This is a genomic window from Pseudoclavibacter sp. Z016 (genome assembly GCF_002931215.1).
GTDB lineage: Bacteria > Actinomycetota > Actinomycetes > Actinomycetales > Microbacteriaceae > Pseudoclavibacter.
On sequence record NZ_PSTU01000009.1, the window covers coordinates 112,791 to 153,998 of the forward strand.

28 protein-coding genes, 2 tRNA genes and 1 pseudogene (1 of these 31 cut by a window edge) are annotated in these 41,208 nt (G+C 69.9%); 19 read left to right on the forward strand and 12 right to left on the reverse strand.

Annotated features, from left to right (window positions below):
• Nucleotides 1-3,785, reverse strand: the 5' portion of a protein-coding gene (locus C5B99_RS05355) for an SCO7613 C-terminal domain-containing membrane protein (RefSeq protein ID WP_146081947.1). It extends 1,711 nt beyond the left edge of the window; the window shows 3,785 of its 5,496 coding nt (coding positions 1-3,785); its start codon is at nucleotides 3,783-3,785; its stop codon lies off the left edge, out of view.
• 149 nt (nucleotides 3,786-3,934) lie between these two features.
• Nucleotides 3,935-4,597: a DUF6891 domain-containing protein gene (locus C5B99_RS05360; RefSeq protein ID WP_104240755.1), complete on the reverse strand. Its 663-nt coding sequence runs from the start codon at nucleotides 4,595-4,597 to the stop codon at nucleotides 3,935-3,937.
• A gap of 111 nt (nucleotides 4,598-4,708) precedes the next feature.
• Here C5B99_RS05360 and C5B99_RS05365 point away from each other — a divergent pair, with 111 nt between their 5' ends.
• Both C5B99_RS05365 and C5B99_RS05370 read left to right on the forward strand, forming a co-directional pair.
• Nucleotides 4,709-5,158: a GNAT family N-acetyltransferase gene (locus C5B99_RS05365; RefSeq protein ID WP_104240756.1), complete on the forward strand. Its 450-nt coding sequence runs from the start codon at nucleotides 4,709-4,711 to the stop codon at nucleotides 5,156-5,158.
• A gap of 104 nt (nucleotides 5,159-5,262) precedes the next feature.
• Nucleotides 5,263-6,687, forward strand: coding sequence for a DUF2252 domain-containing protein (locus tag C5B99_RS05370; protein WP_104240757.1), 1,425 nt, complete (start codon nucleotides 5,263-5,265; stop codon nucleotides 6,685-6,687).
• A 45-nt stretch (nucleotides 6,688-6,732) separates the two neighbouring features.
• Here C5B99_RS05370 and C5B99_RS05375 read toward each other — a convergent pair whose 3' ends face one another.
• Nucleotides 6,733-8,361 carry a Mur ligase family protein gene (locus tag C5B99_RS05375; protein WP_104240758.1) on the reverse strand — a complete coding sequence of 543 codons (1,629 nt, stop codon included), beginning with the start codon at nucleotides 8,359-8,361 and terminating at the stop codon, nucleotides 6,733-6,735.
• Nucleotides 8,362-8,596: 235 nt separating this feature from the next.
• Nucleotides 8,597-8,673, reverse strand: a tRNA-Pro gene (locus tag C5B99_RS05380).
• Nucleotides 8,674-8,815: 142 nt separating this feature from the next.
• On the opposite strand from C5B99_RS05380, the gene C5B99_RS05385 reads away from it, so the two are divergent.
• Nucleotides 8,816-8,889, forward strand: a tRNA-Gly gene (locus C5B99_RS05385).
• Between the two features lie 61 nt (nucleotides 8,890-8,950).
• On the opposite strand, the gene C5B99_RS05390 is transcribed toward C5B99_RS05385, so the two are convergent.
• Nucleotides 8,951-12,016 (reverse strand): DEAD/DEAH box helicase, encoded by a 3,066-nt coding sequence (locus tag C5B99_RS05390; RefSeq protein WP_104240759.1) that lies wholly within the window; start codon nucleotides 12,014-12,016, stop codon nucleotides 8,951-8,953.
• 71 nt (nucleotides 12,017-12,087) lie between these two features.
• Here C5B99_RS05390 and C5B99_RS05395 point away from each other — a divergent pair, with 71 nt between their 5' ends.
• Nucleotides 12,088-12,465 (forward strand): helix-turn-helix transcriptional regulator, encoded by a 378-nt coding sequence (locus C5B99_RS05395; RefSeq protein WP_104240760.1) that lies wholly within the window; start codon nucleotides 12,088-12,090, stop codon nucleotides 12,463-12,465.
• A gap of 17 nt (nucleotides 12,466-12,482) precedes the next feature.
• Nucleotides 12,483-12,968 carry an SRPBCC domain-containing protein gene (locus C5B99_RS05400; protein WP_104240790.1) on the forward strand — a complete coding sequence of 162 codons (486 nt, stop codon included), beginning with the start codon at nucleotides 12,483-12,485 and terminating at the stop codon, nucleotides 12,966-12,968.
• Between the two features lie 82 nt (nucleotides 12,969-13,050).
• Here C5B99_RS05400 and C5B99_RS05405 read toward each other — a convergent pair whose 3' ends face one another.
• The 3 genes from C5B99_RS05405 to C5B99_RS05415 form a co-directional block, all read right to left on the reverse strand.
• Nucleotides 13,051-14,490: an MFS transporter gene (locus C5B99_RS05405; protein ID WP_104240761.1), complete on the reverse strand. Its 1,440-nt coding sequence runs from the start codon at nucleotides 14,488-14,490 to the stop codon at nucleotides 13,051-13,053.
• Nucleotides 14,491-14,554: 64 nt separating this feature from the next.
• A complete protein-coding gene (locus C5B99_RS05410; protein WP_104240762.1) occupies nucleotides 14,555-15,799 on the reverse strand; it encodes a M20 family metallopeptidase in 1,245 nt (414 codons plus the stop codon).
• Complete coding sequence (locus C5B99_RS05415; protein WP_104240763.1) at nucleotides 15,796-16,986, reverse strand: M24 family metallopeptidase; 1,191 nt, start codon at nucleotides 16,984-16,986, stop codon at nucleotides 15,796-15,798. Before C5B99_RS05415 ends, C5B99_RS05410 begins: the two co-directional genes overlap by 4 nt.
• A gap of 115 nt (nucleotides 16,987-17,101) precedes the next feature.
• Here C5B99_RS05415 and C5B99_RS05420 point away from each other — a divergent pair, with 115 nt between their 5' ends.
• Nucleotides 17,102-18,541: a hypothetical protein gene (locus C5B99_RS05420; protein ID WP_104240764.1), complete on the forward strand. Its 1,440-nt coding sequence runs from the start codon at nucleotides 17,102-17,104 to the stop codon at nucleotides 18,539-18,541.
• A gap of 10 nt (nucleotides 18,542-18,551) precedes the next feature.
• Here C5B99_RS05420 and C5B99_RS05425 read toward each other — a convergent pair whose 3' ends face one another.
• Together C5B99_RS05425 and C5B99_RS05430 are read right to left on the reverse strand one after the other, a co-directional pair.
• The gene (locus C5B99_RS05425; RefSeq protein ID WP_104240765.1) at nucleotides 18,552-19,295 is read right to left on the reverse strand and encodes a response regulator; all 744 of its coding nucleotides are present in this window, start codon (nucleotides 19,293-19,295) and stop codon (nucleotides 18,552-18,554) included.
• The gene (locus tag C5B99_RS05430) at nucleotides 19,292-20,641 is read right to left on the reverse strand and encodes an ATP-binding protein (protein WP_104240766.1); all 1,350 of its coding nucleotides are present in this window, start codon (nucleotides 20,639-20,641) and stop codon (nucleotides 19,292-19,294) included. Before C5B99_RS05430 ends, C5B99_RS05425 begins: the two co-directional genes overlap by 4 nt.
• A 158-nt stretch (nucleotides 20,642-20,799) precedes the next feature.
• Here C5B99_RS05430 and C5B99_RS05435 point away from each other — a divergent pair, with 158 nt between their 5' ends.
• From C5B99_RS05435 to C5B99_RS19205, 8 genes and pseudogenes are all read left to right on the forward strand, one after another.
• Nucleotides 20,800-21,795, forward strand: coding sequence for a tripartite tricarboxylate transporter substrate binding protein (locus C5B99_RS05435; RefSeq protein ID WP_181064947.1), 996 nt, complete (start codon nucleotides 20,800-20,802; stop codon nucleotides 21,793-21,795).
• Entirely contained in the window at nucleotides 21,792-22,472 is a 681-nt protein-coding gene (locus C5B99_RS05440; protein WP_104240767.1) for a tripartite tricarboxylate transporter TctB family protein, read from the forward strand. Before C5B99_RS05435 ends, C5B99_RS05440 begins: the two co-directional genes overlap by 4 nt.
• Nucleotides 22,460-24,028 (forward strand): tripartite tricarboxylate transporter permease, encoded by a 1,569-nt coding sequence (locus C5B99_RS05445; protein ID WP_104240768.1) that lies wholly within the window; start codon nucleotides 22,460-22,462, stop codon nucleotides 24,026-24,028. The genes C5B99_RS05440 and C5B99_RS05445 overlap by 13 nt, the downstream gene beginning before the upstream one ends.
• Nucleotides 24,029-24,350: 322 nt before the next feature.
• Nucleotides 24,351-25,759 (forward strand): annotated as a pseudogene (tig, locus tag C5B99_RS05450) (trigger factor); the annotation flags it as partial.
• 133 nt (nucleotides 25,760-25,892) lie between these two features.
• Complete coding sequence (locus C5B99_RS05455) at nucleotides 25,893-26,507, forward strand: ATP-dependent Clp protease proteolytic subunit (RefSeq protein ID WP_104240770.1); 615 nt, start codon at nucleotides 25,893-25,895, stop codon at nucleotides 26,505-26,507.
• Nucleotides 26,508-26,521: 14 nt separating this feature from the next.
• Complete coding sequence (locus C5B99_RS05460; protein ID WP_104240771.1) at nucleotides 26,522-27,193, forward strand: ATP-dependent Clp protease proteolytic subunit; 672 nt, start codon at nucleotides 26,522-26,524, stop codon at nucleotides 27,191-27,193.
• A 125-nt stretch (nucleotides 27,194-27,318) separates the two neighbouring features.
• Entirely contained in the window at nucleotides 27,319-28,596 is a 1,278-nt protein-coding gene (gene clpX / locus C5B99_RS05465) for an ATP-dependent Clp protease ATP-binding subunit ClpX (RefSeq protein ID WP_104240772.1), read from the forward strand.
• A 131-nt stretch (nucleotides 28,597-28,727) separates the two neighbouring features.
• Nucleotides 28,728-29,357, forward strand: a complete 630-nt coding sequence (locus C5B99_RS19205) for a 4'-phosphopantetheinyl transferase superfamily protein (RefSeq protein WP_181064948.1) — start codon at nucleotides 28,728-28,730, stop codon at nucleotides 29,355-29,357.
• On the opposite strand, the gene C5B99_RS05480 is transcribed toward C5B99_RS19205, so the two are convergent.
• Both C5B99_RS05480 and C5B99_RS05485 read right to left on the reverse strand, forming a co-directional pair.
• Nucleotides 29,338-30,696: a M1 family metallopeptidase gene (locus C5B99_RS05480; protein ID WP_104240774.1), complete on the reverse strand. Its 1,359-nt coding sequence runs from the start codon at nucleotides 30,694-30,696 to the stop codon at nucleotides 29,338-29,340. The genes C5B99_RS19205 and C5B99_RS05480 overlap by 20 nt on opposite strands.
• Entirely contained in the window at nucleotides 30,693-34,631 is a 3,939-nt protein-coding gene (locus C5B99_RS05485; protein WP_104240775.1) for a Pls/PosA family non-ribosomal peptide synthetase, read from the reverse strand. Before C5B99_RS05485 ends, C5B99_RS05480 begins: the two co-directional genes overlap by 4 nt.
• A gap of 253 nt (nucleotides 34,632-34,884) precedes the next feature.
• On the opposite strand from C5B99_RS05485, the gene C5B99_RS05490 reads away from it, so the two are divergent.
• The 5 genes from C5B99_RS05490 to C5B99_RS05510 form a co-directional block, all read left to right on the forward strand.
• Entirely contained in the window at nucleotides 34,885-36,288 is a 1,404-nt protein-coding gene (locus C5B99_RS05490) for an HtaA domain-containing protein (RefSeq protein WP_146081948.1), read from the forward strand.
• Between the two features lie 147 nt (nucleotides 36,289-36,435).
• Nucleotides 36,436-37,893 carry a hypothetical protein gene (locus tag C5B99_RS05495; RefSeq protein WP_104240777.1) on the forward strand — a complete coding sequence of 486 codons (1,458 nt, stop codon included), beginning with the start codon at nucleotides 36,436-36,438 and terminating at the stop codon, nucleotides 37,891-37,893.
• A 60-nt stretch (nucleotides 37,894-37,953) separates the two neighbouring features.
• A complete protein-coding gene (locus C5B99_RS05500; RefSeq protein WP_104240778.1) occupies nucleotides 37,954-39,183 on the forward strand; it encodes a hemin ABC transporter substrate-binding protein in 1,230 nt (409 codons plus the stop codon).
• 14 nt (nucleotides 39,184-39,197) lie between these two features.
• On the forward strand, nucleotides 39,198-40,376 hold the full coding sequence (locus C5B99_RS05505; RefSeq protein ID WP_374953223.1) for a FecCD family ABC transporter permease: 1,179 nt from the start codon (nucleotides 39,198-39,200) through the stop codon (nucleotides 40,374-40,376).
• On the forward strand, nucleotides 40,373-41,208 hold an 836-nt coding region (locus C5B99_RS05510; protein WP_104240793.1), incomplete at its 3' end, for a heme ABC transporter ATP-binding protein. The genes C5B99_RS05505 and C5B99_RS05510, both read left to right, overlap by 4 nt.

Genomic DNA, 41,208 nt, shown 5'->3' on the forward strand with positions numbered 1-41,208 from the left:
ACGAGGCCGACGAGGAGCACGGTGATGCCGGTCTGCTGCTGAATCCATGGGCTGCTCGGCCCGCTGGGTGTGCCGACCGCCACGGCGACACCGTGGGATGCGAGCGCTAGGAAGCCGACGAGGGCGAGTCCGGCGCGGCCGGCGGCGGTGACGAGGCGATCGGGCAGGACGGCTGCGAGGAGGCCCGCGAGCAGCGCCAGGCCGAGCAGCAGGATGGCGCTCTCGAACCGGGTGGTGAGCAGGAGCGCGATGACGACGGCGCCGCCGGTCGCTGCGAGGAGAGCGATGAGCAGCTTGCGGCGGGCGCTGGCTTCATCCGCAGCCCAGACGCGGCGCAGCAGGAGCCACGACACGGTGCCGACGAGCAGGACGCAGGCCGTGAGCCACACGAGTGCCTCGACGCTCGTGATCAGGCCGGTGAGCACGCCGCGCGGGTTGAGGTCGCCGGTCAGGTTCGCTTGGACGTGGGCGAGCGCCGTGAGCACGGCCACGCCGGCGGCCGAGGCGCTCAGCGAGACGAGCAGCGGACGCGCGTGGGCTGGGACGCTGAGGATGCTCGCTGCAAGGGCGACCCCCAGGGCGACCACGATGCCGACGAGGAAGTACAGCAGCGTGCCCGTGGTCGTCTCGGCTGAGTTGATCGCGGGGACGACCGTCGAGAGCACGAGCCCGCCGGCGAGGACGAAGGCGGCCGCTCGTGCCGGCTCGCCAGCGCTCCGCGCCCGGCCGAACCACCAGAGCAGGAGCGCGGAGACGACAAGCGGGACTCCGGCGGGGAGATGGACGCCCTCGGAGCTCGTGATGCCGGGGGTGCCGGTGGCGAAGACGTACCAGGCGGCGGTGAGGAGGCCCACGCCGATCCAGGCGATCGAGGCTCGTCCTCGCGCGCGGAACAGCCCTGCGGGGGAGATCGCGAGCAGCACCGGCACGGCGGCCGAGGTCGCGATCGTCGCCGCGAGGTACTGCGCCCCGGCGGACGACCCGAAGGCGCCGGTGAAGAACGGCGTGCTCACGAGGGAGACGAGCGCGACGGCGGTGGCTGCGAGCTCGGCGGAGAGGACCCTGCTTCCCTGAGCGCCGCGAAGTCGGGCCGCGAGGGTGCCACCGGCAGCCAGCGCGGCGGCGGCGACGCCGAGGGAGGCCACGACCGGCGGAAGGAACTGCGCCGTCACGAACGCCGTGACGAGCGCCCCGAGCGTTGCCCAGAGGGCTGGGGGCAGGACGGCGAGGAGCGGCACCACGGCGGGTGCATCCTCGTCCTGCCGGCGGCGCAGGGCGACGAGCACGACCGCGGCGCACAGCAGCGCGCCGAGCGCGGCGCAGCTCACCCAGAGGGCTCCGAGCGGCCAACCGGCGTCCGTCAGGAGGGCGCCGTCGTCGCTTCGCGCCGCGCTCGACCCGAGGAGCGCGAGCAGCACGAAGGAGGCGACGAAGGCAGGGAGGGCTGCCGCGGAGGCGAGCAGGATGCGCTCGGCGGCGGAGAGCCACGGTCGTGGGAGCAGCAGCGAGGCGGCGAGCAGGAGTGAGATGCCGAGGTAGGAGCACGTGATGGCGAGGTTCGTCCCCGATGGCTCCGGGGTCCTCCAGGCGCCCCGCACGAACGCGACGAGCAGGGGGACGGCGAGCAGCTGCGCGGCCGTGAGTGCGGTGAGGACGGGCCGGAGCGGTGAGGTGCGCCCGGCCGAGAACCGGAGCCCGAAGGTGAGCGCAGCGCCGACGACAAGCGCGCCGATCTCGACGGGTCGCACCGCGAGCCCCGCCGCCAGCAGCGCGAGGATCGCGACGCCGGCGACGCACTGGAGCACGATTCTGAGGGCAGTCGTGGGGACTGCGGCGGCAGGTGCGGCCAGCCGCTCGCGGGAGAGGACGATCGCTCCCGCGACGGAGGCCGCGGCGATCAGCAGGTTCGCGATGGTGACGGCGGGCGCCCCAGGAGCGCTCGCGGCGGCGCACAGCGCGAGGAACGATCCCGCCGCCGTGAAGGCGGGGGTCAGCTGCCGGATCCGGCCGGGCACGAGCTGCAGCAGCCCTGCTGCCACGGCGAGCCCGAGCGCACCACCCGCGATGGCCCACCAGGTGCGGAGCTCGGCGCCCGAGAGCGCCCTTGCCATTCCGGCCTGGTCAGCGGCGGCGAAGGACAGCACGGAGTCGGCTGATACGACCGAGAGGCCGAGCGAGATCACCGGGACCGCAGCCGCTGCGAGCGTCGTGAAGCTCAGCGAGGTCACCGCGAGCTGCAACGCGGCGGACTGCGGGCGTGCTGTCGCGGCGAGTCGGGATCTGAGCACCTGGGCTGCGGCCAGCAGAATCGGGATGACCGCAAGCGAGAGCGCGAGGCGCACGGCCCCGGTGAAGCTCAGGGGGACTGCCCCGAGCGAGAGCGCCGTCAGGATGCCGAAGGCGATGAGGAGGCTGCGTGCGGCGAGTGCTCCGCGTTCCTGGCTGACGAGCCACGCCAGCAGGGCCGCCGAGGCCGCCGCGATGAGGAAGAGGAAGGCGTACCCGAGCCAGGGGTCGTTGCCAGTTGCCGCCGCCGCGCCGCAGAGCACGCCGCCGGCCAGGGCGACGACGCCTGTGACGGAGAGGATCCAGCGCTCGAGCGAGCGCGGAGTTGCACCGCTGAACGAGTCGGCGGCGGGTGGGCCCTGCGTCGCGGCCGAGACGGACGGCCTGACGCGCAGTAGAACGTGCAGCGCGGAGGCGGCACCGGCCAAGACGAGGGCGAGGACCAGGCGCTGCACGGGGGACAGGAACGTGGCGGTGGCTCCGGCCGCGGTGAGGGCGAGGGCGGGCAGCACGGTGAGACTCGCGGCTATGCCAGGGGCGCGCAGGTGCGAGAGGCGATGCCAGGCCTCGAAGGCCGCCGTCGCGACGAGGAGGCCAATGCCCCAGTAGAGCGTTCCCGGCACGTCGCCGGCACCGAGGAGACCCGTGGCCTGGACGGCCCACACGTCGAGGACGACCAGCACGACACCGAGCGCGCCGATTCCTTCCGCCGTGGCCGAGAGCCTCCGGCGCTTCAGGATGCTGGCGGTCGTGATGACCGCGAGCGTCACGCCGGCGGTGATGGCCGCCTTGACCTCGACGCCGAAGACGACCCAGGCGAAGGTGAGGAAGACGACCGCTGCGATGCTGAGGAGCCCGATGCCGAGCACGAGGAGCAGCAGCTGGACGCTCGAGCGACGGGGCCGGGGCGGCTGAGCTGGCGGGGTGGGCGGCAGGTGCTGGGCCGGTGGTGCCTGATACCCGGAGGGCGTGCGCTGCGTGGCCCAGGTCTCCGCCGGGTGCTGCGTCGTCTGTTGCGCCGGCGCGGACACGTGCTGGCCGCGCTGCTGCGTGTTCTGTCCCTGTCCCTGCCGCGGAGCCGGAGCCGGAGCGGCATCCGCCCCGAGGTGCCCTGCGGCTCCTCCGAGGAGCCTTGCGTGGTCGGCCGCGAGCAGCGCGTCGCTTGCCCGGCTCCTGCCCCGCTCCTCCTCCCGGAGTCGTGTCTGCTCGGCTCGAGCCAGCTGGTCCTGTCGCGCCGCGCGGGCCTTCGCCTTGGCCTGCTCGTTCGCCGCGACGATGAACTCACCGCGGGCCAGGAGGGGGCCGCGCGCCTGCGCGCCGAGGTCGAGAAGATGGCTGATGACCGCCGAGTCGCGGGTGAAGCCGCAGGCGGGGCAGGACGGCCCTGGAGCGCCATAGGTCTCGAAGCACGAAGGGCATTTGCTCGGGTCGGTGAGATCGCCGAGCGTCTTCGGGAACCGTGGCCTCTGGGCTTGTCTGCCCATTCCTGCGTCAGTCACTCTGCGTCTACCCCCCGGGGTTGTCTGGGCGTCAGCCTAGCGAGCGAGCCGCGAGGATGCCGTTCTCCGGACAAGAATGGGGAGGCGAAAGCGGGAGCGGGGGAGGACTGCCCGGCCAGATCAGCCGGGCAGTTGGGCCCGAGACGCGCTCAGGCGCCGACGAACGGGAGGCGCTTGCGCCAGTGGCTGATGGAGACGGCGATGCGAGACGACGTCTGCCCGTCCCACTCGACCGCGAGGCCGTTGCTGCGCATGGTCGTGGCCACGAGACGTCCGAGCTGCTGCTCCGCCTCCGCGCGCTCTTCCGCCGTCTGCGAGGGGCTGGCCGCGAACGTGCCGAACGCGAGGAGCAGCTCCGCGTCGTCACCGGCGAGGCGCTCCGCGTCCTGCTGGTGGAAGAAGACGTAGCCGACGTGCTTGCCGATGGTCCTCTCGGCCTCGATCTCGGCGTGCCCGCAATTCTGGCAGCAGGCGAAGTTCATGCGCGCGACGACGCCGGCCTGCTCGAGGTCGGCGAACGCGGCTCGGAGCTTCTCGTAGTCGCCTTCGCTGGCCCAGTCTCGCTGGCAGTCGGCGAGGTCGTCCCAGGTGGCGGTGACGATCCGCTCGATCTCATCGGGACGGACGGGCAGCGCCTCGTCCTCGGCGAACGAGCCAGCGGTCTCGAGGGCCTCGTCGAGGGAGACGAAGCCGGGTCGGATGAGTTCGACGGTCCGAGCGCGGAGGGTTTCCCGCGCGTTGTGAACGCCGTGCGGCTGGTGCTCGGCCTGGGGGGTGCTCGAGGCTGGGCGGAGGTACTTGAACAGATCCACGGCGGAGACTCTACGTCTCCACGGGTGGAACGTCCAACCGTGAGCTGTTCAGGGTCGCCTTCCCGCCGAGTCTGCTGGAGCTTTCCGGCGGGCTGGGGCGAGACTTGGCGCATGACTGAATGGAATGTGCGCCCTGTCACTGCGTCGGACGAGCGGGAATGGCGGGAGCTCTATCGCGGCTACCGGGCGTTCTACGGGGTTCCCGCCGACGAGGCCAAGATCGACACCGTCTGGTCGTGGCTGAGCGACGAGGCCCACGAGTCGCACGGCTTCGTCGCGGTCGACGCGGAGGGGCAGCTGGGTGGCATCGCGCATGTGCGTCGCTTCGCTCGACCGCTCTCCGCCACCACGGGGCTGTATCTCGACGACCTCTTCACCTCCCCGGCGGCCCGCGGCGGCGGCGCGGGCCGGGCCCTCCTGCTGCACCTCGGCGAGTACGCCGAGGATGCTGGCCTCAGCGTCGTGCGCTGGATCACGGCTGAGGACAACGCGACGGCTCGGCGCCTCTACGACTCGGTCGCGAAGCAGACGGCGTGGGTGACCTACGACATCGTGTCGTGACCCCGCGACGCTCGGTCGCGACGGCGTCTCTCGGCGTTCACCGAATCGCGAGAGACTGAGCCTCATCGAGCCGGAGCTCGACACTTCGACGAGGAAGGCCCCTCATGCCGACACACCTCAGCCGTCTGCAGCGCGATCGCGCGCCCCGGCCGACTCGCGACGAGCTCTACGCGGCGGGCAAGGCGCTCCGCAAGACGCAGCCGCACGTCGAGCACGCCATCTTCGTCCCTGGCGAGCGCGACCCCCGGGCGATCCTCGCCGAGCAGAACGAGGCGAGACTGCCAGAGCTCGTGGCGCTGCGCATGGGGCGCATGCTCGACAGTCCGTTCACGTTCTATCGCGGCACCGCCGCGATCATGGCGCACGACCTGTCCCAGGGGGCGAGCACCGGCATCCAGGTGGTGGCGTGCGGCGATGCGCACCTCAGCAACTTCGGGCTGTTCGCCTCGCCGCAGCGCACGCTCGTGTTCGACCTCAACGACTTCGATGAAGCCGCGTCTGCGCCGTGGGAGTGGGATCTGAAGCGGCTCGTGGCGAGCGTGGTCGTCGGCGCCCGAGACCTCGGACTCACCGAGGAGCAGACGAGGAAGGCGGCGAGGAAGGCCGCGGCCGCCTACCGGGAGGGGATGCGCGAGATGGTGGGCCACTCGGCCCTCGACCGCTACTACCTGCGGCTCGACACCGACGTGGCGCATCCCTCGTTCAGGACGGAGGCACAGGACGTGCTCGCGAAGGCGACGAAGAGCGCCAGGAAGCGCACGTCGCAGAAGTTCGTCGACAAGCTCACGGAGCGGGCGGCCGACGGCACCAGGCTCATCGTCGAGAACCCGCCCGTTATGACGCACATCTCACCCGAGGCAGAGGCGCGCGTCGAGGAGCTCTTCGAGCGGTACCGTGCGACGGTCGGCACCGACGTGGCGTTCCTGCTCGGCAACTTCACGCTCACGGACGTCGCGCGGCGTGCTGTCGGGGTCGGGAGCGTGGGCACCCGGTGCTTCATCCTGATCCTGACGGGGCCAGGCGGGGAGGCGCTCGTGCTGCAGGTGAAGGAGGCGCCGCCGTCGGTGCTCGAGGCCTACGGCCACGTCGACCCGAGGAGGCTCCTCCAGGCGCGATCTCGCCGCGAGTATGACGAACTCGGAGAGGGGTACCGGGTGGTGAGCTGCCAGCGCATCCTGCAGGCCGTCTCCGATCCGTTCCTCGGCTACCTGCGCTTCGAGGATGAGGACGGCGTCCCAAGGGACTTCTATGTGCGGCAGTTCAGGGATATGAAGGGCTCGGTCGACCTCGACCAGCTCACGCCGTCGGAGTTCTCGAAGTACGGGGAGGCGTGCGGCACGCTCCTCGCACGCGCCCACGCGCAGAGCCCCATCGCGCCGATGATCGCCGGGTACCTCGGCAAGAGCGGCTCGTTCGACGGCGCGATGGCCGAGTGGGCGATCGGCTACGCCGAGCAGTCCGCGCTCGACTACGCCGAGCTGCTCGCGGCGAGAGACCGCGGGGAGTTCGAGGCGGTCTCCGACCGCTGAGGTCTTGTGTGCGGCATCGCCTCGCTTCCCCGGCCGCCCGGGAGCCTAGGAGGCGCGGCGCTGCTGTGCGTCGGTGACCGCATCCGCCGACCCGAAGGCGCTCGGCGGCTCCGGCGCGAGCCAGCCGTGCTCGCGCAGCGCGGCCACGGCGGCCTCGCGCGCCGAGTACGGCACGATGCGGCCGTCGACCTCGACGTCGGCCCGGTGCCCGTGCCCGCCGACGAAGATCAGGTCTCCGGGCTCGGCCAGTGCGACGGCGTGATCGATGCCGGTCGCCGAGTCGGCGATCTCGTAGAGCTCCCGCTCGGGGAACTCGGCGCGGATCGTCTTGACGAGGGTGCGGCGGATGCCGTCTGGGTCTTCCGTTCGCGGGTTGTAGTCGGTGACGATGACGACGTCCGACTCCTCGCTCGCGGCGCGCGCCATCTCCGGGCGCTTTCCCTTGTCTCGGTCGCCGTCGGCACCGAAGATCATGAAGAGCCGGCCGGGGGTGAAGGGGCGGAGGGCGTGCAGCACCGCGCGGAAGGACGCTGCCGTGTGTCCGTAGTCGACGTAGACGCGCAGCTCCGACTCGCCGGAGACGAGGTCGAGGCGACCCGGGACAACGGGGTGGAGCCCGTCCGTGGCGCTCAGCGCCTCCCGAATCTGCTCGAGCGACGCGAGTCCGGTGCCGATGACGGAGACGATCGCGAGCGCGAGGTCGAGCGCCGTGAAGGTGCCGGGGAGGCCGATGCTGGAGGTGAGCTCCTCGCCGTTCGGGCCCCGCAGGGTGAAGTCGGTGCGTTCGAGGCCCTCGGCGTCGATGTGCAGCACCCAGTCGGCGTCGGCTGCGCCCTCCGCGGTGTCGCGTGCGACCGTCACGACGGGGATCAGCGACTCGGCCGCCGCGCGGCGCCCCCACTCGTCTTCGATCGCGATGACGCCGCGCTTCGCGTGCCTCGGCGTGAAGAGCACCAGCTTCGACGCGAAGTAGTTCTCCAGCGTGCCGTAGACATCGAGGTGGTCCTGCGAGAGGTTCGTGAAGATGGCGCTCTCGAAGGGCAGGCCGTCGACCCGCCCACCGTCGAGGCCGTGGGAGGAGACCTCGATCGCGGCCGCCTGCACGTCGTCCTCGGTCATGCGAGCGACGAGGCCGTGCAGGTAGTCGGACTCGGGCGTCGTGAGCCGACCGGAGAGACGGGTCTCGAGCCGCGCCTCGCCCACGATGCGCTCGACGGTCCCCGAGAGCCCGGCCTTGATGCCGAGCGAGAGGAAGAGCGCGTGCAGGAGGTAGCTCGTGGTCGTCTTGCCGTTGGTGCCGGTCACCGCGAAGAGCTGGGGCGTGGCGATCCCGGTGCCGAAGACGGTCGAGGCAGCGACGCTCATGACCTCGCGCGGATTCTCGACGACGATGGCGGGCAGGTCGAACCCGGCGGCCTTGGCTGCGCCGGCCTCGTCGGTGAGCACGGCGACCGCGCCGGCCCGGACGACCGCTGGCAGGAAGTCTGCGCCGTGCATCCGTGCACCGGGGATCGCGACGTAGAGGTCACCCGGGCGGATGCGCCGGGAATCACTCGAGACCCCGGTCACCGTGATGGCGTCGCTCGTGGGCGAGACGATCCCGCCGGTCGCAGCCGCGATCGTGGCGAGGGGAACAGCGTGTGGGCTGTTGGGGCGTGCGAGATCTGACTGCAATGGTGTTCCTCTCGGAGGGCGCTGGGGCGCCGCGGGTGGCCTTCACTGCAACGCCTCGGCCGACGCCGGTGCGAGGGACCTCAGTCACGCCAGCGTGCAGATAACAAGAAGATAACGACGACGCATATGCGGGCCACATGACGAACGTGTGAGTCGTCTATGCGCGGCGCATGAGCCGACGAAAAAGACCCCCTCGAGAGGGGGTCTTGCCTGGCTCGAAGCTGCAGGAGGATGCTGGTCGGGGTGACAGGATTCGAACCTGCGACTTCCCGCTCCCAAAGCGGGCGCTCTACCAAGCTGAGCTACACCCCGGTGCCGATCGCGCGGCGAACCGGAGGTAATGTTACCGGACTCCCGGGGCTACGCGGACCACATCCACGGACGCGACTCGCTGATGGAGGGTGGAGTTCACGGACCTCGCCGAGATGGGGTAGCATTCTCTTCGTCCCGATTCGGGGCTGTAGCTTAGTGGTAAAGCCTCTGTCTTCCAAACAGATGATGCGAGTTCGATTCTCGTCAGCCCCTCCAGAGAAAAGCCCGGTCAAGCCAGAGATGGCTCGGCCGGGCTTCGTGCTTCCACGCCCCTCGGCTACCGCAGCAGCTCCCTGATGTCCTCAGCCGAGAGTTCGGTGCTGAACAGCTCGTCGTCGTCGATGACGGCGTTGAAGAGCTTCGACTTGCGATCTTTGAGCGCCATGACCTTCTCCTCGATCGTGCCCTCCGCGATCATCCGGTAGACCATGACGCGACGCTCCTGCCCGATGCGGTGCGTGCGGTCGATGGCCTGCTCCTCGCTCGCCGGGTTCCACCACGGGTCGAGCAGGAACACGTAATCGGCCTCCGTCAGGTTGAGGCCGAACCCGCCCGCCTTGAGGCTGATGAGGAACACGGGGGCCGTGCCCTCCTTGAAGGAGGCGATGACCTCTGCCCGCTTCGTCGTCGCGCCGTCCAGGTACACGTAGGGGATTCCCTCCGCGTCGAGGCGCTTGGCGACGAGCTTGAGGTACGAGGTGAACTGGCTGAAGACCAGCGCCCGGTGCCCCTCGGCGGCGACGTCCGTGAGGTGCTCCAGCAGTGCGTCCAGCTTGCTCGAGGGCACTGTACCCGGCGGCATGCCGTCGAGGCTCGCCTGAATGAGCGCGGGGTCGAGCGCAAGGAGGCGTAGCAGCGTGAGCGAGCGGAACACGATGAATCGGTTCTTGTCGAGGTCCTCGAGCAGCCCGAAGAGCTTCTGGCGTTCGCGTTGGAGGTAGAGGTCGTAGAGCTCGCGGTGCTCCTCGCTGAGCTCGATGAAGAGCGTCTGCTCCTGCTTCTCCGGCAGCTCGGGGGCGACACGCTCCTTCGTGCGTCGGAGCAGGAAGGGGCGGATGCGCGCTCGCAGTCTCGCGAGGCGCTTGGCTCGCACCTCGGCGCTCGCGGGCTCGCTCAGTCCGGCACCGACGCCATCGCTCACGCCGTGCCGCTTGCCTTCGATCGTGCGCACGTACTCTTCCCCGAACCGCCTCGCCGAGGGGAACAGGCCAGGGGCGGTGATCGCGAGGAGCGCGTGCAGCTCGGTCAGCGAGTTCTCGAGGGGCGTGCCCGTGATGGCGAGCTTGAACGGCACCTCGAGGTCCCTCGCGCATTCGCTCACGAGCGAGCTCGCGTTCTTCACGAACTGGGCCTCGTCGAGGACGAGCCCCGACCATCCGGTGTCTTCGGCGACGCCGCGGTAGGCTTCGAAGTCGAGTCGGAAGAGGGCGTAGCTCGTGACGACGATGCTCGCCCCCTCGGCGACGTCCGCGACGCGGCGCCCTGAGCTGGCCTGGGTCGCGTCGATGATCCGGGTCGTGAGCTCGGGGGTGAACCTGGCGGCCTCCGACACCCAGTTCGACACGACCGATGTCGGTGCGACGACCAGCAGCGGCGCCGGTTCGCGCCCATCGGCAGCCTGCTCGCGTGCGTGCTGCACCAGGGCGAGGGTCTGCACGGTCTTCCCGAGGCCCATGTCGTCGGCGAGGATGCCGCCGAGCTTGTTCCGCCAGAGGAACGCGAGCCAGTTGAGGCCCTCCTGCTGGTACGGGCGCAGTGACGCGTGCAGCCCCCGGGGAGGTTCGATGGGCGAGGGGGTGTCCTCCCGCAGCTCGTGAAGCAGCTCGCGCCATTCGACGGCTGGCTCGGCCTCATCGGCGAGGTCCTCGAAGTCGGACCAGAGGCTGGCGTGCCTTCGGCTGATCTGCAGTCGGTTCGGCTCCCACTCGTTCAGGCCCTGCGCTTCGCTGATGAGCTCGCGCAGCGGCTCGAACGCCGGGTGCTTGAGGGAGAGGTAGCTGCCGTCGATGAGCAGCAGTCTCGGCTTCCCGAGCGCGAGGGCCTTGAAGAGCTTCGTGAAGGGGATCACCTTGCCGTCGACGGTGACGGTGACCCCGAGGTCGAACCAGTCGTGCCGCTCGGTGGGCACGGTCGTGACGGTCAGGTTCGGGGCCCCGCGGAGCTCCCGGTAGGCGGGTGGCGTGCCGACGGTCTCGACTCGGATGCCCGAGAGCCGTTCCAGCAGCGGCAGGGTCTCGGCCGCGAAGCGCGCCGCCTCGATCTGCGAGAGGGTGACCCGAGCGGGCAGGGCTCCGGGGGAGTCGATGTCCTCCGGCATCCAGTCGCGCGGGAGCATGCCCTCCTCGAGCACGCTCGAGAGTGCGGGCGGTGCGGCGAGGGACCGAGGATTGGCCCATCGCCAGCGCAGCTCGATACTGTGCCGGGGGCCGAACGTCGTGGTGAGGATGAGCTCGGGAGGTGTCGGCTCAGGGATGCGGACCGACGAGTCTGCGCTGCCCAGCCGCAGGTGCGCCGCGAGCTCTGGCAGGTGCGAGCGCTCGAATTCGTCGGCGTCGTCGCTCGGTACCGTGAACTCGGTCCTGCGGGCGCGTCCGGGATCGAGGAGGGCCAGCTGCTGGCGGGAGAGCCTCGTGTCGCTCTTGGCGAGGCGGATGCGGTCGGGCTCGTCGGCGTCGAAGGCGTAGAAGCCGTGGTCGCCGACCGGTCGGGCCGTCTCGAAGTCGGCGGGCGCATCCCCGATGGTGAGGAGTGGCGCCACGGTCAATCCGCCCGGGGTCCGTTTGGCGTCGAGCGTGAGGCTCGAGCCGGCTTCGAGCGTGATGCTGGCGCGCTTGCCCGTGCCGACGAAGGCGATGTCCAGGCTGATGGCCTCCTGGAGCATCGTCCACATCACGGGGCTCTGCGCCTCGTCGAGGAAGAGCCATTCGCTGTCCTGGCCCGGTTCTGGCGGGCGCGCGGCTCGGTGCACCGCGAAGAACTGCGCGAACCACGCCTGGTGCCGCGGGTCGAGGTCTCGACGCCCGCGCAGGTGCTGCAGCTTCGCCCAGGTGAGATCTCCTTTCACCCACTTGCCGCGAACCCCCTGCATGACGGGTCGCGCCCCGAGTCGGAGCTCGTCGAGCGCCGTGGCCGCGCCGTCGTCGCCCGTGAACGCGCGGCGTGACGTGGGTCCGTTCCAGCGGTACATGGTGCGCGGGATGAGCTCACGCACTTCGAACTGCAGGGCAAGCGGCACGACTCGCTCGGAGGCGTTGCCCTCCACCGGGGCGGCAGGCTGCTCGAGGAGTCGCCCGAGTGCGCTGCGCCAGGACGCCTGCGTGGGACTCTCGCTCGGATTGCTCACCGGTGCAGTCTACGAACCACCACCCCCACCGGTCTTGCCTCGGCGCTTCGTGCGGCGTAACGTACAACCAAATGGTTACACAACAGCTCGGCCAGGACGACGTCAGCCGCATCTTCCAGGCCCTGGCGGATACGACGAGGCGCGACATCCTCACGCGCGTGCTCCGCGAGGAGCAGTCCGTGACCACCCTCGCCGAGGCCTACGCCATGAGCTTCGCGGCCGTGCAGAAGCACGTCGCCGTGCTCACGAGGGCAGGCCTCACGGCGAAACGGCGGCGGGGAAGGGAGCAGCTGGTCCATGCCGACCGGGCGACGATCGCCCAGACGACGCGGCTCCTCGAGTCCTACGAGCGGCTCTGGCGCGACCGAGCATCCCGCATCGACGCGCTCCTCGCCGACGACGACGAGAGCGCACCACCATCTCCGCGCGCCGACGCTGGCGAGCGGTGAACGAAGGAGAGAGCATCATGCCTGTCATCTCAACGCAGAAGGATCCGGATCAGCGCACGCTGACCGTCGTCACCGAGCACGCCGCGACGCCGGAGCGCGTCTGGCGGCTGTGGGAGGACCCCCGCCAGCTCGAGCGCTGGTGGGGCCCGCCGACCTGGCCGTCCACGGTCGACTCGTTCGAGTTCTCGCCTGGTGGCAGGGTCCTGTCGCACATGACGGGACCGGACGGCACGACGGCGGGGGAGTGGTGGGAGTTCGTCAGCATCGAACCGCACCACGCGCTGTCGTTCGACAACGGGTTCGCGCACGACGACGGCTCACGCAACCTCGAGCTGCCCGTCATGCGCTGCACCGTCACGATCGAGGCTGCCGGCGACCTCACTCGCATGACCACCGTCTCCGTCTTCGCGTCTCCGGCCGACTTCGACAGCGTCATCGAGATGGGCATGGCGGAGGGCATGACGGAGGCCATGGGCCAGATCGACGCCGTCCTCGCCGGCTGAGAGTCGGCGTGCTCAGCACAGCGGCGCTCGTCGCGGCGGGAGGCCGCGACGAGCGCCGCGTGGGTGTCGGATCGGTCTCTGCCTACTTGTTGACCTTGCCGACGAGGTGCTCGCCGGCGGCGACGCGTTCCGCGTCGTCACTGCCGGGGATGACGTTGCCGCGCAGCGAGCGCCCGGCGGTCTCCTTGAAGGTCAGCACCGAGATGAGACCGATGAGTCCGGCACCCGCGAGGTAGAACCCCGGGATGAGGACGTTGCCGGTCTGATCGATGAGCCACGTGTTGGCCGAGGCCGCGGTTCCGCCGAAGATCGCCGTCGAGATGTTGTAGCCGATCGCGAAGCCCGAGTAGCGCACCGCGGTCGGGAACAGTGCGGGCAGCGTCGACGAGATGGTCGAGATGATCATGACGAGGAACAGGCCGAGGATGCCGAGGCCCGCGATCTGCGCGATGAGCGATCCGGTCTGGATGAGCATGACCGCCGGCACGGAGAAGACGGTGAAGCCGATGCTCGCGGCGATGAGCTGCGGCTTTCGGCCGATGCGGTCGGACAGCGCGCCGAACGGCACGATCACGGCCATCATGAGCAGCTGGATGACCACGAGCGAGAACGTCGATTCGGCGGTGCTCTGGTCGAGGGTCGTCGACAGGTACGTCGGCATGTAGGTCAGCACGAGGTAGAACGCGACGTTGATGAGGATCACGAAGCCGAAGAGCTTCAGCACCTGCAGCGGGTAGTTCTTCAGCAGCGACACGAGGGCGCCGATGGCGGTCTGCTTCTCGCCCGGCTCCTGGGTGTCGTCGACGAACGTCTCCGACTCGCTCAGGTGGCGGCGCATCCACAGGGCCACGAGGCCGAGGGGGAGCGTGAGCAGGAACGGCAGTCGCCACCAGCCCTCGAGCATCCCGTCGTCGCCGACGATGAAGGCGAGCGTGGTGCACAGGATGGCGGCGGCGCTTGCACCGGCGAGGGTGCCGAACTCGAGGAACGAGCCGAAGAAGCCGCGCTTGTCGTCAGGCGCGTGCTCCGACATGAAGATCGCCGCACCGGCGTACTCGCCGCCCGCGGAGAAGCCCTGCAGCATGCGGAGCAGGATGAGCAGGATGGGCGCTGCGAAGCCGATCGAGTCGAACGACGGGAGGAGGCCGATCGCCGCCGTCGAGAGGCTGATCATGATGATCGTGAAGACGAGCACCTTCTGGCGGCCGATGCGGTCGCCGAGCGGGCCGAGCACGATGCCGCCGAGGGGGCGCACGAGGAACGAGACGGCGAAGGTCGCGAAGGTCAGGATGAGGGCGAGCGCGCCACCCTGGTCGTCGCTGAACGTGAAGAACAGCTGCGACACGTAGATTGCGAGGTAGCCGTAGATGCCGTAGTCGAACCACTCGATGGCGTTGCCGATCGCGGAACCGGCGACCGATCTCCGTGCCGTCTTGCGTTGGATTGGTGTGAGGTCGATCTCGCGGGTCAGGGGTGCAAGGGTGGCACCGGGGCCACCTCTGCTGGACTGATCAGAGGACATGGGGGTGCTCCTTGCTGAATTTTCCACACGGGTGATGTCCAAGCACAGCGCGCGGACCTGGGTGTTACCGGGACGCCTCCGCGAGACGAAGCGCTATCAACGCGTATGCGCGCGCGGCGACGAGCAGCTCGTCGGTCCGGACGCGCTCCTCAGGCTGGTGCGCCTGCGACTTCACGTCACCCGGCCCGAGGATGACGACGGGGATCTCGTGGTGACGGGCGATGAAGCCGCCCTCGCAGGCCGCGCTCCACCCGCCGATGCTCGAGGAGCCGCCGGCGTCGGCGACAGCCTGCACCGCCGCGGCCGGCACCACGGAGTCGGGTTGCGTCAGGAACCCCGGCATGGCCATGTCGAGGTGGCCCGCGACGGTGATGCGCTCGGAGTTGAGCATCCCGCTCCCTGCGATGGCTGCGCGGATGCGCGTGAGCACGTCCTCGAGGATGCGTTCCGGTTCCTCGTCGGGGAGCACGCGTCGGTCGACGTAGAGCGTGCACTCCTCGGCGACGATCGACGTGCCGTGCCCGCCGGCGATCATGCCGACGTTCCAGCTGCCGGTGCCGATGAGGCCGGGGACGGCGGCGCTCTGCTGCGCGATGCGCCTGGCGTCGTCCTCGATGGCCTGCACCGCGATGGCGGCCGCGGCGATGGCACTGGCCCCGTCGGCCGGGTTGCCGGCGTGCGCCGCCGCGCCGCGCAGCGTGATGATGAAGTTCGTGGCGCCTCGGCAGGCGACGACGGTGTCGAGGCCCGTGGGCTCGGCGACGATGCACGCCGAATATGGCGCGATCTCCTCGTCGTCGTTCACGGCGAGGGTGGTCGGAGCGTCGGCGATGTAGCGGAGGGCGCCGGTCGCCGTGTCCTCCTCATCGACCGTGCAGAGGAGCGCGAGGCGGACCTCGGGTCGCTCGGCGTGCACCGCCGACATCGCCGCGACGACGGCCGCCAGGCCGCCCTTCATGTCGACGGCGCCGCGGCCGATGAGCATGCCATCGATGAGACGCGGCTCGAAGGGGTCGCCGAGCCAGCCCACGCCCGCTGGGACGACATCGCTGTGCCCGAGGAAGAGGAGCGCTGGTCCGTCGCCACTTCCCAGCTCGGCGAGCAGATTGTGCCGCCCCGGGGCGACCTCGGTGAGCGTGACCTGAGCGCCCGCCCGCTCGCACAGCGACGTGAGGACCTCGACGGTCGCCGCTTCCGTCTCGCCAGGGTTCTCGCCGCGTGCCCTGATCAGCTCCGCCGTGTCGGCGACGATGCTCTCCAGGTCGAGCCGGGAGAGCGCCGACGCCTCCGTCTGGCTCACGCCGCTCATGCATCGCCCTTGACGATGAGCTCGCGGGGAGCGCGGGTGAGCACCTCGACGCCCGTCTCGGTGATGCGGATCGACTCGGAGACCTCAAAGCCGAAGCCTGTCATCCACATGCCTGCGATGAGGTGGAACGTCATGTTGGGCTTGAGCACGGTCTCCTCGCCGGAGCGGATGCTCACCGTGTGCTCGCCCCAGTCTGGCGGGTAGCCGATGCCGATCGAGTAGCCGAGTCGGGAGGCCTTGCTGAGCCCCTGCTTCGCGAGCTGGGCGTCCCAGGCCGCGACGGCGGCATCAGGGGTCTGGCCGGGGCGGAGCAGCTCGAGGGCCGCTTCGAACCCGTCGAGGGTCGTCGCCGCGACCCGCTGCAGCTCTGCGCTCGGGGTGCCGAGGCTCACGGTTCGCGCGAGCGGAGCGTGATAGCGGCGGTGCGCGCCAGCCAGCTCGAGCGAGACCGCCTCCCCGGCGACGATCTCGGCGCTCGACCACGTGAGGTGCGGCGTATCCGCCCCTTCCCCGGCCAGCATCATCGGCACGATCGACGGGTAGTCGCCCTCAGACGCCCCGACGCCCGCGGCCTGCGCCGCCTGGATCTCCGCGGCGACGTCGCTCTGTCGTCTGCCGCCGCGCAGCGCGTTGATGCCGACCGCCATCGCGTTGGAGCTCACGGCGGCCGCGGTCCGCATGAGCGAGATCTCCGCCTCCGACTTCACGAGACGCACCCAGTTGACCAGCTCCCCGCTGTCGACGAGGTCCCACTCGGGGAGGCGGCGCTGCAACGTCAGGAACGAGCGGACCGAGAAGAAGTGCGCCTCCGACTCGTAGCCGACCCGCATCCGCCGATCTGCCTGGCCCCGCTCCCGCAGCTCGGTCGCCGCCCAGTCCATGGGGTGCACCTCCGCCCGGTGCACGAGGCTCTCGGGGTAGCCGGCGACCTGCTCGCTCGGCAGCCAGGTTGTGTGGTGCGCGCCATGCGCATCCATCGCCCGCATGACGAGGAGGAGCTCACCCTCGGCCGGCACGTAGAGGAACTGCGGCATGTAGAACGACCAGGCGTTGTAGCCGGTCAGGTAGTAGAGGTTCGCCGGGTCGGTGACGAGCAGCGCGTCGAGGCCGGCGTCGCTCATGCGGACCCGAGTGTTCGCGAGCCTGACGTCGAACTCCTCGCGGCTGAAGTCTGCTGGCTGCGACATCTCGCTCCCTCTCTTGCGGCGGTCCCGAGAATCTACTCGCTCGCGGAGCCGGTCGAGTGCATGTAGTTCAATGGATGCGCGATCACTGCCCCGTCCGTCGCCCCGAGGAGCTCACGTGCCAGACAACTCGACACCAGAAGATCCTGAGAAGGACGGCGAGGTCGACTACTCGCAGCGCGACTACCAGGCCCCATCCGGCTACCGCGCCCCCGACTTCGTCTCGAAGTGGGCGGCGCAGGACAGCAGGGGCGACGAGCAACGGCTGGAGGACGAGCGACGCGAGGCGGAGCGCGACGCCGAGGAGGCGGCCGAGGATCCCTACGCCGCTCCGCAGGAGCACACGCAGACCTTCGACACCCCGCCTGGGCTGCCCGACCCGCCGCGCACGCTCGAAGAGCTCGATGAGGCCATCAAACGCGATGCCGCCTCCCAGACGCCGGGATTCGTCGTGCAGGGCGGCGCGTCTGGCGAGGAGCTCACGCAGTCGGCCGACGGGCAGCTGGACCGGCAGGAGCTGCTGCAGCGTGTCGCCACCGACAGCAGCGCGCTCCTCGGGAACCGAGCTCGCGACGTGCAGCGGGCGGCGTCGGCTGGCGGGTCGGGGAGTATCGCCAAGCGTCTCGGGGACCTCGCATCCGCACCACCGAGCCAGATACCAGGAGCCCCGGCCGCGGCATCCGCCTCGACGGCCGGAGGCGGGGCGACGGGCACTGCGAAGAAGAAGGGCGGGGGCGCCTGGTTCGGGCTCATCGCCGCGATCCTGGCCCTCACGTTCGCGATCTCGGGGATCACGTTCATCGCCTGGGCGCTCATCGTGTTCGCGCTCATCTCGAGCGTCGGCCTCCTCCGCGCGGGTGGCGGGCGGCGGGCCGTCGGGGTCATCACCCTCCTCCTGACCGTCATCGCGCTCGTGATCCAGCTGATCGGGTCGGCCGGCGGCTCGATCCGTGGCGCCGTGACCGAGCTGTCCGGCGGCACCGGCACCCTCGACCTCAACGGGACGGTAAGCGTCTCCGGCACCGGCAACGCGAGGTTCGACGTCGTCCTGCCGGACGGCGCCGACGACATCGGCCTGCTGCAGGTCGAGTTCGAGGGCGAGCAGCTGCGCATCTACGACGTCGACGCGGAGGGCGAGCAGATGGGCAGCTCCTCGATCAGCGCCTACTCCGACTACTCGGGCCTCGCCGTCATCAACGAATGGATGGACGACGAGTTCCGGGCCATCGACATCGAAGCGGAGGGGGAGTGGACCGTGACGCTCGTCTCCGTCGACACGCTCCCCTCGTTCGACGCCGAGTACTCGGGGACAGGCCAGGAAGTGCTCCTGTACGACGGCACCGGGGGTGACGCGACCTTCACGTTCGAGCCCGACCAGAGCGTCACGATCGACACGTTCGGCGCGGACGGCTGGTACGAGAACATCAGCGAGGTGACGTCGCTCACGCGGCCGTTCGAGGCCGGCCCGACGATCATCCGCATCGAGCCGTACGAGGAGGAGACCACCTGGAGCATCAGCTTCGACGGTGCAGCGCCGTCGCCGACGCCGACACCCTGACTCGCGGCGCTCAGTCCTGCCGGCGATACCGCAGCTCGGGGCGCCCGCGCTTGCCGTAGACCGGCTCGACCTGGGCGAGCCCCCGCGCGCAGAGGTGGTCGAGGTAGCGACGAGCCGTGACCCGGGAGAGGCCGCAGCGCTCGGCGACCTCGAGCGCCGACTGCCACTCGGGGTGCAGCTGCGATGCGACGAGCTTGATGGTCGGCTCCGACAGCCCCTTCGGGAGCGGGCGGCTGCGGCCAGGCGGCTGCGCCTGCGCACCCTGCCGGTCGCCGCCAGTTGCCTGCGCGCCCGCCCGGCGAGCGAGCATCCCGTCGATGTCCTGCTGCCGCAGCGGCAGGGTCTGGGCCGGCGAGGACGCCAGGGGCGGAGCGACGGTGCGGGTGTCGCGGTAGTTGGCGAGGCGCGCCTCGAAGTTCGCCTTCGAGAAGGGCTTCACGAGGTAGTCGGAGATGCTCGCCGTCGCCAGCTGAGCGACCGAGAGCCGGTCGTTGGCCGAGGAGATGATGATGGCGTCGAAGGAGTCCCCGAGGAGGTGGCGCAGGCGACGCAGTACCTCGACGCCGCTGAAGTCGGGCAGGTGCACATCGAGCAGCACGAGGTCGATGTCCGTGCTCGCGGCGACCTCGAGGGCTTCCTCTCCGGTTCCCGCGACCGCCGCGACCTCGAAGCCGTCGACGCCCGCGAGCATCCGCTCGTGCAGGCGCCTGACGGCGGTCTCGTCGTCGACGATGAGGGTGCGGATCGTGGTCACTGGTCCATCCTCCCAGTGCTCGCCGCTTCTGAATCCGCGTCAGCCCGCGTGCTCGAGTTCGGAAGCGTCGCGACGAAGCGGGCCCCGCCGAGCTCGCTGTCCGAGATGACGAGCGCACCGCCGTGCGCCTCGGCGAGGCGGCGCACGAGCCCGAGGCCGACGCCGCGAGGGATCTCGAGGCCGTCCCTCGTCTCGGTGGTCTTCGTCGAGAAGCCAGCCTCCGTGATCCGGTCGCGCAGCTCTGGAGCGATGCCCGGCCCGCTGTCGTCGACCTGGATCCGGAGTCCACCAGCTTCCTCCTCGATGGCGACGCGGACGACCCCGTGCTCGCCCTGCGTCTCGACGGCGTCGACGGCGTTGCGGACGAGGTTGCTGAGCGCGGTGGCGGCGTCGTCGCCGAAGGCGAGCTCCGTTCCCGCGCGGTCCTCGATCTCGACGTCGACCTGCAGCTGCCCGCCGTGCTCGCAGAGGCGCGCGCTCGCGGCGGCGAGGATGGCGCGGACACGCACCGGGGCGTCCGCGAGCGTCTCCTCGAGAGCGGGCGCCGCGGCGAGCGAATCGACGGGCGTGAGCGTGCGGATGTAGTCGAGCGCCTCCTCGCGCTCGTCGACCTCGATGAGGCCGAACAGCACATGCAGGCGGTTGGAGAATTCGTGCGTCTGCTCGCGAAGCGCGGACGCCAGACGGCGCTGCGTCTCGAACTCCTGCGCCGCGACGGTGAGCTGGTCGAACCGGCGGCCGAGGAGGAGGGAGACTCCCGCGGCGCAGGCGAGACCGAACAGGCCCGCGCCGACAACCCAGGGGACGACCTGCCAGATGCGTTCCTCGAGCTGCGCCGAGATGGAGGATTCGAGGATGCCGACCGAGGCGGTGCCGACGACGACGCCGTCGCGCCAGACCGGCACCTTCGCGCGCAGGGTGGGGCCGACCGTGCCGACCTCGGTGCCGACGAAGGTCTCCCCGCCCAGCGCGATGCTGGGGTCGGTGGAGACGAGCTCACCCCGCCGCTCCGGCACGGGGTGCGTGATGCGGATGCCCGCATCGTCGGTGATGACCACGTAGTCGACGCCTGCCGACTCGGAGACGAGGTCCGCCAGCGGCTGCAGCGTCGCACCGGCATCCGGGGACCCGACCGCCTCGACGACGGCAGGCAGCTCGGCGAGGCTCATGGCGACGTCGAGCGCGCGCTCCCCGGTCTCCTCGCGGATCGAGGTGTGCTGCACCTGGAGGGCGACGAGCAGAGTCGTGAGCATGCAGATCGCCACGATGGAGAACTGCACGGCGACGAGCGTGATCACGCGCGGGCCGCGCAGGGCCGTCAGGCCGCCGATTCGCGTTCCGTCCATCCCTGCACCCCCTCGTGTCCCGACTTCCGGCGACGGTCCCGCGTGTCCACAAAGACCACAAAGGCCAGAACCCGCCGACGGTCACCGCCGGTGCAATCGTAGACAGAAGCGCAGACCAGCGCGGCGACAGAGTCGTTGCCAACGGAAGGAATACTCCATTGAGTAGAACAAGACTCCCGAACAAGCTGCTCACCTCTCTCTTCGCGATCATCACGGTCGCCGTCCTCGGCTTCGCGGTCGTGGATGCGAGCAGCGCGGGTGCCGGAGCCTCGGCAAGGAGCAAGCTCACGATCATGGCCCCGGCTGCCCCGGGCGGCGGCTGGGATGCCTTCGCCCGAGAGGCCCAGCAGGCGATGCGGGCGAACGGCATCGTCAACAACGCCCAGGTCGTGAACGTGCCAGGCGCTGGTGGAACGATCGGCCTCAGCCAGCTCCTGCAGATGCAGGGCCGCGACGACCTGCTCATGGTGACGGGCGGCGTCATGGTCGGCGCGACGGTCCTCTCGAACACGGGGGAGTCCCTCGCGGACACCGTGCCCATCGCGCGCCTCGCCGACGACTACAACGCGCTCGTCGTGCCGGCCTCGTCGCCGTACACCACCCTCGAGGAGTTCGTCGAGGGCATGAAGGCGGACCCGGGCAAGCACTCGATCGCGGGAGGCTCGCTCGGCGGCATCGACCACCTGCTCAGTGGAATGCTGGGCAAGTCGATCGGCGTCGACCCCAAGGACGTCAACTACGTCGCCTACTCGGGCGGCGGCGAGGTGCTCTCCTCGCTCCTCTCCAGCACCACCGCGGCGGGCCTGTCCGGCTACAACGAGTTCAGGGACCAGATCGAGGCTGGCACCCTCAAGGCGCTCGCCATCTCGGCTCCGGAGCCCGTCGAGGGCATCGACATCCCCACGTTCAAGCAGGAGGGCGTCGACGTCGCGATGGTCAACTGGCGCGGAGTGGTCGCCCCTCCCGGCATCGACGACGCGACGCGCGACGAGCTCATCGACATCGTGACCGAGCTCGAGAACAGCCCCGAATGGGCGGAAGCGCTCGACCGGAACAACTGGACGGACAGCTTCCAGCCCGGCACCGATTTCGAGGACTTCCTCGTCGGTGAGACAGATCAGGTCACCGCACTCGTGAAGGAGCTCGGACTATGAGCACGCTGCAGAATCGACGCGAGGCGCAGAGCCCGCGTGAGACGGACGGGCCCGGAACGGGCAGCATCTCCACTCAGGGCCGCTCGTGGTGGCACGGTCGCAGCGAGCTCGGCGTCGCCGCGTTCGTCTTCGTCCTGGCCTGCGTCTTCGCCATCGGCACGGCCACCATGGATGTGCCGGAGACGGCAGGAGTCCCCGGCCCGCAGTTCTTCCCGACCATCGTCGTCATCCTCCTGTTCATCGTCGCCATCGCGCTCGCGATCACGGTCATCCGCAAGCCGGCCCGTGACGACGAGGACGAGGCCGGGCAGATGCTGGAGATGTCGCCAGAGCTGCTCGAGGACATCGGGCAGATCGACACGACGTCCGAGATCCGAGTGGTCACGGCCGCGGCGGGCGAAGAGCGCAAGAAGCGCACGGGCACCGACTGGAAGACGCTCGGCATCGTCTTCGCCGCCCTCGCGGGAACAGCGCTGCTGCTCGAACCGCTCGGCTGGATCATCACCGCCGCCGTGCTGTTCTGGGTCGTCGCGTACGCCCTCGGCAGCAAGCGCCACCTCTTCGACATCGGAGTCGCGTTCCTCTTCTCGTCACTTGTGCAGCTGTCGTTCTCGGCGGGCCTCGGCCTCACGCTGCCGTCCGGAATCCTGAGCGGAGTCCTCCCATGGATCAGCTGACCCACCTCCTCGAGGGCTTCACGGTCGCCCTCACCCCCATCAACCTGCTGTGGCTGCTCATCGGCGCCGTGCTCGGCACCGCCGTCGGCGTCCTGCCCGGCCTCGGCTCCGCGATGGCCGTCGCCCTCCTCCTGCCCGTCACGTTCAGCCTCGACCCGACCGGCGCGTTCATCATGTTCGCGAGCATCTACTTCGGTGGGCTCTTCGGCGACTCGACGTCCGGCATCCTCCTCAACACCCCTGGCAACTCCTCGGCCATCGCCACGACGTTCGAGGGGCACAGGATGGCGAAGGACGGCCGGGCCGCCAAGGCACTCGGCACGTCCGCGATCGGCGCGTTCATCGGCGGCACCATCGCGACGGCGCTCGTCGTGTTCTTCTCGCCGTTCCTCGTCCAGCTCGCCACCCAGTTCGGCCCCGCCGAGTACTTCGCGCTCGCGGCGTTCGCGTTCGTCGCGATCTCCTCGGTCGTCGCAGACTCCGTGATCCGCGGCCTCATCGCGCTCGGCATCGGCCTCGCGATCGCCCTGGTCGGCGTCGACGGCCCGTCTGGTGCGGCCCGCTTCACGATGGATCTGCCGCAGTTCTTCGACGGCATCTCGATCATCGTCGTGACCGTCGGACTGCTCGCGATCGGCGAGGTCCTGCACGTCGCCAGCCGCATCCACCGCGAGGGCGGTCTCACGAAGATCCCCGCGTCCGGTTCGCCGTACCTCAACCTGCGCGAGTTCAAGCAGGCGCTGCCCGCGTGGCTGCGCGGCACCGCCTACGGTGTGCCGTTCGGTGCGATCCCCGTCGGCGGGTCCGAGGTCCCGACGTTCCTCGCCTACGGCACGGAGAAGCGGCTCGCGAAGCGCCGCAACGACCCCGACTTCGGCACGCGCGGCTCCATCCAGGGTGTCGCGGCGCCGGAAGCCGCCGGCAACGCGACGGCGGGCACCGCGATGGGCGCGCTCCTCGCGCTCGGGCTCCCGACGTCGGCCACGGCGGCCATGATGCTCGCCGCATTCCAGCAGTACGGAATGCAGCCGGGACCGCTGCTCTTCGAGCGCAGCGGCGACCTCGTCTGGCCCCTGCTCGCGAGCCTCTTCGTGGGCCTCCTCATCCTGCTCATCATCAACCTGCCGTTCGCGGCGGTGTGGGCGAAGCTGCTGCTCATCCCGCGCCACTACCTGTACGCAGGGATCACGGGCTTCGCGATGCTGGGCGTGTACGCGATCGCCTCCTCGGCCGTCGACCTGTGGCTCGCGATCGCCATCGGCGTCTTCGGGTTCGTGATGCGCCGGTACGCGATCCCGCTCGCACCCGTGCTCATCGCGGCCATCCTGGGACCCCTCGCGGAGACCGAGCTGCGGCGAGCGCTCGCCGTCAGCGAGGGCGACCTCGGCATCCTGGTCGACTCGCCCATCACGATCGCCATCTACGTGCTCATGGTCGGGGCGATCGTCATCAGCGCCGTCCAGCACCTGCGCACCCGCACCCGCGAGAAGCTCATCCTGAAGGCGAAGACGGAAGCCGTCGCCGTGCAGGCCGCAGAGCGCGAGGACGCGAAGTAGGCGCGCTTCCTCGGAAGACACGCCGCGACGGGCGGGTGGATGCGCGAAAGCGCCCCACCCGCCCGTCCCGCTGCCCCCGTCCCGCGTTTGCCAGCCTGCTTCTGGCTGACTTCTCGCGCGCGGACGAGGGCGCGCATTGTGCCTGCCCGCCCACGACGATCCTGATTGCCGGTAGAGTGCTGTCGTTTGTGGGTGCCGTAGGCTGTCCGCAGCCGCATCAGTGCGGCGATACGCCCATCTGGGTGGTGCGCGGCGTGCAGTCGCACCCCGCTCCACGCGCGAATCCGCGCAGTCACCCCACGTATCTCAGGAGATGCCCCACGTGAAGACCTCGGTCGAACAGATCAACCCGACCCGCGTCAAGCTGACGATCAACGTAGAACCGGCTGAACTCAAGCCATACGTCGACTCGGCCTACCGCACCATCGCAGAGCAGATCCAGGTCCCCGGCTTCCGCCGCGGCAAGGTTCCGACGCCGATCATCGACCAGCGCGTCGGTCGCGCCGCGGTCCTCGACCAGGCGATCTCCGACGGACTCGACGTCTTCTTCAACCAGGCCGTCTCGGAGTCGGACGTGCAGCCGCTCGGACGCCCGAAGGCCGACGTCATCGAGACGCCGAACGTCGCCGACTTCTCCGGCGACCTCGTCGTCGAGGTCGAGGTCGACTCGCGTCCGTCCATCGAGCTCCCGTCGTACGACGGCATCAAGGTCGAGGTCGAGGCTGCAGTCGTCGACGCGGCTGACGTCGATGAGGAGCTCGAAGAGCTCCGCAAGCGCTTCGGCACGCTCGTCACGGCAGACCGCCCGATCGAGGACGGCGACTTCGTGACGCTCGACCTCATCGCCACGGTCGACGGCGACAAGGTCGACGAAGCCGAGGGAATCTCCTACGAGCTCGGCTCCGGCCAGCTCCTCGAGGGCACCGACGAGGCGCTCCTCACGCTCACCGCAGGCGAGGAGACCACCTTCCGCTCCACGCTGCTCGGCGGCGAGCACGAGGGCAAGGAAGCGGAGATCACCGTCACGGTGCAGTCCGTCAAGGACCGCGAGCTGCCCGAGATCGACGACGAGTTCGCGCAGATCGCGAGCGAGTTCGACACCATCGACGAGCTCCGCGCAGACCTCGAGACGCAGGCCAAGAGCAAGAAGACGTTCGCTCAGGTCGACGCGGCCCGCGAGAAGATCGTCGAGCAGCTCCTCGAGCTCGTCGAGATCCCGCTCCCCGAGACGCTCATCAACGACGAGGTCACGCGCCACCTCGAGCAGGAGGGCCTCCAGCCCGACGACGAGCACGGCGTCGAGGTCCGCGCAAACGCCGAGAAGTCGTTCCGCCAGCAGGTGCTCCTCGACGAGGTCATCAAGGCTGAAGGCGTCGAGGTCGAGCAGGACGAGCTCACGCAGTTCCTCATCCAGTCCGCAGCCCAGTACGGCATGGCTCCGCAGGAGTTCATCGGCGTGCTGCAGGAGAACAACCAGCTCCCCGGCATGATCGGCGAGGTCGCACGCTCGAAGGCGATCCTCTTCGTCCTCGACAAGGCCGAGGTCGTTGACACCAACGGCGAAGCCGTCGACATCTCCGAGTTCACGGTCGCCGTGCAGCGCGCCAAGGACAAGGCAGCAGCAGCGGAGGCCGAGGAATCGGCTGACGCCGTCGAGTCCGACGAGGTCGCCGCCGACGAAGCGAAGGACGACGAGGCCAAGTAGCCTCCCGCCCACTTCGCGAAGCGCCGCCGGCATCACGCCGGCGGCGCTTCGTGCATCCCCTGCCCTTTGCCAGGCACCGTGTGCCGTGGGCGAACAGGCCAGCGCTGGCCTCGTGGCTCCACTAGATTCGGTGACGACCGTTAGGGAAATGGAGCGACCGTGGCTGATATTCAACTGCCGAACAGCGTCTTCGACAGGCTTTTGAAAGACCGCATCATCTGGCTCGGGTCCGAGGTGCGCGACGAGAACGCGAACGAGATCTGCGCCAAGATCCTGCTGCTTGCTGCAGAGGATCCTGAGCGAGACATCTACCTCTACATCAACTCGCCGGGTGGATCGATCACCGCCGGTATGGCGATCTTCGACACGATGGAGTTCGTGCCGAACGACATCGTGACCGTGGGAATCGGCATGGCGGCATCGATGGGCCAGCTCCTGCTGACCGCAGGTGCGCCGGGCAAGCGCTACATCACGCCGAACGCGCGAGTGCTGCTGCACCAGCCGCACGGCGGATTCGGCGGCACGGCGAGCGACATCCAGACCCAGGCGCAGCTGATCCTCGACATGAAGGCTCGCCTCGCGTCGATCACGGCGCAGCGCACGGGCAAGAGCCTCGAGCAGATCAACGAGGACGGCGACCGCGACCGCTGGTTCAACGCCGACGAGGCGCTGGCCTACGGGTTCGTCGACCACATCCGTTCCTCGGCAACCGAGGTCACGGGCGGCGGCGGCACCAAGCGCGACGCCGAGTCCACGTCCGAGTCGGCAGAGTAAGGAAGCCAGAGCATATGAACACCCCATTTCTGACCGGCGGCTCGCCGGCAGGCGTCCAGACCCCGTCGTCGCGGTACATCCTGCCGACGTTCGAGGAGCGCACGGCCTACGGCTACAAGCGCCAGGACCCGTACGCGAAGCTCTTCGAGGACCGCATCATCTTCCTCGGCGTGCAGGTCGATGACGCGTCGGCGGACGACATCATGGCCCAGCTCCTCGTGCTCGAGAGCCAGGACCCGGACCGCGACATCACGCTGTACATCAACTCGCCCGGTGGCTCGTTCACGGCCATGACGGCGATCTACGACACCATGCAGTACATCCGCCCCGAGGTCTCCACCGTGTGCCTCGGCCAGGCGGCGTCGGCGGCTGCCGTGCTGCTCGCGGCCGGACAGCCAGGCAAGCGCCTGGCTCTGCCGAACGCTCGCGTGCTCATCCACCAGCCCTCCACCGGCGGTGCCGGCCAGGGGCAGGCATCGGACATCGAGATCCAGGCGCAGGAAGTGCTGCGGATGCGCACGTGGCTCGAAGAGGCGCTGGCGCGTCACTCCGGCACGTCGCTCGACAAGGTCAACCGCGACATCGAGCGCGACAAGATCCTGTCGGCCGCCGAGGCGCTCGAGTACGGCCTCATCGACCAGGTGCTCACGAGCCGCAAGGGCGCCGAGCCGGTCATCATCGACTAGTTCGATCCGACCGACTCGAACACGCTGCAATGTCCATGGCCGCGCCGGGGGAGTGCCCCTGGCGCGGCCATCCGGGCAATGTCGGTGGTTCGGGTTAGTCTTGGCAGACCGCGAAGGAGGTCCTCATGGCACGTATCGGTGAAAGCAGCGAGCTGCTGAAATGCTCGTTCTGCGCCAAGAGCCAGAAGCAGGTCAAGCAGCTCATCGCTGGTCCTGGTGTGTACATCTGCGACGAATGCGTCGAGCTGTGCAACGAGATCATCGAAGAGCGCATGGCCGATTCCGAGACCAGCGAGGTCAAGGACTTCGAGCTCCCGAAGCCGCGCGAGATCTTCGCGTTCCTCGAGGAGTACGTCATCGGTCAGGAGCCCGCGAAGAAGGCACTTGCCGTCGCGGTCTACAACCACTACAAGCGTGTCCGCGCGCTCGGCCAGATCACCTCGGCCGAAGACCGCGTCGACGAGGTGGAGATCTCGAAGAGCAACATCATGCTCATCGGCCCGACCGGGTGCGGGAAGACCTACCTGGCGCAGTCGCTCGCGAAGCGCCTCAACGTGCCGTTCGCGGTCGCTGACGCCACGGCGCTCACCGAGGCCGGCTATGTCGGCGAAGACGTCGAGAACATCCTCCTGAAGCTCCTCCAAGCAGCCGACTTCGATGTGAAGCGCGCCGAGACGGGCATCATCTACATCGACGAGATCGACAAGATCGCGCGCAAGGCGGAGAACCCGTCCATCACGCGCGACGTCTCCGGCGAGGGCGTGCAGCAGGCGCTGCTGAAGATCCTCGAGGGCACGGTCGCCTCGGTTCCGCCGCAGGGTGGCCGCAAGCACCCGCAGCAGGAGTTCATCCAGATCGACACCACCAACGTGCTGTTCATCGTTGCCGGGGCGTTCGCCGGGCTCGAGGAGATCGTCTCGCAGCGCGCTGGGAAGAAGGGCATCGGCTTCGGCGCCCCCTTGCACTCGAAGAACGACGACCGCGACCTCTACAGCGAGGTGCTGCCGGAAGACCTCCACAAGTTCGGGCTCATCCCGGAGTTCATCGGTCGTCTTCCCGTCATCACGACGGTGTCGCCGCTCGACCGTGGAGCACTCATCGACATCCTCACGCAGCCGCGCAACGCGCTCGTGAAGCAGTACCAGAAGATGTTCGAGCTCGACGGCGTCGAGCTCGTCTTCGACGAGGGTGCGCTCGAGGAGATCGCCGACCTCGCCGTGCTGCGGCAGACGGGCGCTCGTGGCCTCCGCGCCATCCTCGAGGAGACGCTCGGGCCGGTCATGTTCGACGTTCCGTCCCTCGACGACGCCAGTCGCGTCGAGATCACTCGCGACGTCGTGCTCAAGAACGCGGCGCCGACGATCATCCCGCGGCCGGAGCTGCGCGCCGAGAAGTCGGCGTAACTGTCCCCGGTCGATCGAGGACGGCAGCGCTGTGTCGCGTCCCAGCGGAAGCCCCGCGTGCACACGCACGTGGGGCTTCCGCCATTCGCACGGATCCGCGCTCCCGGGTCGCCCTCGATCTGAGGCGTCGCGTGGACCTCGCTGAGCTGCGACTCGGCAGCACGAGGCTCCTCAGTGCAGACGCGACGAGCCTGAGCCCCCGCCAGCGACGGCAGGCGCTCGGGGTGCTCTCCGCGGATGACCGGAAGCGCCTCGCTCACCTGAACGATGCCCGCGCGGATGCCTTCCTCACCGGGCGGCTGCTCGTCAGCACGGCCCTCGACGACCCCGCACCCCGCCTCGAGGCATCGTGTGGGCACTGCGGCTCCGCCGAGCACGGCAAGCCGCGCCTGCGCGAGCAGCCGATCCTCGTGAGCATCTCCTACACCGGCAGCGCCGTCTTCGTCGCACTCGCCGACAGCGACCGTGTCTCGGCCCTCGGGCTCGACGTCGAGGAGGTCGGCCTCGAGACGGGTGCCGGCGCCGTGGCAGAACTCGAACGCTGGACGGCCATCGAAGCGGTCCTCAAGGCCGACGGCCGTGGGCTCCGGGTCGACCCGAGCGAGGTGAAGCTCGACGAGAACGGCCTGGCGCGCATCAGGGGCGAGGATGCGCGCTACCGCATCCGCCGGACGCTCGTCGACGGTCGATTCGTGGTTGCCGTCGCTACGGCTACGGCTACGGCTACGGCTACCGCTACCGCTACCGCCAGCGGCGAGTGACCTTCGCCGCAGGAGGCGGAGGAAGGTCGGGGAGCGTGAGCTGATAGAGCCAGGCGTCGAACAGCTCATGGAGCGGAGCATCCGGTGCCAGCGACGCCGCATGCTCGAGGAACTCCGCCGTCGAGGCGACCGAGAAGCGCTTCACCTGAGTCCAGCTCGTGAGGATCTCGAAGAACGCAGAATCGCCGACCGTGAGCCGCAGGGCGTGCATGGTGAGCGCGCCGCGCTTGTACACGCGGTCGTCGAACATGTCCTCGGCGCCCGGATCTCCGAGCAGCAGGTCCTGGGGAAGCCTCGCCAGGGACGCCCGGGCGCCCCGGGCCAGGCTGTCGGCACTCGGTCCGCCGCTCGCCTCTGACCAGATCCACTCGGCGTAGCAGGCGAAGCCCTCGTTGAGCCAGATGTGCTGCCAGCCCGCGACGCCGACGCTGTTGCCGAACCACTGGTGCGCGAGCTCGTGCGCGACGAGGCGCTCCTGGCCGCGTGCGCCGTCGATCTGGTTGGCGCCGAAGATGGCCATGCCCTGTGCTTCGAGGGGGATCTCGAGGTCGTCGGCCGTGACGATGACGGCGTACGTGTCGAACGGGTAGGGACCGAACGTCAGCTCGAAGGTCGCCATCATCTTCGCGAGGTCGGCGAAGTCGGTGCCGACGCGTCGTGCGAGCGAAGGGGGGTAGTGGAGGTGGCCCGCCACTCCCGCGAGCTGGACGTCCTCGCGCTGGTAGCGGCCGATCTGGAGGGTCACGAGGTAGCTGGCAGTGGGGGCCGCTTCCTCGTACACCCAGGTCGTGAGCCCGCCTGAGGCGCGTCTCGAGATCAGGGTCCCGGTTGCGACGACGTCGTAGTTGCTGTCGACGGCGACCTGGATGCGGTAGCTGGCCTTGTCGGCGGGGTGGTCGTTGCAGGGGAACCAGGTCGGGGCTCCCGTGGGCTGCGAGGCGACGATGATGCCGTCCTCCAGCTCCTCCCAGCCGATGACTCCCCAACGGGAGCGGCGCGGCCGGGGCGCGCCCTCGTAGATGATCTCGAGTGTTATCGCGTCGCCGGCCTCGACCCGCTTCGAGAGCGTGACCTTCAGCTTGCGGTCGCTCTGCTTGAAGCGGGCCTGCTTGTCGCCGCGCACGTTGACCTTGCTCGCGCGAAGCCCCACGAGGTCGAGGGAGAACGCGGTCAGGGGCACCGCCGTGCGGATGCTGAGCGTCGCCGTTCCCGAGAGGCGGTTGTTCTGCATCCGGTACTTGAGCGCCAGGTCGTAGTGCTCGACGCGGATGCTGACGTCGCCGCTCTGCGGCGTGTACGGGTTGCCGGGCAGCGGCTCTGCGCTCGTCGCGAGGATCATGAAGCCTTCGACTGGTAGGCGCGCAGCTTCAGGGCCCGCCAGGGTCCGATCGGGTTGCCGCTCCAGCGGCTGCCGACGGGTACCGACTCGCCTCGCATGACGAGCGACGCGGGCCCGACGGTGGCGTGAGCGCCGATGGTGGCGGCGGGGAGGATCACGCTGTGTGGTCCCAGCGTTGCGCCTGCTTCGAGGGTGACGGTGTCCATGCTCATTATTCGATCATGGAACAGGTGCGTCTGGACGACGCATCCCCGGTTGACGGTGGCTCCGTCCCCGAGTGTGACGAGATCGGCCTCCGGCAGCCAGTACGAGTCGCACCAGACGCCCTTGCCGATCTTCGCTCCGAGCGAGCGCAGCCACATCGCGAGTGCCGGCGTTCCTGCAGCTCCGCGCGCGAACCAGGGCGCCGCGACCATCTCGACGAAGGTGTCGGCGACCTCGGTGCGCCACACGAAGCTCGACCAGAGGGGCTGCTCGGAGACGCGGATGCGCCCGACGATGACCCACTTGGCGATGGTCGAGATGAGGGCGGATGCTGCGGCCGCACCCAGGAGGACGAATCCGGAGAGCACGATGCTCCAGGCGACGCCGACGGCGGTCTCGATGGCTGCGAGCCCAAGGAGGACGCCGAGGCCCAGCCCGCAGGTGACGATGACGGGCACGATGCGGCACAGCTCCCAGAGGGCACGCGCGACACGCAGCGCCCTTGGCGGGTTGTACGTGCGCGTCTCGTCTCCGTCGACCGCGACACGGCGGAGGCGGACGGGCGGGGACCCGAGCCAGGATGAGCCGGGCTTGGCCTTCGCCGGTGCTGCGGAGAGGACGGCGACGAGGCCGTCGCGGGGGACGGAGTGCCCGGCGGCGGCCATCCCGGAGTTGCCGAGGAAGGCGCGCGCGCCGATGCGCGCGCGTTCGATGCGCATCCATCCGTTGTGCAGCTCGTAGGAGGCGACCATGGTGTCGTCGGCGAGGAACGCGCCGTCGTCGATCTGCGTCATGGAGGGGAGCAGGAGCACGGTCGAGGCCTCGACGTCGCGCCCGACCTTCGCGCCGAGCATCCGCAGCCAGACGGGGGTGAAGAGGCTCGCGTAGAACGGGAAGAGGGTGGTGCGGGCCGCGTCGAGGAGGCGCTCGATGCACCAGGCCTGCCAGGCGATCCTCGAGCGCACCGGGTGGGTGCCTTCCCTCAGGCCGATCGAGAGGAGGCGGACGAAGAGCACGACGAAGCCGGCGAAGGTGATGCCGGCCGCGATGACAGCGGGGGCGAGCCAGGCGAACGCGGAGAGGGTGGCCTCGCCGAGCGTCCCGGCGCCGCGCATCCCGGCGGCGATGACGACGCCGCCGACGGCGAACGCGAACAGGGGGAGCAGCGCGAGGGCGGCCGAGGCGATGGCGTAGACGACTGCCCAGCCGGCGGGCTGCGGTGGACGGTCCGCCGGCCAGTCGCTCGCGCGCACCTTTCCGACGCGCACGGCGGGGGAGCCTGCCCAGCTCTTGCCCGAGCGGACCCTGCCGAAGACCGCCGACCCCGGGGCGACTTCGGCGCCCTGCCCGATCTTGGTGCCGGGGGCGAGGGTGCTTCGGGCGCCGACGGTCGCCCCTGCGCCGATGCGGATGCCGCCGATGCGCACGAGGTTGCCGTCGATCCAGTAGCCGGTGAGGTCGACCTCCGGCTCGATGGCCGCGCCGTCTCCGAGCTGCAGCATGCCGGTGACGGGCGGCAGCGAGTGCAGGTCGACGTTGTTGCCGACCTTCGCGCCGAGAGCGCGAGCGTAGTAGACGACCCACGGTGCGCCAGCGAGGCCGACGGCGTCGATCTGCGTGGCCACCTGCTCGGCGAGCCACAGGCGCATGTGCGTCGCGCCGCCGCGTCGGTAGTCGCCGGGCCTGAGCCGGAAGAGGAGGATGCGCGCGGCGGCGACCGAGATCGCCATCTTCCCGAACGGTGTCACGAAGACGATCAGCAGGACGACGATGAGCCAGAGCGGCGCGTCCGGCAGCACTTCGAAGCCGGGGAGGAGCTGCAGGAGCGCGCTCGCCGCGAGCAGGTAGGTGACCCAGCGCGCGCCGGCCAGGATGTGCAGGGGCAGGCCGGCGACGATCTGCAGGATGCGCGCCGAGAGCGGCGTAGGGCCGGGCGTGCTGAACGAGGCGATGACGTCGTCCTCGTCGTCGAGCGCTTCGCTGATGGACTCGGTCATGGCGCCGAGGCGGGGGTGGTCGTAGACGTCGGCGACCGTGAACTCGGGCACGCGCGAGCGCACTCGGGTGACGAGCTGGGCGGCCGAGAGGGATCCGCCGCCGAGGTCGAAGAAGTCGGCGTCGTCGCTGCCGACGGGCAGTCCGAGCACGGCCTGCCATTGCTCGGCGAGCCAGGCGACGTGCCCGTCGAGGTCGTCGGAGACGTCGTCGGCGCCCGGCAGCGGCCAGGGCAGGGCGTTCTTGTCGACTTTGCCGGAGGTGCGGGTCGGGAGGGAGTCGAGCTCCGCGAGGAGCGGGACGAGGGCCTTGGGGAGCCGCTCGCTGAGTTCTGCGCGCGCGAGCTGCCGTTCGTAGCCCGCGCCGGTGACGATGTAGCCGACGAGGATCGAGACGCCTGCGGAGGTCGTGCGGACGGCGACGGCCGAGCCGGTGACTCCGGTGACGGACTGGAGGGCAGCCTCCACCTCGCCGAGCTCGATGCGTCGTCCGCCGATCTTGACCTGGTCGTCGGCACGCCCGAGGAACACGAGGCCGGCTTCCTCGAACGTGACGAGGTCACCCGAGCGGTAGGCGCGATCCCAGCCGAGGCTCTCCATCGGGGCGTACTTCTCGGCGTCCTTGGCGGGGTCGAGGTAGCGGGCGAGCCCGACGCCGCCGATGATCAGCTCGCCGGATTCGCCTTCCGCGACGCGCTTGCCCTCCGTGTCGACGACGGCGAGCTCCCAGCCGTCGAGCGGCAGGCCGATGCGGATGGGGGCGTTGCCGTCGAGGAGGGCGGCGCAGGCGACGACGGTGGCCTCGGTCGGCCCGTAGGTGTTCCAGACCTCGCGGCCTTCGCCGACGAGGCGCTGCGTGAGCTCCAGCGGGCAGGCTTCGCCGCCGAAGATGAGCAGTCTGACCTGCTCGATCGTCTCGCTGGGCCAGAGCGCCGCGAGGGTCGGCACGGTGGAGACGACCGAGATCTGGTGCCTGAGGAGCCAGGGGCCGAGGTCCTCGCCGGATCGCACGAGTGATCGCGGGGCTGGCACGAGGCAGGCGCCGTAGCGCCAGGCGAGCCACATCTCCTCGCAGGAGGCGTCGAAGGCGACGGAGAGGCCGGCGAGTACGCGGTCGCCCGGCCCGATGGGGTCGTGCTGCAGGAACAGCTTCGCCTCGGCGTCGACGAACGCGGCAGCCGATCGGTGGGAGACCGCGACGCCCTTGGGCACACCGGTCGAGCCCGAGGTGAAGATGACCCAGGTGTCGTCGTCGAGGTGGGGGCCCTCGAGGTCGGCGAGACTCGTGCTCTCCGGATGCGGTGCGCCTTCGTCGAACAGGGGAACGGCTGGGTGGGCGCTCGCTTCGCCGTCGGCGGCCAGCACGAACTCGCCGTCGCCCTGGATGGTGCCTCGCACCTTGGCCTCGCCGAACACGAGCACCGCGCGCTCGTCGGGGTCATCGACGTCGACGGGCACGTACGCGGCACCGGCTGCGATGACGGAGAGGATCGCGATGTACAGCTCTCTGGTGCCCGAGACGAGGCGCACACCGACCTTGTCTCCTCGCCGCACTCCCGCATCCTGCAGCCGCATCGCTGTCTGCGCGACGTAGGCGCTCAGGTCCTGGTAGCTGAGCGGGGCATCGCCGTCATCGATCGCGATGGCGTCGGGATGCGCGGTGACGGTGGCCGTGAGCACGTCGATGAGCGTGCGGGGCGTGGGCGCTGCCGCGGATCGGTCAAGGGGGGATTGCACGGAGCAACGCTACCGGGCCAAGGTAACGCGGTGGTTGCCGACGGGGCGCGTGTGGTTCCGGGGTGAATTCGTGTCCGGATCGTCGTGCTCCATTGTCGAACCTGAAAATCTCCCGTAAGGTAACCCTTGCCTTACTTAGCGTTACCTAACCCGTTCCACCGGGTGGCGCCCAAGTGTAGGGCTTTCGGTACACGGCACTCGCCGCGCATCTGCGCGCGTGTCGGGGGGCCGTGACTTCTACTCAGGAGAACTCATGACAGCAGTGCAAGAACGGACGGCTGGTCGGTCGTCTGTGCTGGCTCGCGGTGGCGCGACACTCGCCGCGGCAGGCCTCATCGCGGCGGGCCTCGGCCTCGGCGCGGCACCAGCGTCAGCCGCGGAAGGCGACGCAACCGTCGAGAACGTCTCGTTCTCGTGGCAGCTCAACGACGAGACCGGCGGCGGCGCCTACTTCGGCGGCTGCAACTTCCTCGTCGCCGGTACGGCAGGCGACACGGGATCCTCCCGTCTCTGGACCGAAGCCGACGGCTTCTACAAGGCTGCGGAGGGCAACGTGACCATCACGAAGCCGAATGCAGCCGGCGAGCAGATCGCCCCCACCTGGGGCACCAAGTGCCAGAACGCGGCAGGCGCGGCCGTCTCCCCATCACAAGCTTCGACGACCAACAACCGGGTCAACTTCGCGGCGGGCGCTGGAACCGTCAACCCCGCAACCGACACCGGCACCATCTCGTGGGACGGCGACTTCACGATCGTCTTCTACGGCGGCCTGACGTACTGGACGGTCTCCGACCCAGTGCTCGACGTCGTGAACGGAGTCGGAACGCTCACGGGCACCGCCTCCGGATACGGCACGTCGATGGAGGACATGTCGCAGTGGGTCCCGATCGCACCAGAGACGATCGACCTCGCCACGTTCGACGGCGTCGACGTCACCGCGACGGGCATCGAGGTCTCGACGCCCGACTACCTGGGCGTCGAGGTCACCACGGCCGGATCGCCGCAGAACACCACGGCCGCGACGTGGGGCTCCTTCCCGCAGTCGCTCGTCGACTTCAACGCCAAGACGGGCCAGTCGTCGTACTGGTACTCCTCTGGTGGCGCGGCTGACCCGAAGAAGGTCGCGAAGGGCTTCTCCGCGAGCTACGCGGAGATCGCAGCACCTGAGGTTCCCGGCACGCCGGACGGCAACGTGGAGGTTGTCATCCCCGAAGCCGCAGTGACGCCGGTCGACCCCGAGACGGGTTCCTTCTCGTGGGCCTGGGCTGACCAGAACGGCGCCGACCTCGGCACCGCGGTCCAGACCGGTGACACCTTCGTCGCCAACGGCTCGATCAGCGACGTCGCGGTCACGGACACGCGTGCCGGCGGCACCGCGGCCTACGGCTGGACAGTCTCCGGCCAGTCCACGGACTTCAGCAACGGCACCGACTCGATCTCGGCTGCGAACCTCGGCTGGGCTCCTGAGCTCATCGCGGGCAACGCCGCGAACGTGACCGCTGGCTCGGCGGCGACGGGCCTCAACACGGCGCAGCTCCTCGCGACGTCGAACGCCGCCGCGAGCGCAACGCTCGGTGCGGACCTCACGCTGACGGTCCCCACCACAACGCAGCAGGGCGCGTACTCCGCCACGCTCACCATCTCGGCCATCTCCTAGGGGCCGAGGAGTGCGCGGGAGCCCATCAGGCTCCCGCGCACTCGCACCCCGCTGCGCGAGCATCCGCCCTCGCAGCACCCCCGCTCCTCCGCATCGCTCGCTCGCTCCGCCGCGGCCCCGCCGCGAGCGCCCCACGTAAGGGACCACATGGCTCTCCCCATCCGTCTCCGCACTCGCGCCACAGCATCCGTCGTTCTCGCGACCTCGCTGCTGGCGCTGCTGTCGTTCGTCGCGCCGACCGCGGCGCAGGCTGACACGACGCAGCCGCCCGCGTGGAGCATCGACACGGTCGACGGCGACCGGGGCTCTGGGCGACCCAACTTCACCTACGACGTCAACCCGGGCGACGTCATCGCCGACTCCATGACCGTGACCAACACCGGGCCGGGCGCGCTCGAGCTCACGATCTACGCGGCCGACGCGTTCACGACCGCGACGGGCGCCGTCGACATCCTCGAGAACGGCGAGCCATCGGTGGATGCGGGCACCTGGGTCGCCCCCGGCACAGGCTCGGTCTCCCTCGAACCGGGGGCGAGCATCGACGTGCCGTTCACCCTCACGGTGCCAGCGGATGCGACGCCAGGCGACCACTCCGCCGCGATCGTCGCCTCGCTCCTCCCCGCCGACTCGACCGACCAGGTCAAGGTCGAGCGGCGCCTCGGGCTGCGCATCGACACGCGCGTGAGCGGAGAGCTCGCGCCCACCGCCGAGATCCGCAGCCTCGCGACCGACTGGGGTGCCGCTGGCGTCAACCCCTTCGGCGGCGGCACCACCACCGTCAGCTACGAGCTCGTGAACACCGGCAACGTGCGTCTCTCGTCGCTCGAGGATCTGCGCCTGAGCGGGATCGGCGGGGCCGCCGGAGTCGCCATGACCGGCGGGGAGATCCCCGAGCTGCTCCCCGGATCGGCGGTCACGATCACGCGCGAGATCACGACGGGCGCCATCGGTCCGCTCACCGGTGCCCTCACCGTGTACCTGCAGCCCGTCGGAGCCTTCACGGACGTGCCCGTCGCCGTCGCGGCCGACCTCTCGGCGTTCGCTCTGCCCTGGTCGCTCGTCATCCTCGTCGTCCTGCTGCTGGTTGCCGCGGCTGGCATCGTCTTCTGGTTCTGGCGTCGCCGTCGGCTCGATCTCCTCGTGGCCGGCTACGACTCCGAGGCGGCGCCGGGCGCCGAGCGGCTCGCCCCTCCCCGGACTGGGGGCCAAGCGGGAGGCGCGGTGCTCGCGGTCATCGCCGGGATCGCCCTCGCCCTGGCCACCGGCCTCTGGAGCCCGACGCCCGCCGTCGCGGGGCCGGCCCCCACCGCCCCGTCGGGCATCGTCGAGGTGACCATCCCGGCGCCGACGGTCGCGCCCACCCCGACGGGCACCCCGACGAGTACCGCAGCGCCGACGACCGTTCCGAGCACCGGTCAGAGCATCGCGCCGGCGCTCAGCCCAGGAGCGAGCACCGGGATCGGGCCGGGAACCGGGCCGGCGGGCGGAGGCGCGGGACTCGCCAGCACCGGCACGGAGACGCTCGCGATCGCCCTCGGCGTCGGCGCCCTCGCGCTGACCGCCGGCATCATCCTGCTGCTCCGCCGCAGGGCGCGCGCGGGCTGAGCCGACCCGAGCGCGCATCCACGCGCATCCACGAGCTGATCACACACGACCGAGGAACCCATGTCACTGCCACGCACGCTCCGCCGCTTCCGCCGCTCGACGATCCGTCGCGCCGGCTGGGCAGCGCTCGCCGTGGTCGTCGTCTCGGTGCTCTGGGTCAACGGGTTCCACAACATCGGCACCGCCAACGGCGCAGGCAACGAGCAGTGCGTCTCGCAGCCCGTGCAGGCCGACCCCGTGGCCCCCCTACTCCCGCAGGTCACCTCCGCGGAGCTGCCGGAGCCGCGCAGCATCGCCGGCCCGACCACCGCGTACACGCAGACCGCGGCGATCAACCCCGTCACCGACGCGGCCACCGCCGTGCAGCAGCTGCCGACGACGTTCACGAGCTCCGACGGCGCCACGACGACCGTGACCGACACGACGCGCATCCTCGCCATCAACCAGAACGGCGGCCTCGCCGCAGCCGTCATCGGCCTCGGCTTCGGCTGCAACCTCATCGGGCGCGACACCGCCACCGACATCACGAAGCTCATGCCCGGCAACGAGCAGCTGCCGCTCGTCACGCAGAACGGGCACGAGCTCAACGCCGAGTCGATCCTGCAGCTCGCCCCGACCGTGGTCGTGACCGACGCCTCCATCGGGCCGTACGACGTGCAACTGCAGCTGCGGCAGGCGGGCATCCCCGTCGTCATGGTGCCCATCGCCTACGAAGACGGCGTCGACGGCGTCGCCCCGCAGATCCAGTTCGTGGCGGATGCCCTCGGCGTGCCGGCACTTGGGGAGAAGCTCTCCGAGCGCACCCAGGCCGAGATCGGCACGACCATCCAGCAGCTCGGCACAATGGCGCCCACCGACCCGGACAAGAAGCCACGAGTGGTGTTCCTCTACCTGCGCGGCAGCGTCTACTACTGGTTCGGCGCAGGGTCGGGCGCCGACTCGATCATCCAGAGCATCGGGGCGCGCGACGTCGCGACCGAGGTCGGCTTCGCCGGAATGTCGCCGACCAACGCGGAAGCGCTCGTGCGTGCCGCCCCCGACGTGATCATCGTCATGACCCTCGGCCTCGCCTCCGTCGGCGGCATCGACGAGGCCGTCCAGCTGCCCGGCATCGGGCAGACCCCAGCAGGAGCCAACAAGCGCATCGTCGACATGAGCGACTACGAGGTCATGAGCTTCGGCCCCCGCACCGCCTCCGTCCTCGCGGCACTCGGCACCGCGATCTACGCGCCAGACCTCGCCTACGTGCCAGAAGCGGACCCCGCCGCCAGCACCGGAACGGGCGAATGATGAGAGATGCACACGTGAGAACGGCAACACCGCCAGACACCAGCCCACCGGCCGCACCCCAGCAGCCCCAGCGCCGCCGCCTCCTCGACGGGGCACAGGAGCGGGCACGGCGACGCGCCGAGCCGGTCGCCGAGCCGAAGGATGCGCCGCCCCGGACCAAGAAGGCGCGAGCGTCGCTGCTCGCAGCCGTGCTCACGATCCTCCTCATCGCGGGCTGCCTCGTGTCGGCGATGATCGGCCAGCTCTACATCCCGCCGCTCGAGGTGCTCGGCTTCCTCCTCAACCAGGTCGGCATCGACGCCCTGCCGGGCCCGAGCCACGAGTTCGGGGCTGCTGCGCTCGCGGAGGTGCGCTTCCCGCGACTCGTGCTGACCGTGCTCGTCGGCGCTGCGCTCGCCGTCGCCGGCGCGCTCATGCAGGGCATCTTCGGCAACCCGCTCGCCGAGCCAGGCTCGGTCGGGGTCTCGGCCGGTGCAGCAGTCGGCGCGAGCTTCTCGATCCTCTTCAGCCTCACGTTCCTCGGGCCCTTCACGACGCCGACGTTCGCGTTCGTCGCCGGCCTCATCACGACGTTCGTCGTCTACTCGCTGTCCCGCTCAGGCCGACGCACCGACGTCATCACGCTCATCCTCACGGGAGTCGCCGTCAACGCCGTCTGCGGTGCCCTCATCGCGTTCATCACCTTCAGCGCCCCCACGCAGGCGCGCGAGCAGATCGTTTTCTGGCAGATGGGCAGCATGAACGGCTCGCGCTGGGAGCAGGTCTGGCTCGTCGCGCCGCTCATCATCGTCGGGTGCATCCTCGCCATCGGCATCGGCCGCCAGCTCGACCTGCTGTCGCTCGGCGAGAAAGCGGCCCGCCACGTCGGCGTCAACGTCGAGCGCGTGCGGCTGCTGGTCATGATCTACGTCGCCCTCCTCGTCTCGGCCGCCGTCGCCTTCGCCGGCATCATCGCCTTCGTCGGGCTCGTCGTGCCGCACATCATCCGCATGATCATCGGCCCGTCCCACCGGGCGCTGCTGCTCTGCTCCGTGCTCGGCGGCGCTCTGCTGCTCACGATCGCCGACCTCGGCGCGAGGACCCTCGTCGAATACGCGGACCTCCCCATCGGCATGCTCACCTCGCTCATCGGCGGGCCGTTCTTCTTCTACCTCATCCGGCGCAGCCGGGCCAAGGGCGGTGCGTGGTCGTGATCGGATCCATCCTCAGGAACCCCATCCGCAAGCCGCGCGCCACAGCGCCAGGCGATGTGGTGCTCTCCGTGCGCGACGTGAGCGTCGACTTCGGCGAGCGCACCGTGCTCGAGGGGCTCGACCTCGACATCCGCGCCGGGGAGGTGCTCGCCCTCGTCGGCCCGAACGGCGCCGGCAAGTCGACGCTCATCAATGTGATCACGGCCGACGTGGATGCGCGCAGCGGCACCGTCGAGATCGACGGCCTCCCCAGCTACGCCTGGACCAACACCGAGCTCGCCATGCGCCGCGCGGTGCTCCTGCAGCAGGTCGACATCGCCTTCCCGTTCTCGGTCGAGGAGGTCGTCGACATGGGCCGCGCGCCCTGGCAGCAGGTCAGCGAGCGCGACCGCGACGACCTCATCACGGCGGGCGCGATGCGGCGCACCGACATCGACCGCTTCGCCGACCGCCACTACCCGTCACTGTCCGGCGGCGAACGCGCGAGGGCCGCGCTCGCGCGAGTGCTCGCCCAGACCGCCTCGGTCATGCTCCTCGACGAGCCGACGGCCGCTATGGACATCAAGCATCAGGAGATGGTGCTCGACCTCGTGCGCAGCTACGCGAGCACCGGATGCGCCGTCGTCATCATCGTCCACAACCTCGACCTCGCCGCCGCCTACGCCGACCGCATCGCGCTCCTCAGCCGCGGCCGCATCGTCGCCGACGGGCCGCCCGCCGACGTGCTCACGGCTGAGCTCATCTCGCAGGTGTACGAGCACCCCGTCCACATCCTCGAAGACCCCATCACCGGGTCGCCGATCGTCGTCCCCAAGCGCACCCCCTCCCGACC

Coding starts and splice junctions, on each gene's coding strand:
- C5B99_RS05365 (WP_104240756.1), top strand. CDS start 4,709: ATGACTGAATGGAATGTGCGCCCTGTCACTGCGTCGGACGAGCGGGAA.
- C5B99_RS05370 (WP_104240757.1), top strand. CDS start 5,263: ATGCCGACACACCTCAGCCGTCTGCAGCGCGATCGCGCGCCCCGGCCG.
- C5B99_RS05395 (WP_104240760.1), top strand. CDS start 12,088: ATGGTTACACAACAGCTCGGCCAGGACGACGTCAGCCGCATCTTCCAG.
- C5B99_RS05400 (WP_104240790.1), top strand. CDS start 12,483: ATGCCTGTCATCTCAACGCAGAAGGATCCGGATCAGCGCACGCTGACC.
- C5B99_RS05405 (WP_104240761.1), bottom strand. CDS start 14,490: ATGTCCTCTGATCAGTCCAGCAGAGGTGGCCCCGGTGCCACCCTTGCA.
- C5B99_RS05410 (WP_104240762.1), bottom strand. CDS start 15,799: ATGAGCGGCGTGAGCCAGACGGAGGCGTCGGCGCTCTCCCGGCTCGAC.
- C5B99_RS05415 (WP_104240763.1), bottom strand. CDS start 16,986: ATGTCGCAGCCAGCAGACTTCAGCCGCGAGGAGTTCGACGTCAGGCTC.
- C5B99_RS05430 (WP_104240766.1), bottom strand. CDS start 20,641: ATGGACGGAACGCGAATCGGCGGCCTGACGGCCCTGCGCGGCCCGCGC.
- C5B99_RS05440 (WP_104240767.1), top strand. CDS start 21,792: ATGAGCACGCTGCAGAATCGACGCGAGGCGCAGAGCCCGCGTGAGACG.
- C5B99_RS05445 (WP_104240768.1), top strand. CDS start 22,460: ATGGATCAGCTGACCCACCTCCTCGAGGGCTTCACGGTCGCCCTCACC.
- C5B99_RS05460 (WP_104240771.1), top strand. CDS start 26,522: ATGAACACCCCATTTCTGACCGGCGGCTCGCCGGCAGGCGTCCAGACC.
- clpX (WP_104240772.1), top strand. CDS start 27,319: ATGGCACGTATCGGTGAAAGCAGCGAGCTGCTGAAATGCTCGTTCTGC.
- C5B99_RS05480 (WP_104240774.1), bottom strand. CDS start 30,696: ATGATCCTCGCGACGAGCGCAGAGCCGCTGCCCGGCAACCCGTACACG.
- C5B99_RS05490 (WP_146081948.1), top strand. CDS start 34,885: ATGACAGCAGTGCAAGAACGGACGGCTGGTCGGTCGTCTGTGCTGGCT.
- C5B99_RS05495 (WP_104240777.1), top strand. CDS start 36,436: ATGGCTCTCCCCATCCGTCTCCGCACTCGCGCCACAGCATCCGTCGTT.
- C5B99_RS05500 (WP_104240778.1), top strand. CDS start 37,954: ATGTCACTGCCACGCACGCTCCGCCGCTTCCGCCGCTCGACGATCCGT.